At 72.7% G+C, this 56,466-nt stretch carries 52 protein-coding genes, 1 pseudogene and 1 riboswitch (1 of these 54 only partly in view); of the genes and pseudogenes, 24 read left to right on the top strand and 29 right to left on the bottom strand.

Annotated elements, in window-relative coordinates:
- Positions 1-138, top strand: the 3' end of a protein-coding gene (gene ung, locus TAE01_RS13380; RefSeq protein WP_147067243.1) for a uracil-DNA glycosylase. Its footprint begins 537 nt before the window's first position; the window shows 138 of its 675 coding nt (coding positions 538-675); its start codon lies beyond the left edge, outside the window; its stop codon occupies positions 136-138.
- A gap of 222 nt (positions 139-360) precedes the next feature.
- On the opposite strand, the gene TAE01_RS13375 is transcribed toward ung, so the two are convergent.
- The 6 genes from TAE01_RS13375 to TAE01_RS13350 form a co-directional block, all read right to left on the bottom strand.
- Entirely contained in the window at positions 361-2,424 is a 2,064-nt protein-coding gene (locus tag TAE01_RS13375) for a transglycosylase domain-containing protein (protein WP_147067241.1), read from the bottom strand.
- A 134-nt stretch (positions 2,425-2,558) separates the two neighbouring features.
- On the bottom strand, positions 2,559-3,683 hold the full coding sequence (locus tag TAE01_RS13370) for a VWA domain-containing protein (RefSeq protein WP_147067239.1): 1,125 nt from the start codon (positions 3,681-3,683) through the stop codon (positions 2,559-2,561).
- 1 nt (position 3,684) lies between these two features.
- Positions 3,685-4,707: a VWA domain-containing protein gene (locus TAE01_RS13365; protein WP_147067237.1), complete on the bottom strand. Its 1,023-nt coding sequence runs from the start codon at positions 4,705-4,707 to the stop codon at positions 3,685-3,687.
- A 55-nt stretch (positions 4,708-4,762) separates the two neighbouring features.
- A complete protein-coding gene (locus TAE01_RS13360; RefSeq protein ID WP_147067235.1) occupies positions 4,763-5,677 on the bottom strand; it encodes a DUF58 domain-containing protein in 915 nt (304 codons plus the stop codon).
- Positions 5,656-6,837, bottom strand: a complete 1,182-nt coding sequence (locus TAE01_RS13355; protein WP_246111338.1) for an AAA family ATPase — start codon at positions 6,835-6,837, stop codon at positions 5,656-5,658. Before TAE01_RS13355 ends, TAE01_RS13360 begins: the two co-directional genes overlap by 22 nt.
- Before the next feature lie 70 nt (positions 6,838-6,907).
- On the bottom strand, positions 6,908-7,837 hold the full coding sequence (locus tag TAE01_RS13350; RefSeq protein WP_246111337.1) for a S1C family serine protease: 930 nt from the start codon (positions 7,835-7,837) through the stop codon (positions 6,908-6,910).
- A 107-nt stretch (positions 7,838-7,944) separates the two neighbouring features.
- Here TAE01_RS13350 and TAE01_RS13345 point away from each other — a divergent pair, with 107 nt between their 5' ends.
- The gene (locus TAE01_RS13345) at positions 7,945-8,868 is read left to right on the top strand and encodes a CHAD domain-containing protein (protein ID WP_147067233.1); all 924 of its coding nucleotides are present in this window, start codon (positions 7,945-7,947) and stop codon (positions 8,866-8,868) included.
- A 96-nt stretch (positions 8,869-8,964) separates the two neighbouring features.
- On the opposite strand, the gene yidC is transcribed toward TAE01_RS13345, so the two are convergent.
- Complete coding sequence (gene yidC / locus TAE01_RS13340; RefSeq protein WP_147067231.1) at positions 8,965-9,807, bottom strand: membrane protein insertase YidC; 843 nt, start codon at positions 9,805-9,807, stop codon at positions 8,965-8,967.
- 90 nt (positions 9,808-9,897) lie between these two features.
- The gene (locus TAE01_RS20560; protein ID WP_186815201.1) at positions 9,898-10,275 is read right to left on the bottom strand and encodes a hypothetical protein; all 378 of its coding nucleotides are present in this window, start codon (positions 10,273-10,275) and stop codon (positions 9,898-9,900) included.
- A gap of 121 nt (positions 10,276-10,396) precedes the next feature.
- Between TAE01_RS20560 and TAE01_RS20920 the strand changes: the two genes are divergently transcribed.
- Genes TAE01_RS20920 through TAE01_RS13320 form a run of 4 tightly spaced genes read left to right on the top strand, consistent with a single transcriptional unit; the run spans position 10,397 to position 12,525 of the window.
- Entirely contained in the window at positions 10,397-10,654 is a 258-nt protein-coding gene (locus TAE01_RS20920) for an alpha/beta hydrolase (protein ID WP_246111336.1), read from the top strand.
- Positions 10,651-11,118 carry an alpha/beta hydrolase gene (locus tag TAE01_RS13330; protein WP_246111335.1) on the top strand — a complete coding sequence of 156 codons (468 nt, stop codon included), beginning with the start codon at positions 10,651-10,653 and terminating at the stop codon, positions 11,116-11,118. The genes TAE01_RS20920 and TAE01_RS13330 overlap by 4 nt, the downstream gene beginning before the upstream one ends.
- On the top strand, positions 11,115-11,780 hold the full coding sequence (locus TAE01_RS13325) for an AAA family ATPase (protein ID WP_147067229.1): 666 nt from the start codon (positions 11,115-11,117) through the stop codon (positions 11,778-11,780). The genes TAE01_RS13330 and TAE01_RS13325 overlap by 4 nt, the downstream gene beginning before the upstream one ends.
- A 43-nt stretch (positions 11,781-11,823) precedes the next feature.
- Positions 11,824-12,525, top strand: a complete 702-nt coding sequence (locus TAE01_RS13320; RefSeq protein ID WP_186815200.1) for a potassium channel family protein — start codon at positions 11,824-11,826, stop codon at positions 12,523-12,525.
- Positions 12,526-12,527: 2 nt separating this feature from the next.
- Here TAE01_RS13320 and TAE01_RS20715 read toward each other — a convergent pair whose 3' ends face one another.
- Both TAE01_RS20715 and TAE01_RS21205 read right to left on the bottom strand, forming a co-directional pair.
- Positions 12,528-12,806: a hypothetical protein gene (locus TAE01_RS20715; RefSeq protein WP_222594130.1), complete on the bottom strand. Its 279-nt coding sequence runs from the start codon at positions 12,804-12,806 to the stop codon at positions 12,528-12,530.
- Positions 12,807-12,978: 172 nt separating this feature from the next.
- A pseudogene (locus TAE01_RS21205) lies at positions 12,979-13,299 on the bottom strand (DUF389 domain-containing protein); the annotation flags it as partial.
- Between TAE01_RS21205 and TAE01_RS20915 the strand changes: the two are divergent.
- Entirely contained in the window at positions 13,226-13,594 is a 369-nt protein-coding gene (locus TAE01_RS20915; RefSeq protein ID WP_246111334.1) for a hypothetical protein, read from the top strand. The pseudogene TAE01_RS21205 and the gene TAE01_RS20915 overlap by 74 nt on opposite strands.
- Before the next feature lie 9 nt (positions 13,595-13,603).
- Positions 13,604-14,167, top strand: coding sequence for a GNAT family N-acetyltransferase (locus tag TAE01_RS13310; RefSeq protein ID WP_147067225.1), 564 nt, complete (start codon positions 13,604-13,606; stop codon positions 14,165-14,167).
- Between the two features lie 82 nt (positions 14,168-14,249).
- Here TAE01_RS13310 and TAE01_RS13305 read toward each other — a convergent pair whose 3' ends face one another.
- From TAE01_RS13305 to TAE01_RS13295, 3 genes are all read right to left on the bottom strand, one after another.
- Entirely contained in the window at positions 14,250-15,320 is a 1,071-nt protein-coding gene (locus TAE01_RS13305) for an alkene reductase (protein WP_147067223.1), read from the bottom strand.
- Positions 15,321-15,665: 345 nt separating this feature from the next.
- Entirely contained in the window at positions 15,666-16,550 is an 885-nt protein-coding gene (locus TAE01_RS13300; RefSeq protein ID WP_147067221.1) for a CHAP domain-containing protein, read from the bottom strand.
- A gap of 4 nt (positions 16,551-16,554) precedes the next feature.
- Positions 16,555-16,745: riboswitch (cyclic di-AMP (ydaO/yuaA leader) on the bottom strand.
- Between the two features lie 390 nt (positions 16,746-17,135).
- Positions 17,136-17,978, bottom strand: a complete 843-nt coding sequence (locus tag TAE01_RS13295) for a mechanosensitive ion channel family protein (protein ID WP_147067219.1) — start codon at positions 17,976-17,978, stop codon at positions 17,136-17,138.
- A gap of 253 nt (positions 17,979-18,231) precedes the next feature.
- Between TAE01_RS13295 and TAE01_RS20910 the strand changes: the two genes are divergently transcribed.
- Positions 18,232-19,023, top strand: coding sequence for a TetR/AcrR family transcriptional regulator (locus TAE01_RS20910; protein ID WP_371860836.1), 792 nt, complete (start codon positions 18,232-18,234; stop codon positions 19,021-19,023).
- A gap of 150 nt (positions 19,024-19,173) precedes the next feature.
- Here the strand turns inward: TAE01_RS20910 and TAE01_RS13285 are convergent, their stop codons facing one another.
- The 6 genes from TAE01_RS13285 to TAE01_RS13260 form a co-directional block, all read right to left on the bottom strand.
- Positions 19,174-19,992 carry a class F sortase gene (locus TAE01_RS13285; protein WP_147067215.1) on the bottom strand — a complete coding sequence of 273 codons (819 nt, stop codon included), beginning with the start codon at positions 19,990-19,992 and terminating at the stop codon, positions 19,174-19,176.
- 26 nt (positions 19,993-20,018) lie between these two features.
- A complete protein-coding gene (locus TAE01_RS13280; RefSeq protein ID WP_147067213.1) occupies positions 20,019-20,798 on the bottom strand; it encodes a CHRD domain-containing protein in 780 nt (259 codons plus the stop codon).
- A 189-nt stretch (positions 20,799-20,987) separates the two neighbouring features.
- Complete coding sequence (locus tag TAE01_RS13275; protein ID WP_147067212.1) at positions 20,988-21,359, bottom strand: iron chaperone; 372 nt, start codon at positions 21,357-21,359, stop codon at positions 20,988-20,990.
- A gap of 153 nt (positions 21,360-21,512) precedes the next feature.
- The gene (locus TAE01_RS13270) at positions 21,513-22,286 is read right to left on the bottom strand and encodes an alpha/beta fold hydrolase (RefSeq protein ID WP_246111332.1); all 774 of its coding nucleotides are present in this window, start codon (positions 22,284-22,286) and stop codon (positions 21,513-21,515) included.
- An 86-nt stretch (positions 22,287-22,372) separates the two neighbouring features.
- Positions 22,373-23,389, bottom strand: a complete 1,017-nt coding sequence (locus tag TAE01_RS13265) for a zinc-dependent alcohol dehydrogenase family protein (protein WP_147067209.1) — start codon at positions 23,387-23,389, stop codon at positions 22,373-22,375.
- Positions 23,390-23,596: 207 nt separating this feature from the next.
- The gene (locus tag TAE01_RS13260; RefSeq protein ID WP_147067207.1) at positions 23,597-24,607 is read right to left on the bottom strand and encodes a pirin family protein; all 1,011 of its coding nucleotides are present in this window, start codon (positions 24,605-24,607) and stop codon (positions 23,597-23,599) included.
- 49 nt (positions 24,608-24,656) lie between these two features.
- Between TAE01_RS13260 and TAE01_RS13255 the strand changes: the two genes are divergently transcribed.
- On the top strand, positions 24,657-25,961 hold the full coding sequence (locus TAE01_RS13255) for an MFS transporter (protein WP_147067205.1): 1,305 nt from the start codon (positions 24,657-24,659) through the stop codon (positions 25,959-25,961).
- Positions 25,962-26,072: 111 nt separating this feature from the next.
- On the opposite strand, the gene TAE01_RS13250 is transcribed toward TAE01_RS13255, so the two are convergent.
- On the bottom strand, positions 26,073-27,611 hold the full coding sequence (locus TAE01_RS13250) for a S8 family peptidase (RefSeq protein WP_147067203.1): 1,539 nt from the start codon (positions 27,609-27,611) through the stop codon (positions 26,073-26,075).
- A 124-nt stretch (positions 27,612-27,735) separates the two neighbouring features.
- A complete protein-coding gene (locus TAE01_RS13245; protein ID WP_147067201.1) occupies positions 27,736-28,416 on the bottom strand; it encodes a hypothetical protein in 681 nt (226 codons plus the stop codon).
- Positions 28,417-28,626: 210 nt separating this feature from the next.
- Between TAE01_RS13245 and TAE01_RS13240 the strand changes: the two genes are divergently transcribed.
- The 3 genes from TAE01_RS13240 to TAE01_RS13235 all read left to right on the top strand — a co-directional run bounded on the left by TAE01_RS13240 (position 28,627) and on the right by TAE01_RS13235 (position 32,490).
- Positions 28,627-29,076, top strand: a complete 450-nt coding sequence (locus TAE01_RS13240; protein WP_186815199.1) for a hypothetical protein — start codon at positions 28,627-28,629, stop codon at positions 29,074-29,076.
- Position 29,077: 1 nt separating this feature from the next.
- A complete protein-coding gene (locus tag TAE01_RS20555) occupies positions 29,078-30,427 on the top strand; it encodes a hypothetical protein (protein ID WP_186815198.1) in 1,350 nt (449 codons plus the stop codon).
- A 200-nt stretch (positions 30,428-30,627) separates the two neighbouring features.
- The gene (locus TAE01_RS13235; RefSeq protein WP_147067197.1) at positions 30,628-32,490 is read left to right on the top strand and encodes a hypothetical protein; all 1,863 of its coding nucleotides are present in this window, start codon (positions 30,628-30,630) and stop codon (positions 32,488-32,490) included.
- Here the strand turns inward: TAE01_RS13235 and TAE01_RS13230 are convergent.
- Positions 32,462-32,851 carry an SRPBCC family protein gene (locus TAE01_RS13230; RefSeq protein WP_147067195.1) on the bottom strand — a complete coding sequence of 130 codons (390 nt, stop codon included), beginning with the start codon at positions 32,849-32,851 and terminating at the stop codon, positions 32,462-32,464. The two genes, TAE01_RS13235 and TAE01_RS13230, sit on opposite strands and share 29 nt — an antisense overlap.
- 75 nt (positions 32,852-32,926) lie before the next feature.
- On the bottom strand, positions 32,927-33,352 hold the full coding sequence (locus TAE01_RS13225; protein ID WP_147067193.1) for a cupin domain-containing protein: 426 nt from the start codon (positions 33,350-33,352) through the stop codon (positions 32,927-32,929).
- A 103-nt stretch (positions 33,353-33,455) separates the two neighbouring features.
- Between TAE01_RS13225 and TAE01_RS13220 the strand changes: the two genes are divergently transcribed.
- Both TAE01_RS13220 and TAE01_RS13215 read left to right on the top strand, forming a co-directional pair.
- Positions 33,456-34,826, top strand: coding sequence for an FAD-dependent oxidoreductase (locus TAE01_RS13220; protein WP_186815196.1), 1,371 nt, complete (start codon positions 33,456-33,458; stop codon positions 34,824-34,826).
- A 58-nt stretch (positions 34,827-34,884) separates the two neighbouring features.
- Positions 34,885-37,221 (top strand): glycoside hydrolase family 31 protein, encoded by a 2,337-nt coding sequence (locus TAE01_RS13215; protein ID WP_147067189.1) that lies wholly within the window; start codon positions 34,885-34,887, stop codon positions 37,219-37,221.
- Between the two features lie 48 nt (positions 37,222-37,269).
- Here TAE01_RS13215 and TAE01_RS13210 read toward each other — a convergent pair whose 3' ends face one another.
- Positions 37,270-39,831, bottom strand: coding sequence for a fibronectin type III domain-containing protein (locus TAE01_RS13210; protein WP_147067187.1), 2,562 nt, complete (start codon positions 39,829-39,831; stop codon positions 37,270-37,272).
- Between the two features lie 241 nt (positions 39,832-40,072).
- Between TAE01_RS13210 and TAE01_RS13205 the strand changes: the two genes are divergently transcribed.
- Positions 40,073-41,026 (top strand): cation diffusion facilitator family transporter, encoded by a 954-nt coding sequence (locus TAE01_RS13205; protein WP_147067186.1) that lies wholly within the window; start codon positions 40,073-40,075, stop codon positions 41,024-41,026.
- A gap of 27 nt (positions 41,027-41,053) precedes the next feature.
- Here TAE01_RS13205 and TAE01_RS13200 read toward each other — a convergent pair whose 3' ends face one another.
- On the bottom strand, positions 41,054-42,127 hold the full coding sequence (locus TAE01_RS13200; protein ID WP_246111331.1) for a sodium:calcium antiporter: 1,074 nt from the start codon (positions 42,125-42,127) through the stop codon (positions 41,054-41,056).
- 213 nt (positions 42,128-42,340) lie between these two features.
- Here TAE01_RS13200 and TAE01_RS13195 point away from each other — a divergent pair, with 213 nt between their 5' ends.
- The 6 genes from TAE01_RS13195 (at position 42,341) to TAE01_RS13170 (ending at position 48,832) form a co-directional block, all read left to right on the top strand.
- Positions 42,341-43,105, top strand: a complete 765-nt coding sequence (locus TAE01_RS13195) for a DeoR/GlpR family DNA-binding transcription regulator (protein WP_246111330.1) — start codon at positions 42,341-42,343, stop codon at positions 43,103-43,105.
- An 87-nt stretch (positions 43,106-43,192) separates the two neighbouring features.
- Entirely contained in the window at positions 43,193-44,620 is a 1,428-nt protein-coding gene (locus TAE01_RS13190) for an extracellular solute-binding protein (RefSeq protein ID WP_147067182.1), read from the top strand.
- Positions 44,621-44,663: 43 nt separating this feature from the next.
- Positions 44,664-45,545, top strand: a complete 882-nt coding sequence (locus TAE01_RS13185; RefSeq protein ID WP_246111329.1) for a carbohydrate ABC transporter permease — start codon at positions 44,664-44,666, stop codon at positions 45,543-45,545.
- Positions 45,546-45,634: 89 nt separating this feature from the next.
- Positions 45,635-46,456, top strand: coding sequence for a carbohydrate ABC transporter permease (locus TAE01_RS13180; RefSeq protein ID WP_246111328.1), 822 nt, complete (start codon positions 45,635-45,637; stop codon positions 46,454-46,456).
- Positions 46,456-47,535 (top strand): ABC transporter ATP-binding protein, encoded by a 1,080-nt coding sequence (locus TAE01_RS13175; protein ID WP_147067178.1) that lies wholly within the window; start codon positions 46,456-46,458, stop codon positions 47,533-47,535. The genes TAE01_RS13180 and TAE01_RS13175 overlap by 1 nt, the downstream gene beginning before the upstream one ends.
- 13 nt (positions 47,536-47,548) lie before the next feature.
- On the top strand, positions 47,549-48,832 hold the full coding sequence (locus TAE01_RS13170) for a CehA/McbA family metallohydrolase (protein WP_147067176.1): 1,284 nt from the start codon (positions 47,549-47,551) through the stop codon (positions 48,830-48,832).
- Positions 48,833-48,844: 12 nt separating this feature from the next.
- On the opposite strand, the gene TAE01_RS21100 is transcribed toward TAE01_RS13170, so the two are convergent.
- From TAE01_RS21100 to TAE01_RS13150, 4 genes are all read right to left on the bottom strand, one after another.
- Entirely contained in the window at positions 48,845-51,817 is a 2,973-nt protein-coding gene (locus tag TAE01_RS21100; RefSeq protein ID WP_147067174.1) for a glycoside hydrolase family 38 N-terminal domain-containing protein, read from the bottom strand.
- A gap of 137 nt (positions 51,818-51,954) precedes the next feature.
- Complete coding sequence (locus TAE01_RS13160) at positions 51,955-52,344, bottom strand: tautomerase family protein (protein ID WP_147067172.1); 390 nt, start codon at positions 52,342-52,344, stop codon at positions 51,955-51,957.
- Between the two features lie 121 nt (positions 52,345-52,465).
- A complete protein-coding gene (locus tag TAE01_RS13155; RefSeq protein ID WP_246111327.1) occupies positions 52,466-53,821 on the bottom strand; it encodes an HNH endonuclease signature motif containing protein in 1,356 nt (451 codons plus the stop codon).
- 36 nt (positions 53,822-53,857) lie between these two features.
- Positions 53,858-54,115, bottom strand: coding sequence for a hypothetical protein (locus TAE01_RS13150; protein ID WP_147067170.1), 258 nt, complete (start codon positions 54,113-54,115; stop codon positions 53,858-53,860).
- A 59-nt stretch (positions 54,116-54,174) separates the two neighbouring features.
- Between TAE01_RS13150 and TAE01_RS13145 the strand changes: the two genes are divergently transcribed.
- Together TAE01_RS13145 and TAE01_RS13140 are read left to right on the top strand one after the other, a co-directional pair.
- Positions 54,175-55,176 carry a glycoside hydrolase family 68 protein gene (locus tag TAE01_RS13145; RefSeq protein ID WP_147067168.1) on the top strand — a complete coding sequence of 334 codons (1,002 nt, stop codon included), beginning with the start codon at positions 54,175-54,177 and terminating at the stop codon, positions 55,174-55,176.
- Between the two features lie 85 nt (positions 55,177-55,261).
- Entirely contained in the window at positions 55,262-56,464 is a 1,203-nt protein-coding gene (locus tag TAE01_RS13140) for a glycosyltransferase (RefSeq protein WP_147067167.1), read from the top strand.
- The last annotated feature ends 2 nt before the right edge of the window (positions 56,465-56,466 follow it).

Raw genomic sequence — 56,466 nt, 5'->3', positions numbered from 1 at the left:
CGTGCCGCGCACCCGGCCGCTCGCGCCAGCGCTCACGACCCGTTGGTCGGATCTTGCTCGTTCTCTCGAGCGAACAAGGCCCTTACCGAGGCAGGTCTACCGGCGATCCGGTGGGATCGATCCGACCCCTCCAGGTGAACTGCCTGCGCTCAGTTCTGTCGGATGGAGTTGGCCTTCAGATCCCTGCAACAACGAGGCACGCCTACACGCGGCGGAGTGGAGCGTCGTTCTCAGTGTGTTGGACGCGTCGCGGCCTCGCCGCTCAAGTGCCGTCGGCGGAGGTCTTGCTGCCAAGTTCAATTGGTGGCTTGACGCCCGCCCTGCTGGTCCAGGAGAGGTGGGCTACTGGCGGCGCGCAGGTCAGGGCATGGGGGCGACCGGCTGGTCGGCCAGGGCGGCATCCATGATCCGGCGCCAGATCGGTGCCGCGTAGCAGGCGCCGGTCATCGAGGTGCAGCTCTTGCCGGCCATGGAGACGTTGAACATCGCGCGGTTCTGGTTGACCGGGTTGCCCACCCACACGGCGGTCGCGAGCTGCGGGGTGTAGCCGACGAACCACGACTGCGAGTTGCCGTCGGCCGTGCCGGTCTTGCCGGCGGAGGGACGCCCGGCCAGCTGGTTGAGGATGCCCGAACCGTTCGTCATGTTGTACTCGAGGTACTGGGTCGCCTGGCTCACGGCGGTGGCGTCCGCGACCCGGGTGCACGACGGTTTCGGGGCGAGCAGCACCGTGCTGCCCTGCGTGATGCTCGTGACTGGCCGGGTCTGGCAGAGCACGCCACCGGCGGCCATCGCGGCATACGCGTTGGCGAGGGTCTGGGGTGACACCTGCTGCGCGCCGAGGATGACCTGTGGCGGGTAGGTCCCGATGGGGCCGCCGTTGGCATCGTGCAGGCCGAACGCCTTCATCGTCTGGTGGATCGCGCAGACCCCGATCTGGCTCGCGAGCTGCACGAAGGCCGTGTTCGTCGACTGCGCCGTCGCGGTCATGAGCGGCATCGAGCCGCCGCCCCACGCCTCGTCGTTGTAGACCTTCCAGTCGCCGGAGAGGCCGCACGGCTGCGGGAACTGACTGGGGTGGAAGGTCGCCGGGTTGTTGTTGTCCGCAGCCGGCGCGTCGACCGACGCCTGGGTGCCGAGGCCCTGCGCCATGGCGGTGACCAGGGCGAAGGCCTTTGCGGTGGAGCCGAACTGGAAGCCGCGCGACCCGCCGTACTTCGTGTCGACCGAGTAGTTGAGCTCGGTGTCGCCGGCGCCCTTGGTGCCGTATGCCGTGTCCTGGCCGAGGGCGAGCACGTCACCGGTGCCGGGCTGCGTCACGTAGGCGGCGGCTGCCACGCCGAGCGAGTTGTTCGTCGGCGCGACGGCGCGCAACGCCGCGTTGGCCTCCCGCTCGACCGACGGGTCCAGGGTGGTGCGCACCGTCAGGCCACCGCTGAAGAGCCGGTCGTGCCGGGCCTGCGGGGTCGACCCGAGGGCCGGCTGCTCCTCCAGCCAGCTGATGACGAAGGAGCAGAAGTAGGGGTAGCGAGAGGCGGCGCACGTGGCCGGCGGGTACGTCACGTGCAGGTCCTTGGCGAGCGGGCGGTGCAGCGCCGCCTGCCACTGGGCGGTGGTGACGACCCCGAGGTCGTGCATCCGGCCCAGCACGACGTCGCGCCGGGCCTGGGCCTGCTTCAGGTGGTTCACCGGGTCGGTCGTGCTCGGGCTCTGCACGAGACCCGCCAACGTCGCCGCCTCGGAGAGGGTGAGCGCGCTCGCGTGCACGCCGAAGTAGTGGCGTGCGGCGGCCTCGACGCCGTAGGCGCCGTCGCCGTAGTAGGCGAGGTTGAGGTAGCCCTCGAGGATGCGGTCCTTGCTCCACGTGCGCTCGAGCCCCACGGCATACCGCAGCTCGGTGAGCTTGCGCGGCAGGGTCTTGGCCACGGCCGCCTGGGCTGCGGCGTCCTTGCCGGCCGTGAGGGCCTGGGCCTGCAACGTCATCTTGACGAACTGCTGGGTCAGGGTCGAGGCGCCTTCGCTGGCCGCCCCGGTGCGCAGGTCCTCGATCACCGCACGCGTGACGCCTTGGGGGTCGATCGCGCCGTGCGTGTAGAAGCGGCTGTCCTCGATGGCGACCTGCGCCTGACGCATGATCGGCGCGACCTGCCCCAACGAGACGAGGCGACGGTCGGTGTCCTCCGGGGTGGCGATGACCGAGCCGTCGGCGGCGAGGATGCGCGAGCCCTGGGTCAGCTGAGCCACCGTGAACGTGCTCGGCAGCGACATGAACGTCGAGTCGCCGGCCGTCGTCAGCTGCCCGAGCCCGGCAACGGCCGGCGCCGAGATGCCCGCCGCGAGCACGCCGATCGCGACCGCGGCGACGACGAAGGCCGCGAGGAGGCGCGCCGTCGTACCGACGTCTTGTCTGAGGACTCTGACCACCTTTTCGACGATAAGCGCCCGCTCTGTGGCTTACCTGAAGCCCGGCATGCGGTTCGCTGCGCCGGCAGACGGAGCGTCTCGGGCCGTCGCCGCGCCGGCGCGCCCCGTCGCCAGGGCGGCCCAGGTGCTGCGGCTCAGGTGCTGCGGCGGAGGGAGATGGCGAGCCCGCCGAGGAGGAGGACCGCCGCGAACACGCCGACCGCGGCGCTGAGGTCGACGTCCTGCTCGCTCACCGTGACGTGCCTGGGCAGGTCGGCCAGGACCTTGGTGAGGCCCTCGGCGTCAGTGGCGGCGAAGTACTTTCCGCCCGTCGTCCGGGCCACACCCTCGAGCGCGGCCACGTCGACGACGAGGAAGTTGCGACCGCCCGGCGAGCCGCGGCCGATGCCGCCGGCGTCTCGGACGCGAGGCACGGAGAAGCCGCCGTACTGGTCGCGGGTGCACGCCATCTGCGTCGGGTGCGTCGTGCCGAAGCCGATGGGGTAGACGCGCACCCCGCGCGCCGCCGCCTGCTCCGCTGCCTGGGCGGGCGTCACCCCGCGCGTGTTCGCGCCGTCGGTCAGCAGCACGATGATCTCCGGCGCCTTGTCCGCTGCGACGCCGGACACGCCCCCCGACCCACCGGGCGCCGCAGAGGGCGTGGCCGACGGCGTCGGCTGGGCCAGACCCGGACCGTCCGTCGACGGCTCGTCGACCGCATCGGCCGGCGCGACGTTCGGGTCGAGCTCGGCGATCGCGTCGATGGACCGCAGGATGGCCGCGCCGATCGTCGTGCCGCGCCCGGTCGTCACCGCGTCGATCGCCGACAGCACCTCGTCGCGGTTGGCCGTCGGCGCGACCGCCAGCTCGGCGAACCCGGAGAACACGACGAGCCCGACCTTCGTCCCGTCGGCCTGCCCCTGGACGAACGACCGCACCGCCGCCTGAGCCGCGCTGAGCCGGTTCGGCACCACGTCCGTCGCGCACATCGACCCCGACACGTCCAGCGCCACGATGACCGTCGCGCTCGACGTCGGCACCGACGCCCGCACCGTCGGCCGCGCGCTCGCCAGCCCGAGCAGCGCCAGCGCGCCCAGCACCAGGGCGATCGGCACGTGCCGCTTCCACGACGCCGAACCGGCTCCAGCGGCGCGCAGCAGCGCGACGTTCGAGAACCGCACGACCTGCCGACGCCGACGTCGCAGCTGCCACACGTAGGCCCCGAGCAGCACCGGGACGAAGACCAGTGTCACGAGCAGGAGCGGCACCCCGAACGACACGTCAGACCACCCGCCCCTGCCGCAGCACCGACACCGTCGCCCCGCCGAGGAGCAGCAGGCCGGCGAGCGCCGCCAGCCACGAGGTCACCTCGTGCGGCACGGTCCGCGTCGTCCACTGCACGTCGATCGCGTCGTAGACCGCGGCCAGGGATGCCGCGTCCGAGGCCCGCCGGTACGTCCCGCCCGTCCTCTGCGCCACCGCCTGCAGCGACGGCTCGTCGAGCGCCGTCGCGACGGTGAAGCCGTCGACCTGGATCGTCGTCCCCGCCGGCGTGCCCAGCCCGATCGGCTCGATGCGCACCCCGGCCGACGACGCGAGCTCGGCCGCAGCCGACGGCCCGGCATCGGTCGTGTCCTCGCCGTCGGTGAGCAGCACGATCGCCGTCCCACCGTGGTAGCCGATCGGCGTCTCCTGCGTCGCTCCCGAGCCCGAGCCGGTGCCCGGCGCCGGCCCGTTCTCCGTGTCGACGGGCGGCTTGACCGGCTTGCCGACGATCGCGCCCAGGCCGGCGAGGATCCCGTCCGTCAGCGACGTGTCGCCCGACGGCTTGAGCCGGGCCACGGCCGCCAGCACCGCAGCCCGGTCGTCCGTCGGCCGCTGCGTCACGAGGCCGGTCCCGCCGAACGCGACGACCCCGATGCGGACCGACGGCGGCTGCTTCGCCACGAAGGCCCGCGCCGCTGCCTTGGCCGCCTCGAGCCGCGAGGGCTTCACGTCCGTCGCCGCCATGCTGCCCGACACGTCGAACGCGAGCACGACCGTGCCCTCCCGGTGCGGCTCGGCGACGGGCGCCACCGGCCGCGTCAGCGACAGCAGCACGACCGTCAGCGCCGCGAGCAGCAGTGCCGGCCCGAGGTGGCGCCGCCGAGACCGGTCCGGCGCGGCCGTCACGAGCCCGTCGGCCGCCAGCGCCGCCCGCCGCCGCTCCTGCGCCCGCAGCCCCCGGCGGTAGGCGACGACGAGCACCGGGACGACGAGCAGCGCCACCAGCGCCCACGGCCACGTCAACGAGACCCCGCTCACGGCCGACACCTCATCGCGCGGGACCTCATCGCGCGGGACCTCATCGCGCGGGACCTCATCGCCGTCTCCGGCGCCGCAGCTCGGAGATCCGCAGGAGCGAGCGCACGAGGTCGTCGTCGGTGCGCACCGGGTGGAGGTCGACGCCCGCCCTGCGTGCCCGCGCCTCGAGGTCCGCCTGCCGCGCCGACGCAGCCGCCGCGAGCCGGGCCCGGAAGCCGACGTCGCTCGTGTCGACGAAGATCTGCTCGCCCGTCTCCGCGTCCTCGACGTAGACCCCGCCGACGTCGGGCAGCTCGCTCTCGCGGGGGTCGATGACCTGGATCGCGACCACCTCGTGCCACCGGGCCAGCCGCGACAACGGTGCCTCCCACCCGTCCGTCGTGATGAAGTCCGAGACCACGAGCACGAGCGAGCGACGCCGCGCGAGGCCGTATGCCGCCGCGAGCATCCCTCCGAGGTCCGTGACGCTCCCCGACGGGGCCGCCGTGCCGGCGCGGGAGACCCGACGGCCCAGCAGGTGGTGGGCGATCCGGAGCACCTGGTTGCGACCCGACGCCGGCGGGATCACCGTGTCGACCCCTGAGTCCATGACGACCGCGCCGACCCGGCTGCCGCCCCGGGTCAGCACGTGGGCGAGGGTCGTCGCCACCTCGGCGAGCACGAGGTCCTTCTGCCGGTCGACCGGACCGAAGCCCATCGACGCCGAGTGGTCGAGCAGCAGCCACGCGGTCAGCTCGCGGTCCTCGACGAACTCGCGCACGTAGGGCTCATCGAGCCGAGCCGTGACGTTCCACTCGATGTGCCGCAGGTCGTCGCCCGGGACGTACTCCCGCAGGTCGGTGAAGTCGATCCCGGTCCCGCGGAAGAGCGTCCGGTAGTCGCCCTGGAGCCGCCCGTCGAGCCTCCGGACGACCCTCCACTCGAGGCGTCGCAGCAGGCCCTCGGCGGTCAGCGGGGCGGTCGCGCCCATGTCACGTCACCCGGCCCGGCCGTGCCGCCCGCAGGGATGCCGCCCGACTCCGCGCCGTACGCCCCCGCCGCCGGCCCGACCGGGCCGGGCGACCCGGACGGCCCGGCGCGCATGGCCTGGCGCTCCTGCTCGCGCAACGGAGCCGTCGGCACCGGCACCGCCTCGAGGATCGGGGTCAGCAGGTCGTCCGCCGACAGGTCCTCGGCGAGGGCCTCGTAGGACAGGACGATCCGGTGGCGCAGCACGTCGCGGGCGAGGTCGCGCACGTCGCCGGGCAGCGCGTAGTCGCGCCCCCGCAGGAAGGCGAGTGCCCGCGCCGCCAGCACGAGGTTGATCGAGGCCCGCGGGCTCGCGCCGTACGTCAGCAGGCGCGCCAGGTCGTCCCGGCCGACGCCCGCGGGCTCCCGGGTCGCGGTGGCCAGCCGGACGGCATACTCGATCACCGCGGGGTCGACGTAGACGGCGTCCGCCTCGCGCTGGAAGCCGCGCAGCATCTCCGGGTCGAGCACCTGCACCGTCGCCGCAGCAGCCGAGATCTGTCGCTCGACGACGACGAACTCCTCAGCGGCCGAGGGATATCCGATGAGGACCTTGAGCATGAAGCGGTCGACCTGCGCCTCGGGCAGCGCATACGTCCCCTCCGACTCGATGGGGTTCTGCGTCGCCATGACGAGGAACGGGTCCGGCGCCGGATAGGTCTCGCGCCCGATCGTCACCTGCCGCTCCTGCATGACCTCGAGCAGCGCGCTCTGCACCTTCGCCGGCGCACGGTTGATCTCGTCGGCGAGCACGAGGTTGGCGAAGACCGGCCCGAGCGAGACCTGGAACTCGCCGTCCTTCTGGTTGTAGATCCGCGTCCCGACGAGGTCGGCCGGCACGAGGTCGGGCGTGAACTGGATGCGCTGGAAGTCGCCACCGATGGCCTGGGCGAGCGTCTTGACGGCCATCGTCTTGGCCAGCCCCGGCACGCCCTCGACGAGCAGGTGTCCGCGGGCGAGCAGCGCGACGAGCATCCGCTCGACGAGCAGGTCCTGCCCGACGATCGTGCGCTTCACCTCGTAGAGCGCCTGCTCGAGCGCGTGGCGACCGTGCGGCGCCTCATGACCAGCGGGTGCCTGTCCGTCCATGCCGTCCTCCTGCTCGTTCAGCTGCTGGGTCACGCTGGGTCATGCTGGGTCACGCTCGTCGATGGCGTATGCCGGGTGCTCGCCTCCGCGCGGAGGCTCGGTCTCAGCGGGGTGGGCTCCCCGCCGACCCGGCCGCCGTCGCGATGGGGACCGCGAAGCCGATGCCGACGAAGAGGCTCTGGTCGGTGGGGTTGGCCAGGCCGGTGACGATGCCGACGACCTGCCCGGCCTTGTTGAGCAGCGGGCCGCCGGAGTTGCCGGGGTTGACCGCGGCGTCGATCTGGATGAGGTGCTCGAGCGTGCGGTCGCCCTTGACGCGCACGGTCCGGTCGAGCGCCGACACGACCCCGGCGGACAGGGAGTCCTCGAGCCCCAGCGGGTGGCCGACGGCGAAGACGGGGGCGCCGACCGGCACGCTGCCACCGATGACGGCCGGCACGACGGTGTCGGGCAGCCGTGCCGGGGTGAGGGTCGCGATGTCGCTGGCCGGCGTCCGGGTGGCCACGGTCGCCGGAGAGGTCGTGCCGTCGGAGAAGGTGACCATGATCGCCGTCGCCCCGTCGACGACGTGCAGCGCGGTGAGCACGGTGCCGTCGGCGTTGACGACGACGCCGGCACCGCTGCCCTCCGCCTGCTGCCCGCCGATGACGTCGCGGGTCTGGATGAGCACGAGCGACGGCTCGATGGCGGCGTGGGCGACGGTCCCGTCGGCCGGGGCAGCCGCCTCCGCCTCGGCCCGTTTCGCGATGGCCAGCTGGACGCTCGTGTCGACGTCGCGCTGCGTCAGGACGGGTGGGCCGGGAGGTCGCGTCACGGCATACGCGACGACGAGTCCGACGATGACGACGGCGACGGCCAGGCCCCACCAGGCCCGGCGTGGCACCCGCGCGAGCACGGCCAGGGTGTCCCGGATTCGCCGGCCGCGGCCGGCTGGCGCGGGCTCCTCGTCCTGCGGCTCCGGCGCGCGCAGGGACGGCCGGGCGCGTGGCGCGACGGCGGTGTCCGGAGCGAGGGGAGCGGTGACCCGTGCCACCTTTTCGACTGTACGTTTCCCCGCCTGCGTGCGGCAGGGCCTTGTCCAGACTTCACAGGATCCGGCGAAGCGAGGACGTGCGACTCGCCCGCCGGGTATAGAGGGGTATGCCGTCCGCCGGGACCCTCGTGCGCCAGCGCCTCGCCGACCAGCGCGACGCGCTGCGGGCGGCCGAGGCTGCCGTCCGCGCCGGCGGCCCGACCGGCCTGCACGACCTGCGCGTGGCCATGCGCCGCATCCGCTCGCTGCTCGCGACGTTCCGCCCGGTCTTCGACGCGTCCGTCACCGAGCCGGTGCGCGCCGAGCTCAAGGACGCGTCCGGCCGCCTCGGGCAGTCCCGCGACGCGGAGGTCGCCACCGACAACGCCGACCGCCTCCTCGAGGGCGTCGAGCTCGACGGGATCGACGAGGACGCCGTGGCGGGCCTGCGCGCCCGACTGCGGCTCGACGCGGCCGCCGCCGGCGAGGACGTGGAGGAGATCCTCGACTCGACGAGCTATGCCGCGTTGTCCATCCTGCTCGACGAGCTCGCCACGCACCCTCCCCTCACCGACGCCGCGCAGCGTGACGCCCTCGAGGTCGCCCGCACGCGGGTACGCCGCGAGGGGCGCCGCTTCGCGCGGATGGCCGAGGCCGCCCGCGGCGACGGGTCGGGCGACGCGGGCCCACCGCAGGACCGCGGCTCGGCGCAGCAGCCCGCCGTCGACCACTCCGCCCGGCTGCACGAGGTGCGCAAGGCGACGAAGCGGCTGCGCTACGCCGCCGAGACCGCGCGTCCCGTCGACGACGAACCGATGCGCCGGATCGTCAAGCAGGCCAAGGTCGTCCAGGGCGCGCTCGGTGACCACCACGACGCCGTCATGACCCGCGCGGCCCTGCGCCGACTCGCGCTCGACGAGGCCGTCGGTGAGGCGGCCGCCTTCCTGCTCGGCCACCTCGACGCGGACGAGCAGCGCGCCATGGCCACCCTCGAGGCCCAGGCCTGGCGCACGATCGACGACCTGCTGCAGATCCTCGAGGAGACCTTCTGAGCCCACCCCGAGCAGGCCAACCCGAGCGGGCCACCCCGAGCAGGCCACCCCGAGCAGGCCACCCCGAGCTCGCGTGGCCCGGAGCCGCCCCGGCCGTCAGGACACCGCACCTTCGAGCGCCGCTGCCGCCTCGCGTCGTGCCGCCGCCGGTGAGCCCGGTGTCGGAGCGAACCGCCAGACGAGCCCCTGCTGCGCGAAGGTCCACGCGTTGTTGAAGAGCCAGTAGGCGATGAGCCCCGCCGGCACGACGGCCGCCGCCACGAGCACCCCGATCGCGCCGATCCACGGCACGAACCGCTGGACCGTCGCCATCCCCTCCGGCAGGTCGGCGACGTTCGTCATCGGCAGCACGAACCAGCGCTGGGTGAGCAGGCTGAGCAGCGCGGCGCCCCCGGCCGCCGCGAGCAGGACGAGTCCCGCGGGCAGGTCGGACCCGAGCGTCGGGCCGAGGTGGCTCGTCAGGTGCAGCCCGGCCATCGAAGCGGCGGACGCCGACGCGACGAGCCCGGCGTCGAGCGCCCCGACCGCGTGGCCGGCCGTCAGGTCGGCGACGACGCGGTAGAGGGCGTAGAAGAGCGGCAGCTGCAGCAGCGCCGGGGCGAGGCTCCACCCCGAGACGCCGTGCTCGGCATGGATCGCCTTCTGCTCGGCGCGCATCGCGGCCAGCTGCTCGAGGTCACGGTTGCCGGCATACCGCTGGCGCAGCTCGCGCAGCTGGGGCGCCGCGTGGGCCCGCGCGTGGGACGAACGGACCCCGTGGATCGTCACCGGCAGCAGGACGGTGCGGACGGCGACGACGAGCAGCAGCACCGCGAGCAGCCAGGCCCCGGCCGAGCCGGGGCTGAGGCCGACGGCGCCGGCGACGTCGTGGGTGGCCGCGAGGACCACGGCGACGGCATTCGTGATCGGGGACAGCAGGGCAGACAGGACGTCGGACATGGGTGAGCTCCTCGGCTCGGCCCGGGTGCGGGCCAGTTCTCGAACAGGGTCGGGGGCAGAGGCCCGACCGCCGCGGGTGCGGCGGACGGGTCAGTGCCGACCCGGCGCTCGAGGACGCTGGGGGCAGCTCGGTGCGTCGAGGGCGCACCAGTACGCCGTCGACGCGGGCACCGCGCCGGAGACGCCCGACGGGTGCGTGCGCACCGGCAGGGGCTGGACGACCCGCTGGGCGGTCGAGGCGAGCACGGCGGTCAGCACGCCGACCGCAGCCGCGGTCAGGAGCACCTGCCCGGCGCTCGCGTCGGTGACCGAGCTCGTGAGCGACCCCAGCAGGACGACGACCGTCGCGGCGAGGCTCGCCACGAGGGCGGGGAGCCGGGACGGGGCGCCCGTGGATGTACGGGACGACGTGCGGGACGACGTGCGGTACGAGGTGGGAGAAGCCGTGGTGTCGCGTCGGGCGCTCATGCGCGGGTCTCCTCTCCTCGTCGGTCGGGGGCACGACCTGCCGTGCCCCACCTCGAGCGTACGTCAGGCCCGGACGATAAGCGGTTGCCCCAACCTGGTGCTGGTCCGTACGTTGCCGCGCATGGCTACCCGTGTGCCGACCCGTGTGCCGTACCGCCCGCTGCCCGTCGACCAGACCGACGTCGTCTACGGCCACGGCCCGGACTCGGTCCGGCACGACGGGGTGCCGCAGGGGCAGACGGTCGAGCTGCGGATCGACGACAGCGCCGTCTATCCCGGGACGTCGCGGACGGTCTGGGTGCACGTGCCCGCGGCGTACGACCCCGACGCGCGCACGAACGCAACGCGGAGTACGACGCCTTCGACGACCGCTACGTGACGTTCCTCCTCGACGAGGTCGTGCCGCTCGTGACGGAGCGCTTCGCCATCAGCGACGACCCCGACCGGTGGGGCATCTGCGGCGGGAGCAGCGGCGGCAACGGCGCCTTCACCGCGGCGTGGCACCGGCCGGACCGTCTCCGCCGGGTCGTCGCCTACCTCTCGAGCTTCGCGCAGATGCCGGGGGGCAACCCGTACCCGGCGCTGCTGCCGACGGTGCCGCGCAAGCCGCTGCGGGTCCTGCTCCAGGCCGGCCACCGCGACCTCAACTGGAACGAGCCCGAGTCGAACTGGCTCGCCGAGAACCTCCGCACCGCGGCGGCGCTCGCCGAGACCGGCCATGACATCCGGCTCGTGCTCGGCGACGGCGGCCACAGCGCCAACCACGGCGGGGTCCTGCTGCCCGACGCGCTGCGGTGGGTCTGGCGAGACGGCGACCGACCCGGCGCCGGCGGTGCCGCATGACCTCGACCGACGCCTCGCCCCACCGCGCTCCCGACGGTTCGCCCGGCGGTTCGCTCGGCGGTTCGCTCGACGGTTCGCTCGACGGTTCGCTCGGCGGTTCGCTCGACCGGGGTGGCTGCTGCCTGCTCGTCACGGGCGCCCCCGGCTCCGGCAAGACGACGGTCACCCGCCTCGTCGCCGCGGCGCTGGAGCGGTCGGCGCTCCTGCGCGGTGACGACATCAGCCGGCTCGTCGTCGGCGGCCACGTCTGGGCGCTCGGCGAGCCCGCCGACGAGGCGGCCCGCCAGACGCGCCTCTGCAACGACAACATCGTCGCCCTCGCGGCGAACATCGCCGACGCCGGCTTCACGCCCGTCATCGACTGGATCGTGCCCGACCGCGCCCAGCTCGACCGCTACGTCGAGGCGCTCGCCCCGCGCGGCCTGGCGCTCGTCGTCCTCGACCCCGGGTCGCAGGCGTGCCGCGACCGGAACGAGCAGCGCCATCCCGACGAGCAGTTCGCGTTCGACGGCCACGATGCGCTCGTGTCGGGGATGCGCGCGGACTACGGCGAGCTCGGCTGGTGGTTCGACACCTCCGGGCTGACGCCCGAGGAGACGGCCGAGCGGGTCGTCGACCACGCATACGACCACGGCTTCGTCGCGCGACGTCGCGGGCTCTGACGACCTCCCGCGCGGGAGCGTCGACCGCCCTATCCTCGGTGAGGTGGGCAACCGGCTGCTCGACCGCTTCGACCTCGTGCTCCTGCTCGTCCTCGCCGTCATCGTCAGCCAGGCGCTCGTCGACACCCGCGGCTCCGTGTGGGGCTCGTTCGTCACGCACGCGGTGACCGGGGTCGCGCTCGTCGTCGCCGCGCGGGCGTCGGCGGTGCGGCGTCGGGCGCGGCGCATCCTCGACGTGCTCGTGCTCGTCACGGTCGTCAGCAACCTCGTGCTGCTCGTCCCGACGAAGGGCACGACGCCCATCTCGCCCGATGCCGTGCAGCCCGAGGGGGTGTGGCTCGTCGCGGCGCTCGTCCTGCCCGTCATCATCGGCCGGCGGCTGCTGCAGCACCAGGTGGTGCGGGTGCAGACCGTGCTCGGGGCCGTCGCGGCCTACCTGCAGATCGCCGTCGCCTACGCCACGCTCTTCCAGACCATCGACGGCACGACGCCGACCCACTTCTTCGGACGCCAGGTGTCCACGACGGTCTACACGTACTTCAGCCTGACGACGATCTCGACGGTCGGCTACGGCGACTACACGGCGGTGACCGACCCGGCCCGGCTCGCGTCGACGAGCGAGGCCGTCATCGGCCAGGTCTTCCTCGTCACCTTCGTGGCGCTCATCGTCTCGCGCTTCGCCGCCGGTCCCGGACGGGGTGCGCCGACCGACGCTGCGTCGCCGGACGCGGACGGCTCGGCCTGAGCTCAGCTCGTCGTCCCGAGGTCGACGCTCTCGCCGACCGACCGCTCGAGGACCACGGGTATGCCGCCGGGCAACCTCCCGCTGAGGTCGCTCATGAGCGTCGTGGTCGGGGGAAGGGTGCCGGGCGCACGGACGTGGATGACGAGGCTGAAGCCCTGGTTCGTGATGTCGACGACCTCGGCCCCGGGCGTCGCCGCGAGCCACGTCCGGGTCGTGTCGCGCCCGACCTCGGTCAGTCCGGCGACCGCGAGCGCGACGAGCGAGTTGAGGGCGATCGGCACGAGGACGAGCAGGACGAGCAGGCCGAACGTGACGGACCTTCTGCCGCGGCCGGCCGCCCTCCTCGCGGATGCTCGTCGTGTAGCCGAGGGTGGTGAAGACGAGGCTGCCGGCGAAGACGAGCGCGAGGAAGTTGGACAGGAAGAGCACGAGCGCCCCGAAGGCCAGGCTCGCGCTGCCCCCTGCCAGGCAGATGCCGACGACGCAGAGCGGCGGCACGAGCGAGATCGAGATGGCCACCCCCGGCAGGATCGCGGCGACGTCCTTGCGAGCCAGCGCGATCGCGCCGGCGAACCCGGTGGCCAGGGCGCCGAGCAGGTCGACGAGCCGCGGACTCGTCCGGGCCGCCACCTGCGAGTTGGCGAGCAGGTCGTAGGGGCTCGGCAGCAGGAGCGAGAAGAGGGCGCCGACTGCGATGACCATGAGACCGCCGAGCACGACGAACTTCACGCCGCCGGTGCGCTCGCGCTTCACGAGTGCCAGGGCCGTGCCCATGATCGGTGTCGACAGCGGCGCGATGATCATGGCGCCGATGACGGTCGCGGTCGAGTCGGCGATGATCCCGGCGCTGGCGATGGAGGCGGCGAGGACGAGCATCGTCCAGAACGCCGACCGCTTGGAGCGCAGGTCACCCTCGTTGAGGTCGAGGTCCGCGGTCAGCTCCTCGAAGGTCCGGCGCTGGTTCTCGGGGAGCACACGGGCCCGGATCGCAGTGAGCATGGCGCCAGTGTGGCCGAGCGTCGGGCCGGGCGGGAGGGGGTCGCGCCGAGGGTCCCGGGCTGGGTCCTAGCATCGCGGCATGCCCGACCTGCCTGATCCGCTCGACACCCCCGAGACGCGCGTCCGCGACGCGACGGCGGACGACGCAGGCGCGTGTGCCGCGATCTACGCGCCCTACGTGACCGGCACGACCGTGACCTTCGAGACCGAGGCGCCGGACGGTGACGAGATGGCGCGCCGGATCGCCAGGGCGCAGTCCCGGCACGCCTTCCTCGTCCTCGAGGAGGACGGCGCGGTCGTCGGCTACGCGTATGCCGGACCGTTCAAGGAGCGCGCCGCGTACCGATGGTCGTGCGAGGTGTCGGTCTACCTGGCGCAGGATCGCCGCGGCCGCGGCGGTGGGCGCCGGCTCTACGAGGCCCTGCTCGAGCGGCTCACGGCGCGGGGCTACCGGATGGCGGCCGGCGGGATGACCCAGCCCAACGAGGCGAGCGCCCGTCTGCACGCGGCGCTGGGGTTCGAGCCGGTGGGCACCTACCGGGCCATCGGGTGGAAGTTCGGCCAGGCGCGCGACGTCTCCTGGGTCCAGCGCCCGCTCGGTGACCCGCTGCCGCCCGGCGTCGACCCACCCGAGCCCACCTGACGCGTACGAAAGTGCCCACTCGACGTGGGGTCACGTCGAGTGGGCACGTCGTCACGGCCGTCGTATGCCGTGGGACCGGGTCTCAGGGGAGGGCCGGGTAGTCCGTGTAGCCCTCGGCGCCGCCACCGTAGAAGGTGTCGGAGTTCGGCTCGTTGAGGGGGGCACCCTGACGCCAGCGACGGACGAGGTCCGGGTTGGCGAGGAACTCACGGCCCACGGCGACCGCGTCACCGAGGTCGCGCTCGAGGATGTCCTCGACGTCGGCCAGCTCGGTCACCTTGGTGAAGCCGGTGTTGAGGATGACCGGTCCGCCGAAGCGCTTGCGCAGGTCGCGGACGAGGTCCGACTCCGGGTCGCCGAGGATGCTGAGGTAGGCCAGGCCGAGCGGCGCGATGCCCTCGATGAGCGACTCGTAGGTCGCGGCGGTCTCGGACTCGTCCTCCTCGAGCACGCCCTGGATGTTGTGGGACGGCGAGATGCGGATGCCGACGCGGTCGGCGCCGATGGCCTCCGCGACGGCCGTCGTGATCTCGACGACGAGGCGCGCGCGGTTCTCGGGCGAGCCGCCGTAGGCGTCGGAGCGCTGGTTGCTGCTCGGCGCGAGGAACTGGTGCGGCAGGTAGCCGTTCGCGGCGTGCACCTCGACACCGTCCATCCCGGCGGCGACGGCCTGGCGTGCGGCGTGGACGAACTCGGCCACGAGCGCGGGGATCTCGTCGGTCTCGAGAGCGCGCGGGACGACGTACGCCTGCTGGCCGTTGGGGGTCACGATCTTGCCCGGGGCGGCGATGGCGCTCGGCGCGACGCTCTCGAGGCCACCCTTGTTGTCGGGGTGGGCGATGCGTCCGGCGTGCATGAGCTGCACGACGATGTGGCCGCCACCCGCGTGCACGGCGTCGGTCACGAGGCGCCAGCCGGCGACCTGCTCGTCCGAGTGCATGCCGGGGGTGTCCATGTAGCCCTGGCCGACGGCGCTCGGCTGGGTGCCCTCGGTGATGATGAGGCCGGCGCTCGCGCGCTGGCCGTAGTACTCGGCGTTGAGCGCGGTCGGCGCCTGGCCCTCGCCGGCGCGGTTGCGCGTCAGGGGTGCCATGACGAAGCGCTGGGGGAGGTCCCAGCGGCCGATGCGGATGCTGTCGAAGGCCGTGGACACAGGCCGTCTCCTTCACGTGTTGGGGGACTGCTGGGGGTCGAGGGCGTCCACCTGGTCGGTGGAGTCTTCAACTACCTGGCGACAAGGCCCCGACGCGGAGGATCATTCCCGGTTGTCCAGGGTTGGGCGTGTGGGCGATCCCACGCCGTCGGCAGCCTTTTCGAGCGCGACGAGGTGACGCTGCCGCCCGCCGTGGGGGTAGTCGTGGCTCGTTGGGGCTCGTCGTCGCTCATCAGGGGTCGTCGTGGCGTGGGGCGGCGGGCATGACGAAGGGGAGGATGCCGCAGCATCCTCCCCTTCTTACGCGCTCAGCTCGCGGAGAGCTCCGCGGTCACGACCCGTGGGTCACGGCGCGTAGATGAAGCTCATGCCCCCGCTGAGGGTCACGGTGCGCGTGTCGTAGTTGTACGGACCCGCGGTGGCGTTCATCTCGATGATGGTCACCTGGTTGCCGTTGACTCCGGTGACCCAGCCGACGTGGCCGACGCTCGAGGAGCCGGCGACACCGGGCTGCATGACGATGATCGAGCGGGTGCGCGGCGCGGTGCCCACGGTGTAGCCCGCGGAGCGAGCACCCGAGGCCCACGCCATCGCGTTGCCGGTCCAGCCGCCGGGGTAGTAGCCCTCGGACTGGTACCACTTGCTCAGGGCGCCCCACGTGCACTGGCCGGCGGTGGCCCAGTTGGACGAGGCGCGCATGCCGGACGAGGCGCCCGGGACGGAGGCGTTGACGTTCGCCTTGACCGACGACGTGCTCGACGTCAGCGTGCGGCGGGTCAGGTCGCGCGAGGCGCGGGCCGCAGCGGCCTTGCGCTCGGCGGCGGCCTTGGCGGCGGCAGCCTGGGCGGCGGCGCGCTGGGTCTGGACCTGGACGTCCTCGATGACCTCGGGCTTCGACGTCGTCGCACGCTGGCCGCCGGTCTGCTGCGCGGGGGCGAAGCCGATCTTCGACAGGGCGGACGGCGCCGTGGGAGCCGCAGCGGTGGCGGGACCGACGGCCGCGGGGGCTGCCGAGTCCGCCGACGCAGCGGCGACCTTGCCCGAGGAGGGCGACAGGGTGTCGGCGCTGGCCGGGTTGGCGAAGGTGGCGACGAGGCCACCGGTGGCGGCGACGACGGCACCGGCCTTCATGGCCGGCTGGGCCGACTCGCGGGCAAGGAGCTTGAGCTCGATGAGGGGGTTGTGGCGGCCTGGCGCACGGTGGCGGCCGCGGGTGTTCTCAATGTTCACGCGTGTTGCCTCTCCGCGCCTACGAAGTTAGCTGTCGGGTTCGGGCGGAAAGGTGCCCGGTCTGCCACCACCTCACGAGCTGCTCGTGCGGCGGGTGCGGTCTTCACCCCAAGGACGTCCGAAGTCGTTGCGCCGGACGTCCGGAGAAACGTGTGGTTCCTCCGCTCCTGTCACAAGGTTTGATCTCTCTCGTCAGGCGGTGACAGGACTAGGCGGTCCACCTCACGAGAGCCCGACCTGGTGGCCGGACTCCCGGAAGACTAGACGAGGCAACTGGCAAATGTCACGCCGCGGTAACGGCGAGGCGTTGGTAATGCCCTGAATGTCCGCTTTCTTGGGCTTTACCTGCGCTTTACCTTGGCGGAATGAGACGCGCGTCACACCCGCGACCTGCGCTTCGCCAGCTCCCCACGGGTATGGCGCCAGTCCCGCGAGAGCGGGCGCAACGGCCTCCACCGGCAGGGGTCGGCAACCCTTTGAGGGGCGCCTCGAGTCGCGCTGCCCAGGTCGGTAGATGCCAGTCGCCGGGACAGGCGATGCCTGTCCCGGCGACTGGGGCGAGTTCGCCCCGATGCTGCGATGAGGTCAGTGACGCGGGTCGTGCGTCGAGTCGATGACCTGGGTCGAGCTGACGGCCGGGCGGTCGTGATAGAAATCGTCCGCCGCGCGAGCCTCGAGGTCGTCCTGGCCGGCCTCGTCGTAGCGCGCCTTGGCCGCGCGGGCCTGTTCGCGCACCCCGGGAGCCTGCTGCACCTGAGCCTTGATGCGGTCCGTCTCGTGCGACATCGTCTCGAGGTACTGCTCCCACCGCGACTGCATCGGACGCACGAGTCCGCCGCCCACGCCAACGATGAGAATTCCGGCGATGGTCGCCAGCACCGCGATGAGCACCGGGGTGGTGACCGTTGTTGCGATGCCGACCTGGTTCAGGGCGGCGATGATGCCCAGGCCGAGGATGAAGATGCTCGCGATGTTGGCCAGCGCCTTGCCATACGACAGGCCGCCCAAGGTGTTGGCGATCAGCTCACGGACCGCGGCCGCGATGGCCGAGGCGACGACGATGATGATGATCGCGACGATCACCTTCGGGAGGAAGGCGATCACGCCCGTGATGAGGTCACTGATCGGGTTCGGGCCGAAGACGCCGAAGGCGAGCTGCAGCACGAACAGGAGCAGTGCGTAGTAGACGAGCTTGCCGACGATGGCGGAGGCGTCGTACTGGCTCTTGGCAAGGGCCTTCTTGATGCCTCCACGCTCGACCGCGCGGTCGAAGCCGACGCGCTCGAGGACCTTGTCGACGGCCTTGCCGATGGCCTTGGCCACCAGCCAGCCAATGAGGAGGATGAGCAGGAACGCGACGAACTTGGGGACGAAGAGGGCCACTGAGCGCCAGAGGTCGGTCAGGGCGGTGCTGAGGTTGTCGGTCATGGGGGTAACTCCCTTACGTTGTAAGTCCAGCACCGACCCCATACCCAGTCGCAGGGTCTGGGCGACCCGCCGCACGCTGTCCTCACCCGGGCAACCCCGTACCCAGCACGATCGTCCCCAGACGCCGGACGGCGGGGGTGGCGACGTCCGCCGTCCGGCGTCTCGGGCCGTCGGGTCACCGCGCCACCGCCCGCCATTGAGGTGGGCCGGCCGATGGCGTAGACAGGAGGGACGCCGAGCAAGGAGCACTGTCATCCGTTCGACACGAGGCTCAGAGGACCCGCCGACGCCCGCACCGGGCCACGCGTCCACATCGACACGTGGCGAGAGGCCGGGAGTCGCGGAGTCGAGCGACGGTCACCGCCCGGGCCTGACGCGCGAGCGCATCGTCGAGGTCGCCGTAGAGCTGATCGACATCGATGGGGTCTCGGCCCTGACGATGCGACGGCTCGGGGCCCGCCTCGGGGTCGAGGCCATGTCGCTCTACCGCTACGTCAACGGGCGTGAGGACCTGCTCGAGGCCGTCGTCGAGGCTCTCGTGGGCACGATCGAGATCCCCGCCACGGGCCAGCTGCAACCGGGCGACGGGTGGCAGGCGTTCCTGCAGCACCTGGCCCACGACGTGCGTCGCCTCGCCCACGAGCACCCCTCGGCGTTCCCGCTCGTCGCGACCCGTCATCCCGCCGCGCCGTGGCTGCGGCCGCCGCTGCGCAGCCTTCGAGTCGTCGAGGGCTTCCTCGAGGGACTCCGGGCTCGGGGTTTCAGTGACCGGCAGGCTGTTGCCGCGTACCGGTCCTTCACCAGCTTCCTGTTGGGGCATCTGCTGCTCGAGTCGGCCGTGCACGGCGCCGCCATGTCCCCGGCCGAGGAGCCGCTCGACGAGGGCGACGCCGACCTGCCGAACCGCGACCACGAGCTGGACCTGGGCCGCTACCCGACCGTGACGCGGCTGCGGGGACCGCTCGGCGAGGACCATGCGGACGAGGAGTTCGAGGAGGCGCTCGAGCACCTGCTCGTGCGTCTCGACCTCGAGCACGCCCAATGAGAACACGCCAGTAGGCGCGGGACACGCTCAGTGGGTACCACTTCGTGGACGCGGAGGCCGCGCGACGAGCTGCCTCGTCGGCCTGCCGACGTGGTGGCCTGCTGACCGGGAGCCAGCACGGCTGAACGCCGGGTGGCTCCCGTCAGCAGATCAGGAGGCGCTCGTGAGGTGGCCGAAGACGACGACGTTGTCGCGGTACTCGTTGCGGCTGTCGGTCGGGCCGCCACACGTGACGAGCCGGATCTCGGCCTTGGTGAAGTCGCCGCGGTAGACGAGCTCGGTCGGGAACTGCGTCTTCTTGAACGCCTGCACCCGGTCGACCGTGAAGGTCAGACGCGAGCCGTCCTGGCGCGAGACCTTGACGACGTCGCCGACCTTGACCCGGCGCAGCTCGTGGAAGATGCCCGGCACGCCCGACGGGGTGTCGACGTGCGCCGCCAGCACCGAGGGGCCGAGCTGGCCCGGGGTGGGGCCGGCGTCGTAGAGACCGACCTCCTGGGCCGTGCCGGGGACGGAGATCGTGCCGTTGGGCTGGATGCTCAGCTGCACGAAGTGCGACGAGCGCACCCCGATCGAGGGGATCTCGAGCGAGGTCGGCTCGGAGGCCTCGAGGAAGTCCCCGATGCCGCTCCCGTCCGAGGAGCCCGATGTCTTCGGTGCGGGCGTGGCCGGTGTCCCACCCTGACCGGGGGACGCCGACGCGCTGGCCGAGGACCCAGGCGAGGACGGTGCCGTGGAGCTGGACGACCCGGCGGCGGCCGCGGGCTGCGGCGCCCCGGTCGCCGGCGCCCCGCGCAGGCCGAGCACGAGGGCCACGATCCCGACCACGACGAGGACGGCCGTGGCCGCGAGGGCCGCCGCGACACCCGCGCTGAGGCGGGTGAAGCGGCGACCCGTCGGGGCCGACGTGGGCCGGGCCGTCAGTCCGGAAGCCTCTTCAGGCGTCTGGTCGGGCGTCTCGTCAGGCATGGACCCGGTCCGTCCGCTCGCGTCGCTCAGGCGCGCGCCCGGGCACGGCGTGCCGCGAACGTGCCGGTGCCGGCCGCAGCGAGCAGGGCCACGCCGCCGACGAGCATGAGGGCCTCGTTCTGGCCACCGCTCTTGAGGGTGTCGGTGGGCAGGCCGCCACCGGTGTGCATGCCGCCGGCGGGAGCGACGCGCAGGGCGCCACACAGGGCCGGGTCGGTGGCCTCGGTCGGCAGCGACGGCATGAGGTCGCTCTTGGTGTTGCCGTCGTACTTGCCGTCCTTGTTGTAGTCGACACCGTGGATGACGACGACGGACTCGCCGGCCGAGATCGCCTTGGCGACGTCGCTCGAGACCTTGATGCTGCCGCGCTGGTAGGCGATCTTGCCGCCGGGGGCGGTGCTGAAGCGGTCGATGGCCAGGCCCGACTTCGGGCTCGTGTCACCGGTCTTGGTCAGCGAGACGACGATGTCGCCGTAGGCGGGGCCGCCCTCGGTCGTGTTGATGTGTCCGTCGCCGTTCTTGTCGTCCGACAGGATGGGGCACTCGTGACGGGCGGCGGCGCCGAAGTGGATGTGCGCGGCGTGCGGGCTGTTGGGCAGCAGTCCCGTGGCGGCCATCGTGACGGTGATCGTGTTGCCCGTGACGTCGACCATGGCCGTGCCGCTGCCCATGACGCCGTTGCCGGCGACGGGCTTGAGGTTGGCGCTGACCGAACCGTCGGCGGCGGAGGCCGGCCCGACGCTGAGGGCCAGGGCGGCGGCTGCGGCGAGGCTGGCGCCGGCGATCCGAGTGGTGGTGGTGCGCATCTGTGTTCCTCCTTGACGAGGAGACAAGCCGTCCATCCTGCTCTGCTTCAGACGGGGGGTCGTCGTCGACCGTCTCCGCGCGGGGGTTCGCCACCACCGCCACCGCTGGATTGGGGTTCCACCGAATTCTTTTCCAGGTCTTTGGCGCTACCCCGACGGGCCTACCCCGACGGTGCTACTCGGACGGCGCTACTCCGACTGGTCGGCCGCGGCGGCGCGGCGCTGCAGGCACAGCTCGGTGATCTGCCCGATCAGCTCGAGCGGGACGGGCCGGCTGATCGGGAAGCGCACGGTGTCCTTGGCGCGCCGGTAGGGCGCGATGGCCCGCTCGAACGTCCGGTCACCCGTCGGCACGGGGTAGAGCCCGACGTGGTTCTTCCAGCCGGCGTAGTAGATGAGGGGCTTGCCGTCGACGGTGAAGGTCGCCATGCCGTAGCTGATCTTCTCGGCCGCATGCGGAGCCGCCTCGCGAATGGCACGTCGGACACCCGCAAGCTGGGTTCGCGTCTCCTCGGGGTAGGACGCGATGTAGTCGTCGACGGACGCAAATCTCGGGGCCAAGCCAGGTCCTCACCTAGTTACGGACCGGTCGTTGGAGGGGTTGACCCGACTGTATTGGCCCAATGGGACGTCTGCAAAGCAAGTTCGCATGCGCGACCTAACGGTCACCACCCTACAAAAAGGGTGCGGCGCCGTCCCGTCGGGGAGGCGGGCTCAGACGTCGACCCAGTCCTCGCCCGCGAGGACCCGCCCGACGACGCCCTCCGCGTGGCGGCCGAGCAGCGTCGCCGCCGTGAAGTCGGCGGCGAGCCCGTCGAAGACCCTGCCCCGGCGCAGCATCGCGTGCTTGCCCCCCTCGACCGTGACGTAGCCGACGCGGTCGGCCGTGCGGGCGAGGTCACGGGCCACCGAGGCGGAGTTCGTCGGCCGGGCGACGCGGTCGTCGTCGCCGTGCACGACGAGGATCCGGCGGCCGCTGAGGTCGAGGCGTCCCTCGGTGGGATAGACCCAGGGGTTGAGCGCCACGGCGCTGACGACGGGCTCCTCCGCGGCTGCGAGCAGGGCGGCGCGCCCGCCGAGCGAGTGCCCGACGAGGGCGACCGGCAGCTCGGGGCCGAAGCGGTCCGCGACCTGGGCGAGCGCCCAGCGCACGTCGTCGACGGGCGTGTGGTGCGCGTCCCAGCCGCGGGTCGAGTTGAGCAGCCGCAGCACGGCCAGCTCGCCCTTCGCGACGCTGGCGATGCGGGCGGCGATCGGCAGCATCCGCAGCACCGACAGCTGGGTCGGGCTCACCCGCATCGGGCGACGTCGAGCGGCTCCGCCGTGCAGCACGAGCGCGACGCCCCGCGGCGCGCTGGGCGCCGCCGTGTCGATGAGTCGCGCGTGGGTCACGTGCTGCTCCGCCTTCCGGGCTCTGCTCGTGGCTCTGCTGGTGGCTCTGCTGGTCGCCTCGATGGGGTATGCCGTGTGCTCGGGTTCGCGGGTCACGTGCGGGATTCGGAGACCGCACGTCCACGGCTTGGTGTGCACACGGCATACCCGATCGGTGGAGCGGGAGGGCGGCCGAGCGGCGCTCAGGGGCGCAGGAGCACCTTGACGGCGCGGCGCTCGTCCATGGCCCGGTAGCCCTCGGCGACCTGCTCGAGGGGCAGCGTCAGGTCGAAGACCTTGCCGGGGTCGATGCGGCCGTCGACGACTCGGGCCAGCAGGTCGGGCAGGTAGGTGCGGACGGGAGCCATGCCACCGGCGAGGCCGACGTTGCGGACGAACATCTGGCGGACCGGCAGCTCGACGCCGTGCGGGGCGCCGACGAAGCCGACCGTCGAGCCGGGGCGCCCGATGCGGAAGGCGGTCTTCATCGACTGGTCGGTGCCGACGCACTCGAGCACCGAGTCGGCGCCGATGCCGCCGGTCAGGTCCATGATCGCCTCGACGCCGGCGTCGTCGCGCTCGGCCACGACGTGGGTGGCGCCGAACTCGCGGGCCAGCGCCTGACGCGGCTCGTGGCGCGACATCGCGACGATGCGCTCGGCACCGAGCTCCTTGGCGGCGATGACGCCGCAGAGGCCCACGGCCCCGTCGCCGATCACGACGGCGGTGCCCCCGGGCCGCACGCGCGAGGAGACGGCGGCGTGCCAGCCGGTCGCCATGACGTCGGCGAGCGTGAGCAGCGAGGGGATGAGGGCGTCGTCGGGCAGACCGTCGGTGGCGACGAGGCTGCCGTCGGCCTGGTTGACGCGGACGAGCTCGGCCTGGCCGCTCTCGGTCCAGCCCTGGTGGTCGCAGACCGAGGTCATGCCGGCGAGGCAGTGCGGGCACGTGTTGTCGCAGTGGACGAAGGGGATGACGACGAAGTCGCCCTTCTTGATGGTCCGGACGTCGGCGCCGATCTCCTCGACGACGCCGACGGCCTCGTGGCCGATCGTCGAACCGGCCTCGATGGGGTTGGCGCCGCGGTAGGGCCAGAGGTCCGAGCCGCAGATGCAGCCGGCGACCACGCGCACGATGGCGTCGGTCGGGGCCTCGATCGTCGGGTCGGGGACGTCGGAGAGGCGGATGTCGCCGGGGGCATGGATGGTCGTCGCGCGCATGCGCCCATCCTTCTCCTGCGACCGGCCCGGCCCCAAACCCTGGACAAGAGCGCCCACTCGATCGGCCTCCCCCCATCGAGTGGGCACTGTGTCGCGACCTGCCCACAGCTGCCCGCCCGGTGCCTGTGGACACGGGGCATGAAAGTGCCCACTCGACGGGGTCGGCGCGCGCGCTCGTCCATGTCGATTGGGCACCCCGACACGTCGTCAGCCGCGGGAGCGCAGCCTCAGGTTGGGCAGGCCCGGTGCGGGGAGGGTGTGGTCCCAGGCCTCCGGGAAGGTGCCGAAGCGCGAACCGGGCTCCGCGACGGCATACGACCCCTGCTCGCGGGAGGCGCGCTCGCGCTGCCAGTCCTCGCGGAAGCCGACGACCTCGTCGTGGCTGCGGCCGATGAAGTTCCACCACATGACGATCTGCTCGCCGAAGGGGGCGCCGCCGAGCACGAGGAGGCGCGCAGGCTCGTCGAGGCCTGCCTCGACCGTGATCCGCTCGGGGCCGGTGGCGTGGAAGGCGATCTCGCCGGGCTTGGCCGTCACGTCCCCGACGGTGATGAGACCCGTGTCGCAGAGCAGCCCGTGCTCGTGGGCCGGGTCGACCTCGAACGTCAGCGAGGTGCCGGCGGCGAGCGTCACCTCGGCGCCCACGAGGTCGGAGAACATCCTCACCGGCGAGCTCTGCCCGAAGAGCGAGCCGAGGAAGACGAGGACGCGGGCGCCGTCGACCTCGCTGACGGGCGGCGCGTAGTGCTCGAAGCCCGGTGCCGTGAACCGGTCCGCCTCGGGCAGCGCGACCCACAGCTGCGCGCCGTGCAGCACCGTCGTCCCGGGGGTCGAGTACTCCGAGTGGGCGATGCCCGACCCCGCCGTCATGATGTTGAGCTCGCCGGGGCGGACGACGGCGTGCACGCCGGTCGTGTCGCGGTGCTCGACCTCGCCGGAGAAGAGCCACGACACCGTCTGCAGGCCGGTGTGCGGGTGGCCGGGCACGACCATGCCGCCGGTCTGCGACACGTCGTCGGGCCCGTAGTGGTCGACGAAGCACCATGCCCCGATGAGCGAGCGCTCGCGCTGGGGGAGGCTGCGGCGCACCGGCATCGCGCGCGGACCGCCGAGCGGCACCTCGCGGTACGGCAGCACGACCGGGGGCGCCGCGGCCGAGCCCTGGGACGTGTCCTCTGCGCAGACGACCTCGGTCGGGTGGCGGTCGGGGTTGCTCACCCGATCAGGCTAGGCCCGGGCGTGCAGATCCGGTTGCTACCTTGCCCGCATGACCGACGCGACTGCCGCTGCCCCCTCCACCGGCAGCCCCGGACGCTGGTCGGCGTGGCGGGTCGTCTGGTGGTTCGGCTTCGTCAGCCTCGCGGCCGACATGGTCTACGAGGGCGCGCGTTCGATGTACGGCCCGCTGCTCGCCTCGCTCGGGGCGTCCGCACTCGTCGTCGGTCTCGTCACCGGCGCCGGCGAGGCGATGGCCCTCGTGCTGCGGCTCGTCTTCGGGCCGCTCGCCGACCGGACCGGGCGCTACTGGGGCCTGACGATCGCCGGCTACGGCCTCACCGCCGTCTGCGTGCCGCTGCTCGCCGTGACGCCCTTCATCGGGGGTGCCGGCCTCGTCGTGGCCGCCGTCCTCATCCTCCTCGAGCGCTCGGGCAAGGCCGTCCGCAGCCCGTCGAAGTCGGCGCTGCTCGCCCACGTGGCGTCGGCGGTCGGACGCGGCCGCGGCTTCGGCGTGCACAAGGCGCTCGACCAGGTCGGTGCCTTCGCCGGGCCGCTCCTCGTCGCCGGGGTCATCGCCGCGACGGGGGTCATCTGGCCGGGCATGGCCGTCCTCGCGATCCCCGGGGCGGCGGCGATGCTGCTGCTGGCCGTCATCCGCTCACGGGTGCCCGACCCGTCCGTCTACGACGTCGAGACGGTGGGCGGCCCGGCGACGTCACCGGTTCCGGGCGAGGTGGCCGCGCGCGGCGGTCTGCGCGGCTGGTTCGCGGACGCGGCCGGTGCCGGGTTGCCGCGCGAGTTCTTCGGCTACGCCTTCGCGGCCGGCCTCATGACCGGTGGCCTCGTGACGTTCGGCATCATCGGCTACCACCTGACGGTCGGCGGGCTCGTCCCGGTCGCCACCGTGCCCGTCGTCTACGCCGGCGCCATGGCCGTCGAGGCGCTCGCGGCGCTCGGGGTGGGTCTCGTCTACGACCGCTACGGCGGCACGGTGCTGTATGCCGTGCCGATCCTCGTGGCGCTCGTGCCCCCGCTGGCGCTGGCCGGGTCGGTCCCGCTCTCGCTCGTCGGGGTCGGTGTCTGGGGCCTGGCCTACGGGGTGCAGGACTCGACGGTGAAGGCACTCGTCGCGGAGGTCGTCGAGGCACCGAGGCGCGCGACGGCATACGGCGTCTTCGCCGGGGTGCAGGGCGCCTTCGCGATCGCCGGCGGCCTCGTGGCCGGCTGGCTCTACGACCGGTCGCTGCCGGCGCTCGTCGCCGTCGTGGCGGTCAGCCAGCTCGTCGCGCTCGTCCTGCTCGCCCGCACCGTCCGCTCCCTGCGCTCGGTGGGTTCCGTGCGCCACCCCGTCTGAGCTGCACCACCGCGTCCGAAACGCGCGAACGCGGCGTCCGGTGCCGGGAACCGTGGTGTGCCACGGGGTCTCGACACCGAACACCGCGTCCGGTGAGGCAGAGCCGGTCGGTCAGCTCACGGCATCGAGGGCGTCGACGACACCCTCACCGAAGAAGCTGTTGTCCTCGACGGGCCCGACGCACGGGCGACCGGCGCCGGTCGTCGTGCCGCACGCCTTGTCGTCGGCCTGCTGGCGCAGCTTCTCGATCATCTGCGCGGGCGTCCATGTCGGGTGGGCCGACTTCATGAGGGCGAGCACACCGGCGACGTGCGGCGACGCCATCGACGTGCCGCTCTTGAGGCCGTAGCCGTTGTTGGCCACGACCGTGGACAGGATCGACGAACCGGGGGCGGCCACGTCGATCTTGCCGAGGCCCCGGTTGCTGAACGAGGACAGGCGGCTGTCCATCGTGCCGGCCGGGAAGCGCTGCATGGAGCTGACCGTCACGACGCCGTCGAGCTCGGTCGGGATGTCCTCGCAGCCGCTGTTGAGCGTGCGCGAGACCTGGCCCGAGGCGGGCTGGTCGTCGGGGCTCGTCGTGTCCTTGAACGACGACTTGTCGGCCAGGTCGCGGGCCGAGTTGCCGGCTGCGGCCGCGTGGACGACACCCTGCTTCGTCGACCACGTGACGGCGCGACGCACGGCCTCCTTGGCGGCGTACTGGTCGGGCTGGTCCTCGCAGTAGAACTCGAACGGGTCGACGTAGTAGCTGTTGTTCGTCACGTCCATGTGCTTGAGGCCCGCCCAGATGAAGCCGCACACGGCGTACTCCGGGTAGATGAAGCCGTCGTCGTTGACGACCTTGACGGCGGCCATCCGCACGTTCGGGGCGACGCCGACGATGCCGACGCCGTTGCGGGCCGCGGCGATGGTGCCGGCCACGTGGGTGCCGTGGTCGCTCGTCGTGGGGTACCAGCCCGTGGCGGAGGTGTCGGGCCGGCCGGCGTCGGTGCAGTTCACCGAGTCGGCGACGTCGATGTTGGCGGCGAGGTCCGGGTGGTCCGGGTCGATTCCGCTGTCGAGGACGCCGACGAGGACGTTGCGGGACCCGTCGGTGATCTTGTGGGCCTGGTCGGCCTTGATCATCGTGAGGTCCCACTGCTCGCTCTCGCGCGGGTCGGTGGACGTCGCCGGCGACTCGACCGACTCGAGGTCGCCGTTGGTGGGCTTCTTCGCGCCCTGCTTGTAGCCGGACGCGCCGCGGCCCCAGGACGCCCCCGCGACCTCGGGGGTGCCCTCGGTGACGGGGACGGTGCGCGTCGCCCCGACGGAGTCGACGGCGTTGCCGCCCCTGGCGACGACGTCGGCACGGAAGGTCGAGACCTTCGAGTGCGCGACGACGACGCCGATCTGCGGCCACGACTGGACCACGACGCCGCCGGCGGCCTTGACCGCCGCCTCGACGAGGCGCGTCTGGCCGGGGTTGGCGATGCGGGCGTTGACGACGTAGCTCATGAGCTGGCCGTCGGGGCTGGTGATCGTCACTGGTGTCGAGACCGGTTCGGCATCGGTCGAGGCGACGGCGACTCCACCGATGGCGGCGGTGGAGGCGAGGGCGAGCGACGCGACGGCGACGATGCCGCGTCTGGTCAGGCTGGGGTGTCGCATGTGTGAGCTCCCATGGTGTGAGGGACTGGTGCATGCGCCCGTTCCGGGCGCACCTCGACATCCTCGGGGGCTACTGGCCGGTTCGCTCGTCGAGAGACCTCGGCAGTTTCGGTCGAACCCGGGATCAGCCCACCTCTGGCTGCCTCGTCAGCGGTCCCGAGGCGATGAGCAGGAGGACGGCGCCCAGCGGCTCGAGACCCCAGGGCAGCAGGAGGACTCCCGCGGCCACCGCCGCCACGACGACCGAACCGACCGGCAGTCGACCCTCCACGGCGAGAGCGACCAGCACGACCGCGAGGGCCACGCCCGTGAGCACCGCGCCACCCGACGAGAGCGCCGCCGGCACGGTGTCGCCGAGCAGGCCGGTGACGTGACCGACCCAGACGGCACCCGTGGCTCCCGCGCCGAACGCGGCCAGCACGGCTGTCGGCAGGGCCAGGGGCAGATATCGCAGCCGGGCGCCGAGCGCCACTGTCAGCCAGGCGAACCCGGACACCGAGGCGACGAGGAGGATGCCGGCTGCGACCGACAGCGCTCCCTCCTCACGCGCGGCCTCGAGGCCGCCCAGGCCGCCGAGGACACCCGTGTCGTCGAGGCTGTCGAGCCCGTCGACCCAGCTGACGATCCCGTGCGTGAAGAGCACGAGCGGGGCGAGCAGGGCGAGCAGCGGCACGCGATCCACGACGGCGCGCGTCGGCGAGGCCACCTCGGTCGCACTCGTGGGCGACACGGCATACGCCTCGTATGCCGTGTCGGCCGTCGCGGTGCCGCCCGGGCGGGCGGGGATGAGCGTGCTCGTCGTCATGCGTCCAGCGTGGCGGCCGGGGGCGATCGAGCCCATCGGGGTCGACCCGGAGCCACCCCCGAACCGCCCCTGAGGGGGTGCGCGCCGGGCACCTGCGGGCGCGGGGTGTTTTTGTCCATTTCGGAGACTTTGACCGGCTTTGGTCGTAGCGTGCGGCTGAGGGCCGAGGTCAGGGTCGGTCCCGTGAGGGTTCGGGTCAAAGGGGTAGACATGTCGGTGCGCTTCAACGCTCCTCCGGGGTGGCCGGTTCCGTCGGCGTCGTGGGTGCCGGACGACGACTGGATGCCCGACCCCAGCTGGCCGACGCCCCCGCGCGGCTGGACGTTCTGGCTCGTCGAGCAGCCGAGTCGGCCCGACGCGGGCACGGCCGGCACGCCCCGCTTCGGCACCGCGCCCCGCTCGACGGCAGCCACGTACGCCTCGCCGCAGACCTCACTCCAGACGTCCGCGCAGGTCGCGGAGCCGGTCTCGGGGGCCGCCTCGTACGGCACCGACCGCGGGAGCTGGCTGGCCGGGCTGCGCGCCCGGGCCGGCGCGGACTCGCTCGTCGCTGCGACGTCTCCCGGCCCCGTGGCCGAGCCCGCGCGTCAGCGGGCGGGTGCGGAGAGCGCCTGGGAGCTGGACGGGCTGCTCGCCTCTGCCGGTCGACTGGACCTCTGAGGTGGAGGTCCTGCTCAGGGTCGCACCCGAGGTGCGGCTCAGCTCCACCACGTCCGGGCTCCGGGCGTCGCTCGACGACCCCGCCCGCACGCACGTCGGCACCGGCGTCGGCGCGCGCACCCCTTCCGGAACCACCGGCCCCGACCAGGGCGAGCACCTGACGCTCGCCGAGCTCGAGACCCGCGCCCGACAGGCCCAGGCGTCCGGAGACCTGCACGCGCTCAGCGCCATCGAGGAGTCGTTCACCTCGTTCCACCTCGCGAACCACCCGCCGCGTCGTCGGCCCGAACCTCCCGAGGCCGCGGCGATGCCCGCCAAGGAGCGGGCCCTGCTGGAGCGCAAGGCCTTCCGCGCTGCCCTGCCCCAGGTGTCGGTGTTCAAGCGCGCGGCGCGCACCAAGGCCAAGGCGATCGCCGAGACCGAGGCGGACGGCTTCAGCCGAACCCTCGACCTCGCCCAGGTCGTCATCGCCCAGCATCGCGCCGCCGCGCTCGACGACCAGTGGAACGAGCTCTCCGGTCACGACCGGTGCGCCGTCATCGCCGAGCTCGAGGCGGAGTTCGAGGCCGCCGGCTGCGGCTGCACCTGCGTCGACGCCGGGTGGGACGCCGACACGGCCCGCGGCTACGTCACCATCGTCGCCCGCTACCCGTCCGCCGACATCGTCGCCGAGCGCGGGCCGGGGCTCTCGTCGAGCGGCCGCCGGATGCTGCGTCGGCGCACCCGCGCGGAGCGCAACGCCCTCTACCTCAGCGGCCTCGCGTCGTTCGCCCTCGCGGCTGCCCGACGCGCCATCTCGGTCGCCGTCGCCGCCGACGACGTGCACCTCGTCATCGTCCGACCGCTCGAGACGGGCGAGGGCCTCGAGCCCATCTACGTCGGCAGCCTGAGCCGTGAGGCCGTCACGCTGCGGCCCTCGCACGCCGACCCGGTGCCGCTCCTGCTCGGTTCGGCGGTCCGACCCCTGAAGTTCGAGGGCTCGGCGCACGACCTCGTGGCCGTGTCTCCCGAGGCCGACGTCATGGACATCGTCCGGCTCTGCGCCGAGGCGCTCGACGACGGAGCCCTCGACGGGCTGCTGGCCGGCGACTCCGAGTCGCTGACGGCTGCCGCACCGGACGGCCACGCCGAGACCGGCCTCGACGGAGCCGACACGTTCGACAGCGAGTTCGCCGATGAGATCGACCGCGAGTTCGACAGCGAGCTCGCCGATGAGATCGATCGCGAGACGGACCCGGAGTTCCATCGCGAGACCGTCGGCGATCGGGGCACCCATGGCGACCCGGCCACGGCGTCCGACACGGCATCCGACCCGGCACCCAAGACGGAACGCGAGGCGGCGGCCGAGTGACCTGACCGCCCCTTCGTGGCCTCTCGACGGGTGAGCGAGGGCCAGATGTGGCCTTTCGACGGTAGGGGGCCGTGGGGGTGGCTGCGGCGCTACAGTGCGACGACGGGTGCGCGGACTCCGGACCATCCCTCCGCCGCGATCCCGTGGTGCGACGTTGCCCGGCGGGGAGGGCCATGAGGGGTGGCCGAGGGGGCCGTGCTGTGACGATTCGATTCAACCCGCCGCCGGGGTGGCCGATGCCGCCACCGACGTGGGTGCCGCACGCCGACTGGCTGCCCGAGCCGGACTGGCCCGAGCCTCCGGCCGACTGGGCCTTCTGGTCGGTGGCCTCCCCGCAGCGCGTCCCCGGGTCCGGTGACGGCGCCGGCGCAACCGGACACGATGGCCGTGCGGTCGGCGGCGAGGGTCGCGGCCGGATCCGCACGGGCCAGGTCTCCTTCCCCGTCGGCACCGTGGCCGCGCAGTCCACGGTGTCGCTCGCTGCGCTCTTCCCCGGGCGAGGGCGGCAGGCCGGCTCGGCCTACGTCGTCGGGGCCGGCGACCGCCCGCCGACCAAGGCCGGGCGCGAGTACTACGAGCCCGGCGGTCACACCGACGCCGTCTCCAGCTCCCGCTCGGCGTCCGACGGCTGGGCCTCCAGCGGACCTGCGCTCGAGGGGCCAGCGTTCGATGGGCCAGCGATCAACGGGGCGGCGTTCGAGGGATCTGCCGTCAACGGCTCGGTGCTCAACGGGTCCGCCGGGGTGCTCGTGGGTGAGGTTCCCGCCGACGTCGCGACGGGTACCAGCGATGAGTCGGAGACCGCGGGCGTGCTGGCACCCGGGATCCGGCTGTCCCCGCTCCTGCGCCTCGTGGCGCACCCCTCCGGGCTGCGGGTCCAGTTCCGGGTCGGGGGACCGGTCGCGGCGGCGCTCGCGGAGGTCATGACGCCGGCCATCGAGGCCGCGACGGCCCTGCTCGTCGCCCATCCGTCGACATCGAGCGGCGACGGTCGCGGAGGGAGCCGGGACGTGACCGCCGCGCGGCCCCGTGGCCTGCGCCGGCTCCTCGGGGGGCGCGCGAGTGACCCGGAGCGCCTCCACGGGCCACGCCTCGACGACGACCGCCACGCTCAGTCGCCGCTGTCGATCCACGACCTCGCCCGCCGGGCCCTGGACGCCCGCCGGGGCGGTGACCGCGACGCGGCCCTGGCCGTCGAACGAGACCTCCGGTCGCTGCACCGCCTCGGCTTCGTCACGATCCACCCACCTGCGGTGCCTGCGCCGGTGCCGCTCTCGGGTGCCGAGGAGGCGAGCATCCGCGACCGGGTGCTCGACGCCCTCGGGGCCACGGCTCCCGGCCTCCCGCGTGCCCGGTCCGCCGAGCTGAGGACGCTCGCGGCCGAGCGCGCCGAGTCGCTCGTGCGCGCCAGCAACGTGGCACGCCGGCTCCTGACCCAGCGGCGCGCCGCGCTGGCGGCGGGTGCCTGGCAGCTGCTGAGGTCGCACGACCCGGCGACCGTCGTCGCGGTGGTCGACGAGGCGCTGCGCCTCTCCGCGAGCGACGTGACGTGCCTCGACGCGGGGACCGACCCCGTGACCGGCCGGGACTACGTCACCGTGCTCGTGCGCTTCCCGACCATCGGCATCGTCGCCGAGGAGCAGCGGGACGACGGCCCGGCCGGGCGTGCCGGGTGGCGTCCCCGGACGGCGCGCGAGCGCAACGTCGTGTATGCCGCGGGCCTCGCCTCGGCCGTCCTCGCCGCCGCGAAACAGGTCGTCAGCCTCGCGCCGGCGACCGACGACGTCAACGTCGTCGTGGTGAGGCACACCCGCAACGGTCGCGGGGTCGAGCCCGTCTACGTCGGTCGGTTCGACCGCGAGGACGTGTCGCTGCGCCATCCGGAGGCGGACCCGCTGCCGCTCGTCGCGAGCTCGGCGATGCCACACGGCATACGCGTCCACGGGGCCGACCGGGAGGTCACGGCGCTCGAGCACGCCGCCGACGTCGACGGCGCGCTGCGCGAGCTCGTCGACACGTGCCGCGCCGCGGACGCTAGAGGTCGGAGCGGACGAGACGCCTGAGGGCGAGAGTCGCGAGCGGTCGGTAGCCGACGGCGACGAAGGCCGGCGCGTCGATGACGAGCTCGGTGCTGCACCCGCCCGGTGCGGGACGCACGGCGTGGTCGAGCGTCGCGTGGACGGGACCGAAGCGCACGTGCCAGCTCCACTGCATGGCATCCGCGTCGACGGTCAGCACCTCGAACGGCACCCGGACGCCGAGCGGACCGACGACGAGCCCGTTGAGGCCGGGGGAGATGCGGGGCGTGGCGGCGATGACCTCCTGGATCTGCGGCGACCACGTCGTCCAGAGGGCGAGGTTCTCGTAGCGCGACCACGCGACCGCGGGGTCGGCGTCGCCCGTGACGGTGATGGTGGCGCGCATCGCGAGTCCCTCCTGTCGATGGGTCGATGGGTCGATGGGTCGCTCGGCCGTCAGGTCGCGCCGTTGTGCAGCCGTTCAGTCGCCGTCGACCAGGGTCGCCGGGGCCGGCCCGTCGACGTTGACGGTCGGGGTGCCCGACCCGCAGCGGACGATGACGGCGCGAGACGTGCCGTCACCCGGGTTGGACTCCCGGTGCACGGCGCCCGCGGGTACGCGCAGGAAGTCACCCGGACCAGCCTCGACGACGACCTCCCCGCCGGGGCCCGACTCGAGCCGCATCCGACCCGACACGACGTAGAGGGTGGTGTCGTGGTCGCCGTGGTGGTGCCAGCCGGAGACGGCGCCGGCCTCGGTGTCGACGGTGCCCGACCACATCGACGCGGTGTGCAGGGCCACCTGCCGGCTCATGCCGGGCGTCGGGTCGGCCGGGCTCAGCTCGTCACCGGCGACATGGGTGCACGGCTGGGCTGCGAGGTCCTGCGCGTCGGGCTGCTCGGTCATGCCCCCATCAAACCCCGAGAGCTCTAGCCTTGTCTGGTCCGTCGGGGCGTTTACGTCAGTGCGTTTCCGTCAGGGCGTCTCCGGCGGGGAGATGAGGTGGACCATGGCAGCGGGGCGCGCGGGTCGGGTCGTCGTCGTGGGCGGCAGCATGGCCGGGCTGCTCACGGCGAGGGCGCTGGCCGACCACGCCGAGTCGGTCGTCGTGCTCGAACGCGACCGCCTCCCCGAGGAGGTGGGGCCGCGCGGTCGCGTGCCGCAGGGGCGGCACCTGCACGCGCTCCTGTCCGCGGGCCTCGAGCGGCTGCGGGAGTGGTTCCCGGGCATCGAGGCCGAGCTGACCTCGTACGGCGCGGTCCCCGTCGACGGCAGCGAGGCGTGGGTGCACCAAGGCGGCGGCTACCGGGCGCGGGGCCACTGGGGCCGGCCGGGCCTCGGCATGACGCGGCCGCTCCTCGAGCACGTCGTGCGCCACCGGGTGGCCGCCCTGCCCGGGGTGACCATCGAGGACGGCACGACCGTCGGCGCCGTGACGCTGCGGCTGGGTCGGGTCACCGGGGTCGTCGTCGACGGCGAGCCGAGGCCGGCCGACCTCGTCGTCGACTGCTCCGGGCGCAGCTCCCGCATCGCTCACGACCTCGCGGCCTCGCACGTGCTCGACCCGCCCGTCACCACGGTCGGGATCGACATCGGCTACACGTCCTTCTTCCTGCGCCGATCGCCCGGCGACTTCGAGGGCAAGCTGCTCGTCAGCATCGAGAACCCGGGCACGTTCCGCGGTGGCGCCGTCGTCCCGGTCGAGGGCGACCGGTGGCAGGTGACACTCTCCGGCGTGCACGGCGACGTGCCCCCGACGGCGGACGTGGAGATCGAGCGCTTCGCCGCCTCCCTGTCGACCCCTGCGGTGGCCCAGCTCATCCGGCACTGCGAGCGGGTCTCCGACGTCGAGACCTACCGCTTCCCCTCGAGCCGGCGCCGCCACTACGAGAAGGTGCGGGGCCTGCCGCCCGGACTCGTCACCGTCGGGGACGCGTCGAGCAGCTTCGACCCGATCTACGGGCAGGGCATGACGTCGTCCGCGCTCCAGGCCGCAGCGCTCGGCGCAGTCGTGGCCAGGACCGGCATCATGTCCGACGACCTGCCGAAACGCTTCCACCGCAAGGCTGCCCGCATCATCGAGGCGCCCTGGCGCATCGCGGTGGGCGGGGACTTCGGCCACCAGCAGACCGTCGGCGCGCGCCCCGTCGGCACGGCGCAGCTCAACGGCTACATGCTGCGCGTCATCCACGCGGCGCACGCCTCCCTGCCCGTGACCCGGTCGTTCAACCGGGTCCTCCAGCTCGAGGACCCGCCGGTGGCCCTGCTGGCCCCGACCACGATGGTGCGCGTGCTGCGCGCGTCGGGGCGGTCACCGGCCGTGACCGGCGCCGCCGTGCGCCATCCCCTGGTGGGTCCACCGAGGGTCGCGAGCGCCTGAGGCGGTGGAGCGCGGACGGGTGGTCGTCACCGACGTCCATCTTTGACAGGGTGGACGCATGAGGACCGACCACTTCATCCGATTCGAGCGTGTCGACTCCGTCGAGGAGGCCGAACGAGGGCTCCTGGCCCGGCTGCACGGCGAGCTGCTCCGCATCGACGCGGTGCGCCCCGACGTCGTGCGCCTCCAGCTGAGCCGGGGCGGGTCGTTCGACCCCAAGCCGACGTATGCCGTGTGCGTCGACCCGCTCGCGTCCGGGCCGGAGGGGCCGGTGACGTGGCGGGCCGAGCCCGGCGAGGACGCCTGGCGGCTCGTGACGGACGAGCTCGTCGTGACGCTGTGGCTCGACCCGTTCCGTGTCGACGTGCACCGCACCGACGGGTCGGTGGTGCTCGAGTCGGTCCCGGACCCGGAGGGGCGCTACTGGACGTACGCGACGCTCAACGACGCGTGGACGACCCGGCGCCGGATCGGCCGCGACGACGCCATCTACGGCCTCGGCGAGAAGGGTGGCCACCACAACCGGCGCGGTCGCGACTTCACGATGTGGAACACCGACGTCCTCAACGAGCACGCGACGGCGGAGTTCCGCGCGGGCCTCGACGCCGCCGACCCCCGGTCCGACATGTCGAGCGTCGAGTTCGACCCCTACTACGTGACGATCCCGTTCTTCTACCAGCGCGACGCCGAGACCGGTTCTGCCGTGGGCTCGTTCGTCGACAACGGTTACCGGGGGGAGTACGAGTTCAGCCACGACGACGAGTACCGCGTCACCTTCCACGGTGGGCAGTGGACCGAGTACCTCTTCGCCGGACCGTCGATGGCGAGCATCCTCGAGCGCTACACGTGGCTGACCGGCCGCGCCACGCTGCCCCCGATCTGGGCCCTCGGCTACCAGCAGTGCCGCTGGCACGCCTACACCCAGGCCGACGTCGAGCGCATCGCGAAGCGCTACCGCGACGACGAGTTCCCGTGCGACGGGATCTGGCTCGACATCGACTACATGGACGGCTACCGCGTCTTCACGTGGGACTCCTCGCGCTTCCCCGACCCGGCCGGCATGCTCAAGGGCCTGTCCAACCAGGGCTTCCGGACCATCTCGATCGTCGACCCGGGCGTCAAGCACGACCCGGGCTACGCGGTCTACGACGACGGCCTGGAGCAGGACGTCTTCTGTCGCACCGAGGGCGGCGACACCTACATCGGCCAGGTGTGGCCGGGCAACACCGCCTTCCCGGACTTCGCGACGCCCGAGGCGCGCTCGTGGTGGGGAGCGCTCAACGCCACGCACGTCGAGTCCGGCCTGGCGGGCATCTGGAACGACATGAACGAGCCCGCGACCGGCGAGATCGCCCCGCAGGCGATGCTCTTCGACAAGGGCCGGGCCAAGCACGAGCGCTACCACAACCAGTACGCCCTGCTCATGGCGATGGGCACCATCGAGGGCCTCAAGGCCGCACGCCCCGAGGCCCGGACCTTCGTGCTGTCGCGGGCCGGCTTCGCGGGCATCCAGCGCTACGCGGCGAACTGGATGGGCGACAACCAGGCCCGCTGGGACCACCTCTGGGTCAGCATGCCGATGGCGTGCGGTTTCGGGCTGTCGGGCCAGCCGTTCGTCGGCGCCGACATCGGCGGCTTCCAGGGTGACACCAACCCGGAGCTCTTCCTGCGCTGGATGCAGATGGGGACGCTGACTCCCTTCTGCCGCAACCACTCCGAGATCGACAACATCGACCAGTACCCGTGGTCGTTCGGCCCCGAGGTCCACGACCTCGCCCGCGAGGCGGTCCGGCTGCGCTACCGGCTCATGCCCTACATCTACTCGGCGTTCGTGCGGGCGACCGAGACCGGCGAGCCCGTGCAGCGGCCGCTCGTCCTCGACCACCAGCACGACCCGGCCGTCGTCGACCTCGACGACGAGTACCTCTTCGGCCGCGACCTGCTCGTCGCGCCGGTGACGGAGCAGGGCCAGACGTCGCGCACCGTCTACCTCCCCGAGGGGGACTGGTACGACTGGCACACCGGCGAGCTGCACCCCGGCGGCCAGCGGATCACGGTCGAGACGCCGCTAGAGCGCGTCCCGCTCTTCGCCCGCGCCGGCGCGGCCATCCCGATGTGGACCGAGGCGCCGGCGTCGACCGACGGCTACCGCCCCGAGTCGGTCGAGCTGCACGTCTTCGACCCGGTCGTCGACGGTCGCTGGGAGTCGGTGCTCGTCGAGGACGACGGTCTGACGGTGACCCACGACGAGCCGGGCGCCGAGGCCCAGCGCCTCACGACGACCGTCGTCGTCACGCGTTCGGGTGGCGAGGTCTCGGTCGAGCACGCGACGTCGGGGCCGGGGTATGCCGGCCACGCGCGCACCCGCTTCGACGTCGTGCGCCACGCGGCCTGACGGCATAAGCCCTCCCGGTCCACGGCGGCCGGTCCGACGGTCTCCTGCTCAGCTCGAGCGGGAGACCGTCGTCGTGCCACCGATGAAGCACGTCGCCAGCGTCGGGCACTCGGGCCGGCCGTGCCCGTCCGGAGGGTAGGACGTGCCGTCCGTCCGCCACGCCCCCAGGATCCACGTCACCGGGGTGTCGTCGTTGCTGTAGGCGTAGGTGGCCGCGCAGTCGTCGGCGGTGATGCACGTCAGCGTGCCGAGCCGGTACGCCGTGAAGTCCTGGGCGTGCACCGTCCACGTCGAGCCGTTCCACTGCACCCAGTCGCCGGAGTCGACGACGGCGATGCACATCGTCGGGCTGCCGCACGACAAAAGCGAGCCGTCTGCCGGGAAGGTCGAGGGCAGCAGCCTCGTCGGCGTCAGGCCCGAGCCGGAGTACTGGCGGTAGGTGCCGTTCGAGGCGACGAGCATGCACGGGCCACCGGCGGGGCACGAGACCCCTGGGGCCTGGCTCCACTGCGAGGTCAGGGCTGTCACCGGGGTGGACCAGCTCGAGCCGTTGAAGCGGCTGACGCGGCCCTGCTCGTCGACCCCGAGGCACAGGGTCGGGCTCGCGCACGACACGTCGGCGGCGGCGAGCGGCATCGGCTTCGAGGCGCCCCAGGCCCCGCCGGACCAGACGCGGTAGACCTTGTTGACGTTCTCGACCGCGATGCAGAAGCCCGGCCCCGAGCACTGGACGGTCGCGGGCTGGGTGAAGTACTTGGCCGACCGGGTCCACCTCGCGCCGTTCCACGCGACGAGCCAGCCGTTCCGGTCGACGAAGAAGCAGGAGTCCGCGGTGCGGCAGCCGACGCGACCGACACCTCCGGTCGTCTGGACGTACGTGCCGGTCAGGGCCCAGTGGGACGTCGGCGTCCAGCGGTAGAAGCGGCCGCGGTCGTCGACCGCGAAGCACGCGCTACCGCTGCGGGGGCACGACACGGCCCGGACCCGACCGATGTTGGCGCTCAGCCGCGAGTGCTCGACGACGGAACCGCCCGACCAGCGGTCGACGCTGTCGAAGTTGAGGGCCACGCACAGTGTCGGCGAGGCGCACGAGACCTGGCTCGTGCTGACGTAGGAGGGATTGGGGTCCATGGACCGGACCGACCACGCCGTCCCCGACACCATGACGCGGACCCCCTCACCGAGGGCGAGGCAAGTGCTGCTGGAGCAGGAGATGCTCGACAGGCTCCCGGTCTGGTAGCCGGCGAGGAAGCCGGTGCTCCAGGCGGTGCCGGTCAGGGTGCCGCGCCAGCTGCTGGAGGTCGAGCTGCCCGACGCGATGGCGAAGCAGCGGGCGGCTGCCTGGCAGGAGACGTCGTTCCAGTCGACGCCCCGCAGGGTGCCGATGCGGGCCGGGCTGGTCCACGTCGTGCCCACCCGGGTCGTGGACCAGCCGTCGCGCCGGACGGCGACGCAGTAGGTGGTGCTCGGGCAGGCGAGCGAGGTCCAGCCGGACGACGGCGCACCGGCCGACCGCCAGCCGCCGTTGCTGAACTCGACGACGCGCCCGAGGCTGATGGCCGAGCAGCGACCGACCGCGGGGCAGGTCAGCGACGTGACGACCGGTTCCCACTCGGGGTCCGGCGACGCGGGGAAGGCGGCCACGGCCTTCGACCACGTCGAGCCCGACATCACCTGGTAGGAGCCGGTGTTGTCGACCGCCAGGCACCACGTGCTCGTCGCGCAGGCCAGGGCTCCCGGCCACCCGGCATACGGGCTCGCGACGGTCGTGGTCCAGGTGCGCTTCGGGGTCACGGCGACGCCCAGACCGGCGGGACCGGAGCGGCCCGAGGCGTCCTGTGCCACGGCGGTGTAGGAGTAGCCGCGCCCGACGAGGAGCCCGGAGTCGGTGACGGTGGTCCCGGTCCCGGAGTAGACGGTCCGGACCGCTCCCGACGGGTCCGTGCGCGTGACGACGACGGCGGCGACACCGGGGTCGGTCGGTGCCGTCCAGGCGACGGTCGCCGTCGAGGCCGAGGTCAGCGTGACGGTCAGTCCGAGGACGGTCTGGACCGACGTCGTCGTGACCGCCGCCGCGGGCCTGAGGTAGCCACCGGCTCCGTCGTCGGCCCAGACCACGTAGCGGTAGCGGGTCCAGGCCGTGACGGTCGTGTCGACGGCGCGGAGCTCGGTGCCGGAGTAGACGAGGGTGCCGCCGGTCGGGGTGGGGGTGCCGGTGCCGTCGTCGCGGCGGACCATGAAGGTGGACGCGTGGTACGCCGTCCAGGTCAGGGTGACGGAGGTCGTGCTGGGAGTGATCCGCGTCCACCGCACGTAGCCGTCGCTCGGTGGCGTCGTCGTGTTCGGGGTCACCGTCGGGGTGTCCGTCGGGGTTGCCGGCGCCGTGTTGGTCGTGCTGGTCGTGCTGGTCGTGGTTGTCGTGGCGCTCGGTGGCGTCGTGACCGTCGTGGTGGGGTCGGCCGTCGACGTCCCGGTGACGGTCGCCGCCGGGGTCGCGCTCGACGGGGCGGCTCCCCAGAGCGTCACGGCGGCGACGGCCACCGTGAGCGAGGCGGCGAGCCCGGCGACGACGCGCGCGGTGAGATGGCGGTGACGGTGCGGCGCGGCCACGACTTCCCCTGTCGACAGCGGCCGGCGCCGTGCCGGCCGGCTGCATCGTAGCCAGCCGACGGCCCGCTGCGGCGGCGAACGCGGAAGGAAGATGGGGCACGTCAGGGAGGCCGAGCGGAAGGGGTGGCGGGGTCGGCGGCCCGGGTGACGGCATACGCCCATCGGGTATGCCGTTCGGTGCCCCTGAGCGCGCGCCGTGCGCCCCTTGAGCGGGTGACCCCCGAACGGAAGACTGACGAGCATGCCTGACACCGAGCACGAGCAGGGCCAGAAGAGCGAGAGCCTGACCACCGTGCTCATCGCGCTGGGGGCCAACACCCTCATCGCGATCGCGAAGTCGGTCGTCGCGGTCATCACCGGGTCGGCGTCGATGGTCGCTGAGGCCGCCCACTCGTGGGCCGACGCCGGCAACGAGATCTTCCTGCTGACCGCCGAACGCCGGGCGGCCCAGCCGCGCGACGCGACGCACCCCTTCGGCTACGGGCGCGAGGCCTACGTCTGGTCGATGTTCGCGGCCTTCGGCCTCTTCGGCGCGGGCGCCGTCGTGTCGGTGTGGCACGGGATCTCGGTGCTCGGGCACGAGGAGCCGGAGACGTCCTACACCTGGGCGTATGCCGTGCTCGCCATCGCCTTCGTGCTCGAGAGCGTCTCGTTCGTGCAGGCCACGCGGCAGACCCGCACCGAGGCGAGGTCGCGCGGGCTGCGGCCGCTGAAGTTCATCGCCAACACCTCGAACCCGACGCTGCGCGCGGTCTTCGCCGAGGACGCGGCGGCGCTCGTCGGCCTCGTCATCGCAGGGCTCGGCATCGTCCTGCACCAGGTGACCGGGAACGCGATCTGGGATGCTCTCGGCTCGATCCTCGTCGGCCTGCTGCTCGGGGTCGTCGCGATCTTCCTCATCGGCCGCAACCGGGACTACCTCGTCGGCCAGGCTGTGCGGCCGGAGCTGTGGCGGCAGGCGTTCGACGACCTCAGCGGCAGCGAGGAGGTCGAGCGCGTGACCTTCCTGCACCTCGAGTTCGTCGGTCCGGGCAAGGTCTTCCTCGTCGCCGCGGTCGACCTGACCGGCGACGACACCGAGGCGAAGGTGGCGACCCGGCTCGCCGAGCTGGGCCACCGCATCGAGGAGCACGAGCTCGTCGAGCTGGCCATGATCACGCTGTCGAAGACGGACGCGCCCACGCTGACGCCGTGACCAGGGTGGGCAGCGCCGGCTGGGTTCTCACTGGGGCAGCACGACGAGTCCTATAACGCCGAGGACGTAGAGCGCGAGCACCGCGATGCTGTCGATGCCCAGGCGTGCGTGCTGCTTGGCAGGGCGGAAGACGAGCCCGGCCATGTAGACGATCGTGAGGAGCGCGGCGAGGCCGGTGAGGTAGATGTCCGCTGCGTGCGCGTTGGGCAGGACCGCCTTGCCGGAGACGAGGACGGCGAGCAGGAAGAGCACGGGCAGGAACGCGTTGCCGCCGAAGATGTCCCCGAAGGCGAGCTTGTAGTCGCCCTGCCGCACCGCGGTGAGCCCGGTGCTCAGTTCGGGCAGCGACGTCGCGGCGGCCAGGACGGTGGCGCCGAAGAGGGCGCCGGAGAGGCCCACCTGGTCGGCGGCCGCGGACCCGCTCTCCTCGGCGAGGGCTCCCGCGACGAGGGTGGCCAGCGCCGCCGCGCCGAAGACGAGGACGACCTTCGCGGTGCTGACGCCGCGCCGGGTGGCCTCGTCCGAACGTGCCTTCCTGGAGTGCCCCCGTGGCTTCGCCTGGCTGTCGGGTGCCTCGCCGCTGTTGGACCACGGCAGCTTCGAACCTGCGCGCTGGGTGAGCATGAGGCCGACGACCCAGACGATGGCGATGAGCACGACGTCGGGCGACAGCCGGGCGACGACGAGGGTCTTGGGCAGCTGGGTGCCCATGACGACGATGACGAGGACGGCGAGCACGATGGCGCCCTCGATGACGAGCATGAGGCTCGCCGCCTGGTAGGTCAGCGGTCGGCGCTCCCGCACGCCGAACGCGTCGAGCGCGACGAGGACGACCGTCTGGATGGCGATGCCTCCGAGGATGTTGCTGACGGCGATGTCGAGGTGACCGCTCGCCGCAGCGCTGTAGGTGATGGCGATCTCGGGGAGGTTGGTGGCGACGGCGAGCAGGATGAGGCCGCCGAGCGCCTGCCCGAGGTGGAGCCGGTCGGCGAGGATGTCGGTGTAGTTCGACAGCGGGATCCCGGCGAGCCAGATGACGGCAGCGCTCCCGACGAAGATGAGCAGTTCGGTCCACAACGGCAGGTGTGGGAGCAGGTTCACCTCCACACCGTATGGACGAACCTTGGCAACAACCTCGGAACGGACGTATGCCGCATCCTCGGTCGAGCATGCCGGTGCCATCCCCACGTCCATCCCACGCGCATCCCCCGCCCCCGTCTCGAGGTCGGCGGCACGTGCCCGCTCCGGAGCGGAAATGCGCATTCACTGCTCAGCAACGCGCATTTTCGATCACGGATGTGCCAACCTGCTGGTGTGCGTTACGCGCGGCATCGGGCCATCACCGACGAGCTACGAGACGGGGCCGTCTCCGTGCAGGACCTCGTCGTGCGCCTCGGCGTCTCGGCCGCCACGATCAGGCGTGACCTCGCCGAGCTCTCCGATGCCGGGCTCGTGCGCCGGGTCCACGGCGGGGCGGCGCCCCTGGCCAACGGCGACGGTCCGGTCGAGGTGGACCGGCCGTACGAGGAGGTCGCCGACGACGCCGCCGCCGACAAGCTGGCCATCGCGCGTCGGGCGGCCGAGCTCGTGCACGACGGCGACACCGTCCTGCTCGACATCGGCACGACGACCGGCGCGCTGGCCCGCGAGCTGAAGGGCCGCTCGATCACCGTCATCACCCCGAGCCTCGCCGTGCTCGACGCCCTGCGCGGAGACCCCGCCGTCGACATCGTCCTGCTCGGGGGCTCGCTGCGCCGCGCCTACCACTCCCTCGTGGGGCCGCTGACGGAGGAAGCCCTGCGCCGGGTACGCGCCACGACCGTCTTCCTCGGCACGAGCGGCATCGACGCCCAGGGCTGGGTGCTCGACACGACCTCGGTCGAGGTGCCGACGAAACGGCTCCTGCTCGAGGCCAGTGCCCGCGTCGTGCTGCTCGCCGACCGCACGAAGTTCCCGGGGCAGGGCTCGATCCGCGTCTGCGACTTCGGCTCCGTCTCGACCCTCATCACCACCGCCGCCACCGGCCACCCGACCCTCGAGCTCGCCCGCTCCCGTGGGACGGACGTGCTCCTCGCCTGACCTGCTCGCCTGACCTGCTCGCCTGGACAGCACCACTGATCAACGTCGCCAGACCCTTCCACCACCCCCAGAGAAGGAGCCCACCCGATGAGAACCATCTCGACCCACGGTGTCCGGACGCGTGTGCTGGCCGTCGTCGCGACGTCCCTGGCGCTCGTCGGAGCCGCGGCCTGCGACCGCAGCTCCTCCACCGGCACGAGTCCCTCGCAGAACGCCGGAGCCAAGGACGTGACGCTGACGATCACGTCGAACTCGATCGCCGGCGGCAAGAACGCCGACGAGGCCGACTGGTACGCCAAGTACGTCATCCCGACCTTCACGAAGCAGCAGAAGGCCAAGGGCGTCAACGTCACGGTGACGTTCCAGCCGTCCGGCGTCGACGACGAGCAGTACAAGACGAAGGTGGCCCTCGACCTCAAGAGCCGCGCGGGGGCCGACATCATGGCCCTCGACGGGATCTGGGTCGGCGAGTTCGCCCAGGCCGGCTACCTCAAGCCGCTCACCGACGTCGCCGGACCGAGCGTCACCTCGTGGGAGGGCTGGTCGCAGATCCCGAAGGCCGTCCAGGCCAACGCGTCGTTCGAGGACAAGACCTACGGCATCCCGGCTGGCACGGACGGCCGCGTCCTCTACTTCAACAAGAAGCTCTTCGCCCAGGCCGGGCTGCCGGCCGACTGGCAGCCGAAGTCGTGGCAGGACATCATCGACGCCGGCATGAAGCTCAAGGCGATCTCCGGGGTCAATCCGATCCAGATCAACGCCGGCACGGCCATGGGCGAGGCGACGACCATGCAGGGCGTGCTGCCGCTGCTCGTCGGCGCCGGCTCCGAGATCTACTCCGGCGGCAAGTGGCAGGGCGACACCAAGGCCGTGCGCGACGTCCTGACCTTCTACAAGACGCTCCTCGACCAGGGCCTGGAGAACAAGAACTTCCAGCAGGCCGCCAAGGGGCGCGACCAGTCGTTCGCCGCCTTCGCCGCGGGCAAGGTCGGCATCCTCCTAGAGGGCGACTACTTCTGGCGTTCGGTCATCAACCCCGACAACGGCGACGCGCCGATGGCCTCGCGCAACAGCGACGTCGGGTGGGCGTTCATCCCGGCCCGCGAGCCGGGCAGCGGCGTCGGCGGCAGCAACGACGTCTCGATGTCGGGCGGTGGCGGCTACTTCCTCAACCCCAACACGAAGTACCCGCAGCAGGCGTGGGAGCTGCTCCAGTTCATCGGCTCCCCGGACGCCATCAACGCCCTGCTCCACGGCTCGGCGAAGATCACGGCGCGCCAGGACGTCAACGAGAAGGTGCTCTCGAGCGACCCGTTCCTGTCGTTCGTGTCGCAGAAGGTGCTGCCGGTGACGCACTACCGCCCGGGTCTCGCGGTCTACCCGCAGGTCTCGCAGGCGCTGCAGCAGGCCACGGCCGACATCGTGTCGGGCAAGAGCGTCGACGAGGCCGCGAAGGCCTACGGCGCCGCGGTGGAGAAGGCGGTCGGCGGCGCGGACAAGGTGTCGTCATCGTGAGGACTACCGGGCACCCGCCCCTGCAGGGGGAGGCGGGTGCCCGGTGACCGTCACGTCGGTGGACGCGGCGGGACTGGGGCGCCGGCGGGCGATGGGGCTCGTCACGCCGGCGCTCCTTCTCGTCACGGCCTTCCTCGTCGTGCCGGCCGTGTGGACGGTCTACCTCGGCATGACGGACTACCGGCTCACCGGCATCCAGGCGGCCAACCCGCAGTTCGTCGGCCTCGACAACTACCGCGCAGCGCTCGCCGACCCCGACTTCCGCAACTCGCTGTGGCTGACGCTGCTCTTCGTGCTCGGCTCGGCCGTCGTCGGGCAGACCGTCGCCGGCTTCGCCCTCGCCTGGACGCTGCGCGGGGTGCCGCGCCTCGTCCGGGGCGTCGTCGAGACCCTCGTCCTGCTGGCGTGGATCCTGCCCAGCTCGATCGTCGCCTTCCTCTGGGTCGCCTACCTCTCCGGTGACGGCGGCACGCTCAACGCGCTGCTCCACACGACGGGCACCGACTGGCTCCTCGAGCACCCGATGGCCTCGATCATCGTCTTCAACACCTGGCGCGGCACGGCCTTCTCGATGCTGCTCTTCTCGGCGGCCCTGGGCGCCGTGCCTCCCTCACAGCTCGAGTCGGCCCGGCTCGCGGGCGCCGGCACGTTCGCGCAGCTGCGTGACGTGGTCCTGCCGCACATCCGCGGGCACGTCCTGACGAACACGCTGCTCATCAGCCTCTGGACGTTCAACGACTTCTCGCCCTACCTGCTGACGGCGGGCGGACCCAACCACGCGAGCGAGACGCTGCCGGTCTTCATCTACAACAAGGCGCTCTACGGCGGCCAGCTCGGCTACGGATCGGCGATCTCGTTCATCATGCTGGTCATCAACCTCGTCATCGCCCTCTTCTACGTGCGCCTGCTCCGGGAGCGCCGATGACCGGGGGCAGGAGGACCGCGCCGAGGACAGCGCCGAGGACAGCGCCGAGGACAGCGCCGAGGACAGCGCCGAGATCTCTGCGGGCACCCGTGTCGGCGCGGTCGGTCGTGGGCCGCCTGGCGATCACGGCCTTCGTCGCGGCGGCCATCGCCTTCTGGGCGCTGCCCATGCTCTGGCTGGTGACGGCCCCGTTCAACTCCCACCCGGGCCTCGACGTCAGCTGGCCCGACTGGACGCTCGAGAACTTCCGCAAGCTCTCGGAGAACCCGTACGCCTTCTCCTCGCTCAAGAACTCCGTCTACCTCGCGGTGGGCACGATGCTCGGCGTGACCGTGATGGCGGCGCTCGCGGCATACTCCCTCTCCCGCGTGCGGATCCCGGGACGCAACACGATCCTCTACGGGCTGCTGCTGCTCAGCTCGATCGTCACGGGCACCGCGGCGATGGTCCCGATCTTCCAGCTGATGTTCGCGCTCAACCTCGTCGACGACCGCTCGGGCGTCATCCTCGTGCTGACGGGTGGACTGCTCCCGGCGGCGATCTTCATCCTCAAGGACTTCATGGACGCCACCCCGAAGTCCTACGAGGAGAGCGCCCGCGTCTTCGGCGCGACGCCGCTGCAGGTGCTGCGGCACGTCGTGCTGCCCATCGTGCGGCCGGGGCTGGCGACGATCGCCGTCTGGGCGCTCGTCAACGTGTGGAGCGACTTCCTCACCTCGTACATCCTGCTGCGCGACCCGACCAAGCTGCCCGCGGGCGTCGTCATGTACACGTTCTACTCGGAGGGCGGGCAGGCGAATCTGCCTCTCATCTCGGCGTTCTCACTCGTCTACGCGCTGCCGGTCGTGGCGCTCTACCTGTTCGTCAACCGGCGCTACGGGTTCCGTTTCCATGGAGGCATCAAGAGCTGATGGCCAGCATTCGCATCGACGGACTGAGCAAGGTCTACCCGGGTGACGTCACCGCCATCGACGGGCTCGAGCTCACGGTCGCGGACGGCTCCTTCTTCGCCCTGCTCGGACCCTCCGGTTGCGGCAAGACGACGCTGCTGCGCACCATCGCGGGCCTCGAGGAGGCGACGGACGGCGCGATCCACATCGGCGACCGGGACGTCACGCGCCTGACGCCCGGGGACCGCAACGTCGCCATGGTGTTCCAGGACTACGCCCTCTTCCCGCACATGAGCGTCACCGACAACATCGCCTACCCGCTGCGCATCAAGAAGGTCGGTCGCACCGAGCGCGTCGCCAAGGCGGCCGAGACCGGGGAGGGCCTCGGGCTCTCGGCCCTCATGGACCGTCGCCCCGGCGAGCTCTCCGGCGGCCAGCAGCAGCGCGTCGCGCTCGCGCGGGCGATGGCCTGCCAGCCGGACGTCTTCCTCCTCGACGAGCCGCTGTCCAACCTCGACGCACGCCTGCGGCTCGAGGCCCGCACCTTCCTCAAGCGGCTCCAGCGCGACCTCGACGTGACGACCGTCTTCGTCACCCACGACCAGAGCGAGGCCCTCGCGATGGCCGACCAGATCGCCGTCATGGAGGCCGGCCGCATCCGCCAGCTCGGCACGCCGTCGGAGATCTTCCGGCGCCCGGCCAACACGTTCGTCGCGAACTTCATCGGCTCGACGCCGATGAACATGCTGCCGGGCGAGCTGGTCGGCGGGAAGCTGCGGGTCGGTGACCGGGAACCCGTCGACGCCGTGGCGGCCGGATGGGTCGGCGCCGACTCGGGCGACGGGGCCGTCACCGTGGCCTTCCGGCCGGAGTACGCGCGGGTCGACGAGGCCGGGTCGCTCACCTTCGAGGGCGAGGTCGAGACGAGCGAGAACCTCGGCGCCAGCGTCCTCATCACCGCCCGCACCCACGACGACCACCGCGTGCAGGCCGTCGTGCCCGAGGGGGCCGAGCCCGAGCCCGGTGCCGCGGTCCGCGTGACGCCCGTTCCGGGGCGGGTGCTCGTGTACGACGAGGACGGCGAGCTGCTCGTGCCATGACGGGCCGGACACCATGACCTCACCTCTCACCTCACCTTCGACGCTGCTGCGCGTGACGCGGCACTGGCGTCCGGACGACCGCGCGGAGTCCCAGATCCGCACGGTCGGCTTCGACGTGCCGCGTGAGGTCGGCGCGGTAGAGATCCAGATGACGTATGCCGCCGGGCCGGGCTCCGTGCTCGACCTGGGCCTCGAGGGGCCTCGGGGCTACGTCGGCTGGTCGGGTGGGGCACGGAGCCGTGTCGTCGTCTCGCAGGGGTGGGCGACCCCGGGCTACGTGCCCCAGGCGGTCGAGGCCGGGACCTGGTGCGTGCTCATCGGGCTGCACCGGGTCCCGGCCGACGGCGTGACGATGGAGCTCACGGTGCAGGTCGTCGGCGACTCGGTCGTGGCCGAGCACCGGCGTGCCGAGCCTGCGGATCCTCCCGCGGCCTCCGATCCGTCCGCAGAGGGTCGGTCGGGCGTGGATCGTCCGGCCGCGCGTCGTGCGGGTCCGGCGTCGCGTCTGCCGGACGTGGACGGGATGCGCTGGCTCGCCGGTGACTTCCACTCGCACACCGTGCACTCCGACGGCGCCCTCTCGGTCGGTGGGCTGGCCGGGCTGGCGGTGTCGCGGGGCCTCGACTTCCTCGCCGTCACCGACCACAACACGACGAGCCACCACGCCCACCTGCCGGCGGCAGCGGCGGCATACGGCATCGTCCTCGTGCCGGGGCAGGAGGTGACGCGCGACGTCGGGCACGCCAACGTCATCGGCGACGTCGGGCTCGTCGACTTCCGCAGCCCGCCCGAGACGTGGGCGACGCAGGCCGAGAGCCGCGGCGGGGTGCTGTCGATCAATCACCCGCTCGCCGCCGACTGCGCCTGGCTGCTGCCGGTCGACCGTCCGGCCGTGGCGGAGGTGTGGCACTCCTCGTGGGCCTCGGTGCCGACGTGGGGAGCGCCCCTGGCGTGGTGGCTCCTGACGCCGGAGACCGTGCCGATCGGTGGCAGCGACTTCCACCAGCACGGGCACGACGGGCTCCCCGGGTCGCCGACGACGTGGGTGCTGGCCGAGGGAGACGACGTCGTCGGGGCGGTGCGCGCCGGCCGGACCGCGGTCAGTGGCTCGGTCGACGGGCCGGTCGTCGCCCGGGTCGGGGACGAGTTCGTCGCCGTCGGCGCGGAGGGCCTGCTGCTGAGCGGGTCCGGTCGAGGACGGAGTCGGGTCCTCGGCGACCGCTTCCGGCTGCCGGCGTGGTCGGGCCCCTGCTGGCTCGAGGACGAGGACCGGGTCGTCCACGCCCTCTGCGGCTAGCAGGCATCCCGGTCACGACCCGAGCGGTGCTTCGATCTCCACCCTGACCGCGGCGATCTTCCAAGGGCGCAGGGGAACTCGCACGCGACCGTCCGTCGCCTCGAGCGGGTCACCCGGTCTGCCGAGACCGTCGACGACGACACCCGCACCGACAGGAGCGGCGCCCGACCCGAGGACGGCGACCGTGGGCCGGTCGGACAGGTTGACGACCCGCACCTCGACGGCCGTGTCGGCGTCGGCGCGACGGCGCAGCGAGACGAGCTCGACCCCGTCGCCGGCCAGGGCCAGCCCCTCGCGCGCGAGCAGGGGCCCTCCCGTGGGTCCGGCGCCACGGGTCACGACGACGGGGTGGAGGTAGGCCTCGGTCGCCTCGGCGACCCGGGCCTCGGCCCACGAGCCCCGGTGCGGCATGACCGCGACCGAGAGGTGGCAGGGGCCGAGTGCCTGCGCGTCGGGCGTCGGCAGCTGGGGTCCGGCCGGCTCGCTCCGGTAGGGGTGCACGTTGCGGCTGAGGTAGCCGATGGACCGCAGCGCCGTCACCGCGATCTCAGTGCCTCCAGCCGCCTCGGGTCCGGCGTCGACCACCTCGTACTCGACGGTGCGGCCAAGCAGGACCGCGACGCCCCCTGCGTCGACGAAGCGCTCGGCCGGGAAGGTCGGCAGCGGGTGCTCGCCGACCGGACCCGCCTCCGCGGTGCGGCCGCGCTCGACGACGGCGAGCTGGCCCAGGGCGTGCGACCCGGTCGCCGGCTCTGCCGTCGGGACGTGCAGGCGCAGCCGGTGGTCGCGCGTGACGTTCTGCCAGTCGAGCGTCAGCCGGACGAAGGGCTCGTCGGCGCGCAGCTCGACGTGCATCGTGACCGTGCTGGACTCCGTCGAGACCGACCGCCCGGCGAGGTCACTCGTGACGGGGAGCTCGTAGCGCCGCTCGACGCGGATCGCCCCGAGCACCGGTCCCTTGCTGCCGACGGGCTCGACCGTGACGTGTGTCGGCTCGCTGACGAGCACGTCGTCCGCCGGTGGCGCGTAGTTGTAGGAGTCGCCCGGGTCGCCGCCGTCGACGAGGCGCGCGACCCCGCGCAGGGTGACCCCGCCGGCCGTGACCGTCAGGGTGCCGTCGTCGTCGACGCGGACCTGCACGATCCCGTTGTCGAGACTCCGCTCGCCCTGTCGTATGCCGTCCCGCCCGGTCGCGCTCGACCGCGCCGTCGTCGGCGCGCTCGTCACGGTCCCCGCGATGGCGTCAGGACCCGCACCCGCAGACGCCGGCGCCGGAGTCGGCGCGATGAGCGACGCGGGTTCGGATGACGTACGAGTCGCGGTGCCGGTGCCGGTGCCGGTCGCGGTACCGGTGTCGATACCGGTGTCGATGTTGGTGTCGGCGCGAGTGTCGGTGTCGGTGGGCAGCTCGGCGACGCGGAGCGCGGCCCAGCCGAGGGCGGGGACGGGGACGGACGCAGCGAGTCGGCGCCGTGGCTCGTCCGCGGTGACGACATCCCAAGCCGCATCAACCCCCGGTTCGGCTGCGGCCTGGCGCAGGCGCGCCTCCTCGGCGATGGCGTCGAAGTCGGGGTCGCCGTGGTCGGCGAGGTGGAAGGTCAGTCGGCGGTCCACCGTGTCGATCTCGATGCGACTCAGCTGGAGCCCGAACAGCTCGCGGTCGTGCACCCGGTGCATGAGCCGCGGCAGGTCGGCGGCCGCGACCGTCTCACGCGCCAGCTCGGCAGCGGGCCGCGAGATCTCCTGCGCGGGAACGACCCTGCCGTCGGGCAGCTCGAACCCGACCGCCTCCCAGTCCGCGGGCACCGGGAGCGTGAGCTCGATGACGTCGTGCCGCTCTGCCGCGAGCGGATTCGCGACGACGACCGACCCGACGGGGCTCGTCACCTCGGCAACGACGAGCGCCCGGTCGCGCACGGCCTGCGCCGCGTGCTCCCCCTCCTGGAGGCGGGCGAGCACCTGCACGGCGGTCTCGTCGACGCCGCACCCGGTCACCGAGTCGTGGCACGAGGAGTCGACGACCCGTCGCCACGCCATCGCGAGGTAGTGCGCCGGCAGCGTCTGCAGGTGCAGCGCCGCGAACGGCTCGGCGTAGCGGGTGAGCAGCCGCTCGGTGCGGGCCATCGCCTCCTTGAGCTGCCACCGCACGGAGAGCACACCGGGCAGGATGTTGGCGCGCGCGTGGCTGCGCAGCTCCCCGTCGACGACGCGCAGGGCCTCGCGCGGGTGGCGCGGCTCGGCAAGGTACTCGGTCAGGGTGGCGACCCGCAGCCGCGGGCCGTCCGGGTCGCGGTCGACCTCGGCCACCTCGCTCATGAGCGACGGGAGGGGAGCGGCGTGGTCGGTGCCGTACATCGCGAGGAAGTCCCCGGCGTACCACTGCGACTGCGTGGCGAGGCGGGCCGCGAGGCGCTCGGAGGCGGCGCCGCTGCCGAAGACGTCGGCGGCGTTGCCGTAGCTGTTGGCGAGGAACTCGGTGCGGATGCCCGTGCCGTCGGGGGAGCGCCACCAGAACTCGTGGCTGTCGACCTCGGCCGGTACGCCCCGGTAGACGACCGCCTGCTCGATGCCGACGTGCCGGAGCAGCTGCGGCATCTGCGCGCAGTGGCCGAACATGTCGGGCAGGTAGCCGATCGGCATGACCGTCCCGAGGCGCGACGCGTCGGCCCAGCCCATCTCGAGGTTGCGGATCATCGTCTCGCCCGAGCAGAGGAACTCGTCCATGAGCACGCGCCACGGCCCGATGGCCAGCTGGCCGCGCGCGACGAGCGCTCGCACCGCCTCGGTCTGCTCCGGTCGCACCTCGAGGTAGTCGTCGACCGCGGCCATCTGGCCGTCCATGGTGAACCGGAAGTCCGGCTCCCGCGCGGCCCGGGCGACGACGTCGTCCATGAGGTCGACGAGGCGCAGACGGAAGCGCTGGAAGGGCTCGTACCACTCACGGTCCCAGTGCGTGTGGGGCACGAGCCACACCGTTGCGGTCATGGCTCACGATCATGTCAGCCGCAGTGCCCGTCGTCGTGGCGAGATATGCCGCGAATGCCGGACGACGTGGTGGGCGCCTCGGACGACAGCGCTGGAGGGCCGTACTGGCCGGTGGCCTGCCCAGGTGGTGGGTCGTTCTACAGGTCGCCCTCGAGGAACTGGGCCCGGCCGACGCCGAAGGACCAGTCGGCGGGCGTGTTCTCGACGACGGAGACGACGAGGTCGGTCGGGGCCAGTCCGCAGCGCGCCTCGAGCTGCGCGGCGAGCGCGGCGTAGACGGCCTTCTTCTGCTGCTCGTCGCGGCCCTGCTGGGTGATCTGGATGACGACGACGGCGTCGGTGCGCTCGAAGCCGAGGCCGGTGTCGAGGGCGATGATCCGCCCGGGCCGGTGCTCGTGGATGACCTGGTAGCGGTCGCGCTCCGGCGCCGCGAAGTGCCCGACGAGGACGTCCTGGACGGTGTCGGCGAGGGTGCGGAGGTCCTCGTCGGACCGTCCTTCGATGACGTCGATGCGCACGAGAGGCATGGCGGCTCCTTGGCTGGGGTGGGTCGTTCCATTGGTACCCGACGGGGCTGCATGCCGCTCCCAGCGTCCAGCGGGCATGCCTCAGTCCCCACCGGCCTGGGCGGGGAGCGGGGCGGGGCAGTCAGGTGTGCCAGGTGACGCCGCGGTCGGTGACCGTCGCCTCGAGATCGCGGTCGTGGACCTCGGTGTGGTGCTTGCGGCAGAGCAGTGCCCCGCTGTCGACGGACGTGTGGCCGCCGCGGGACCAGTGGATCGTGTGGTGGACGTCGCACCAGCTCGCGGGCACGGTGCACCCGGCCCACGTGCACTCGCGGTCGCGGACGGTGATGGCCAGGCGCTGGGCTCGGGTGTGCAGACGCTCGCTGCGGCCGACGTCGAGCGGTTGGCTGTCGCCGCCGAGCACCACCGGGATGATCTCCGCGTCGCAGGCCATGCGTCGCACGGCCCCGGGCGACAGGACGTCACCCGACAGCGTGGAGCCGGAGCCCGAACCACGGGAGCCCGTGCGCCGGAACGGCTTCGGGAGGTCGTCGCCGACACTGTCGCGCAGGTCGGAGAGCATGGTGTCGAGGTCGATGAGGACGACGACCTTGGCCTTGTCGGTGGTGGGCACTCCGGCGGCGGACGCGACGCCGCGTTGGACGATCTCGAGCAGCGCATCCAGCCGCCGCCGCGCGGGGGTGCGTTCGTCCTGCTGGAGGGTGCGGCCGTGCTCGTCCTTCTCGGGTCTGGGCACCGACAGCGGGTCGATGGCCGACTTGAGGATGGCGGCGCCCTCGGGGTCGAGCATCCCGCGCAGCCCGACCATGCCGGTGGCGTTGGGCTGGGTGAACCACAGCCCCCTGGCGTCACGCCGACCGCGGTCGAGGGCGTCCTCGTCGGGGGGTGGCCGCACCTGCTCGGTGTGGTGGCGCACGAGGCGGCTCAGCTCCTCAGGGCGCAGCTGCCGCGCTTGATCGGTGAGGTCGGCGAGGGCCGTCGCCATGTCGTCGGGGTCGGCGACCGGCGCGGTGCGAGCGTCGAAGTCGACGATCTGCGCCGCGTTGCCGACGGTGACCTGCTGGGTGGCGACGAGCAGCCGCAGCCGGGACCAGCGTGGGTCGGCCAAAGCGGCGCCGACGGCCACGAACGACTTCGCCTGCCCTGCCGTCAGCGAGGCGTCGTGGCTGCGCAGCCAGTCGGCCCGCGACAGTCCGTCAGGAGCGTCGACGCCCCTGGCCACGAGCTCGGAGACGATGTTGACGAGCATGACCTCGTGGTTGCGGCGCTGGCGTGCGACGCGCTCGGCGGCAGCGGTGAGGTCGGCGCTCGCGTGCCGGTCGAGGTCGAAACCGACCAGCGCGTCCACGGCGACCGCCTCGTGCCGGTCGCCGTCGGCACACGTGTCGTCGTGCGCGACGGCCTGCTCGGACGTGGCCTCGATCCAGGCGGGGTCATCGACCATCTCGCGCCACTCCGCCTCGGTGAGCGGGCGCACGTTGCCTGGGTCGAGCGCCGCCAGGCTCTCGCTCGACTACTCGGACCACGGCCCGTGCCCAGCAGTGACCGGTCGCGTCTCGGGCGCGACGCGACGTGCCTGCCGGCGGCCCTTCCCGTCCGCGCTGCCAGCGGGCGCGGAGCACGCGTCGGAGGCGGACGAGGGTGACGGCATACGACCCGCGAAGCGCTCCCAGAAATCGCGCGCAGACGTGCCGCCGCGGGAGCGCTGTCGCGCCTCCATGTCGGCGAGTCGGCTCCTCAGGAGCTCGAGCACGTCTGTATCCCCTGCCATGAAACGACACTACGGGCGACCACCGACAGTCCCCTCCGCCGGCGTGAAAGGGTGGAGTCGTGTTTCGTCTCCCCGAGGCCTGGGTGTGGGACTTCTGGACCGTCGACGACGGCGAGCGGTACCACCTGTTCTTCCTCTACGCGTCGCGCGCGCTGCGTGACCCGCACGCCCGCCACCACCGTGCGTCGGTCGGCCATGCGGTGTCGACCGACCTCGTGCACTGGGAGCGGGTGACCGACGCCCTCGTCCGCTCGGATCCGCCGGCCTTCGACGACCTCGCGACGTGGACCGGGTCGGTCGTGCGCCACCCGGACGGGCGCTGGTTCATGTTCTACACGGGCGCCTCGCTCAACGACGCGGGCGCGAACGTGCAGTCGATCGGGTATGCCGTGTCGACCGACCTCCACGTGTGGGACAAGGCGCCGGGGCCGGTGCTGTCGGCCGATGCCCGGTGGTACGAGACGTACGCCGACGGGCACTGGCACGACGAGGCGTTCCGCGACCCGTGGGTGCTCGCCGACCCCGACGGCAACGGCTGGCACATGCTCATCACGGCCCGCGCCAACCACGGCGCTACCGTCGACGGCGACGGGGACGGCGAGGTCGTGGACCGCAGTGACGCCGTCGACCGCGGCGTCGTCGGGCACGCGTGGTCGGCGGACCTCGAGACGTGGGAGCTGCGCGAGCCGCTGACCGAGCCGGGCCAGGGGTTCGGCCAGCTCGAGGTGCTCCAGCCCTTCGTCGTGGACGGCCGGCAGGTGCTGCTCTTCAACTGCCTCGTCGGCGACATGCCGGAGGCGGCACGGGCCGAGGGCGCGACGGGCGGCGTCTGGATCGCGGACGCCGAGGGGCCGCTCGGGCCCTACGACATCGCCGGCGCCCAGGTCATCGACGACCCGTCGCTCTACGTCGGCAAGTTCGTCACGGACCGCGCGACGGGGGAGACGCGGTTCCTCGCGTTCGTCCACGACCGCGACCGCGCCTTCGTCGGGGAGATCACCGACCCGTATGCCGTGAGCTGGGACGGCGACCACCTGGTCCTCGAGCCGCTCCGTCACTGACCCGCTGAGCCGGGCGGCCGAGCGGCGCCGGCGCGGGTCGCCCCGTTCTCCGTCGCGGACGCGGCGGCGGTGGGACCGTTGGTGGATGAGGGTGCTCTTCGCGGCCCTGCCGGCGCACGGACACACCTATCCGCTCGTGCCCCTGGCGATGGCGTTCCAGGGCCTGGGCGCAGACGTGCTCTTCGCCACGGGATCGCAGTTCGAGGGGAGGCTGCCGGTGCCGACGACGCTCGGCGCCGAGCCGGGCTGGAGGTTCGCGGACGCGCACGCCGAGGCGTTCGCCCGGATGCCCCAGGGCCGTCCGCCGACCGACGACTTCGCCCGGGTGCTCTTCGTCGACGTGGCGAGCCCCCACCTGCTCGAGCCGACCTGCGCGGTGGTCGAGCGGTGGCGTCCGGACCTCGTCGTCGTCGAGCAGACCAACGTGGCCGGGGCCGTCGCGGCGCGGCGGGTCGGTGCGCCGACGGCGCTCTTCAGCGTCGTCGGCTGGGGCCCGCGGTGGGACGGCGTGTATGCGGCGGCCCTCGAGCGCTGGGGCGCCGACCTGCGCGGCACCGACGGCTCGCCCGTGGCCTCGGTGGCGCAGGTGGCCGACGTCTACCTCGAGGCGCACCCGGCCTTCCTCCGAGAGGCGGGGACCGGCTCGCACGACGCGTCGTTCGGGTCGCAGCCGCCCTTCCCGACGCTGGACCTCGCGCCGCACGCGTGGTCGGAGCCCGGCCCTCTCGTGCCGGAGTGGCTGACGAGACAAGGGCGCCCGGGCGACCCGCCGAGGGTGCTGCTGACGCTGGGGACGGTCTTCGCCGACAACGAGAAGCTGCTCGCGGTCGCCGACGAGGTCGCCGCTGCGGGTTGCGAGGTGCTCGCCGTGACCGGGCGGTCTGGCCTCGCCGACGAGGTCGCGCACGAGCACCCGGCGGTGCACGTCGAGCCGTTCGTCGACCAGGTGGCAGTGCTGGGCCACGTCGACCTCGTCGTGCACCACGGCGGCTCTGGCACGGTGCTCGGCGCTGTCCAGCACGGGCTGCCCCAGGTCGTGGTGCCGCAGGGCGCCGACCAGTTCTGGAACGGCAACCGCCTGGTCGAGCAGGGCGCCGCGCGGGTCGTGCTTCCCGGCGCGCCGCCCAGCAGCGTCCGCGAGGCCGTGACCGCTCTCGTCGACCCGGCGGCCCCGGAGCGGGCGGCCGCGCGGCGCCTCCAGTCGGAGCTGGCGCAGCTGCCCGAGCCTGCCGCTGTGGCCGCCGAGCTGATGCGCCGCTTCGCGCCGGGCAGCCGCAGTCGGGTCTAGAT

Source organism: Terrabacter aerolatus (genome assembly GCF_007991735.1).
Taxonomy (GTDB): domain Bacteria; phylum Actinomycetota; class Actinomycetes; order Actinomycetales; family Dermatophilaceae; genus Terrabacter; species Terrabacter aerolatus.
Note: the sequence above shows the minus strand (reverse complement) of the source record. Positions and strands in the feature narration are given on the sequence as shown.

What these genes read in the sequence shown, in the direction of transcription:
- TAE01_RS13255 (WP_147067205.1), top strand. Translation starts at nt 24,657, where the DNA reads ATGACCGACGCGACTGCCGCTGCCCCCTCCACCGGCAGCCCCGGACGC.
- TAE01_RS13240 (WP_186815199.1), top strand. Translation starts at nt 28,627, where the DNA reads ATGTCGGTGCGCTTCAACGCTCCTCCGGGGTGGCCGGTTCCGTCGGCG.
- TAE01_RS13230 (WP_147067195.1), bottom strand. Translation starts at nt 32,851, where the DNA reads ATGCGCGCCACCATCACCGTCACGGGCGACGCCGACCCCGCGGTCGCG.
- TAE01_RS21100 (WP_147067174.1), bottom strand. Translation starts at nt 51,817, where the DNA reads ATGACCGCAACGGTGTGGCTCGTGCCCCACACGCACTGGGACCGTGAG.
- TAE01_RS13160 (WP_147067172.1), bottom strand. Translation starts at nt 52,344, where the DNA reads ATGCCTCTCGTGCGCATCGACGTCATCGAAGGACGGTCCGACGAGGAC.
- TAE01_RS20915 (WP_246111334.1), top strand. Translation starts at nt 13,226, where the DNA reads ATGAGACCGCCGAGCACGACGAACTTCACGCCGCCGGTGCGCTCGCGC.
- TAE01_RS13310 (WP_147067225.1), top strand. Translation starts at nt 13,604, where the DNA reads ATGCCCGACCTGCCTGATCCGCTCGACACCCCCGAGACGCGCGTCCGC.
- TAE01_RS13360 (WP_147067235.1), bottom strand. Translation starts at nt 5,677, where the DNA reads ATGGGCGCGACCGCCCCGCTGACCGCCGAGGGCCTGCTGCGACGCCTC.
- TAE01_RS13225 (WP_147067193.1), bottom strand. Translation starts at nt 33,352, where the DNA reads ATGACCGAGCAGCCCGACGCGCAGGACCTCGCAGCCCAGCCGTGCACC.
- TAE01_RS13280 (WP_147067213.1), bottom strand. Translation starts at nt 20,798, where the DNA reads ATGCGCACCACCACCACTCGGATCGCCGGCGCCAGCCTCGCCGCAGCC.
- TAE01_RS13205 (WP_147067186.1), top strand. Translation starts at nt 40,073, where the DNA reads ATGCCTGACACCGAGCACGAGCAGGGCCAGAAGAGCGAGAGCCTGACC.
- TAE01_RS13220 (WP_186815196.1), top strand. Translation starts at nt 33,456, where the DNA reads ATGGCAGCGGGGCGCGCGGGTCGGGTCGTCGTCGTGGGCGGCAGCATG.
- TAE01_RS13345 (WP_147067233.1), top strand. Translation starts at nt 7,945, where the DNA reads ATGCCGTCCGCCGGGACCCTCGTGCGCCAGCGCCTCGCCGACCAGCGC.
- TAE01_RS13250 (WP_147067203.1), bottom strand. Translation starts at nt 27,611, where the DNA reads ATGCGACACCCCAGCCTGACCAGACGCGGCATCGTCGCCGTCGCGTCG.
- TAE01_RS13170 (WP_147067176.1), top strand. Translation starts at nt 47,549, where the DNA reads ATGACCTCACCTCTCACCTCACCTTCGACGCTGCTGCGCGTGACGCGG.
- TAE01_RS13285 (WP_147067215.1), bottom strand. Translation starts at nt 19,992, where the DNA reads ATGCCTGACGAGACGCCCGACCAGACGCCTGAAGAGGCTTCCGGACTG.
- TAE01_RS13190 (WP_147067182.1), top strand. Translation starts at nt 43,193, where the DNA reads ATGAGAACCATCTCGACCCACGGTGTCCGGACGCGTGTGCTGGCCGTC.
- TAE01_RS20560 (WP_186815201.1), bottom strand. Translation starts at nt 10,275, where the DNA reads ATGAGCGCCCGACGCGACACCACGGCTTCTCCCACCTCGTACCGCACG.
- TAE01_RS13140 (WP_147067167.1), top strand. Translation starts at nt 55,262, where the DNA reads ATGAGGGTGCTCTTCGCGGCCCTGCCGGCGCACGGACACACCTATCCG.
- TAE01_RS20920 (WP_246111336.1), top strand. Translation starts at nt 10,397, where the DNA reads ATGGCTACCCGTGTGCCGACCCGTGTGCCGTACCGCCCGCTGCCCGTC.
- TAE01_RS13325 (WP_147067229.1), top strand. Translation starts at nt 11,115, where the DNA reads ATGACCTCGACCGACGCCTCGCCCCACCGCGCTCCCGACGGTTCGCCC.
- TAE01_RS13150 (WP_147067170.1), bottom strand. Translation starts at nt 54,115, where the DNA reads ATGGCAGGGGATACAGACGTGCTCGAGCTCCTGAGGAGCCGACTCGCC.
- TAE01_RS13265 (WP_147067209.1), bottom strand. Translation starts at nt 23,389, where the DNA reads ATGCGCGCGACGACCATCCATGCCCCCGGCGACATCCGCCTCTCCGAC.
- TAE01_RS13215 (WP_147067189.1), top strand. Translation starts at nt 34,885, where the DNA reads ATGAGGACCGACCACTTCATCCGATTCGAGCGTGTCGACTCCGTCGAG.
- TAE01_RS13175 (WP_147067178.1), top strand. Translation starts at nt 46,456, where the DNA reads ATGGCCAGCATTCGCATCGACGGACTGAGCAAGGTCTACCCGGGTGAC.
- TAE01_RS13245 (WP_147067201.1), bottom strand. Translation starts at nt 28,416, where the DNA reads ATGACGACGAGCACGCTCATCCCCGCCCGCCCGGGCGGCACCGCGACG.
- yidC (WP_147067231.1), bottom strand. Translation starts at nt 9,807, where the DNA reads ATGTCCGACGTCCTGTCTGCCCTGCTGTCCCCGATCACGAATGCCGTC.
- TAE01_RS13295 (WP_147067219.1), bottom strand. Translation starts at nt 17,978, where the DNA reads ATGACCGACAACCTCAGCACCGCCCTGACCGACCTCTGGCGCTCAGTG.